This is a genomic window from Neobacillus sp. SuZ13, assembly GCF_030123365.1.
Classification (GTDB): Bacteria; Bacillota; Bacilli; order Bacillales; family Cytobacillaceae; genus Neobacillus.
Map to the genome: position 1 here is coordinate 5,312,844 of NZ_CP126107.1, position 57,671 is coordinate 5,370,514.

General features: G+C 39.2%; 55 protein-coding genes and 2 riboswitches (2 of these 57 cut by a window edge). Of the genes, 12 read left to right on the top strand and 43 right to left on the bottom strand.

All coding sequences use genetic code 11. The features are described from left to right. The 10 genes from QNH17_RS26235 to QNH17_RS26280 form a co-directional block, all read right to left on the bottom strand. Positions 1–1,216, bottom strand: the 5' portion of a protein-coding gene (locus tag QNH17_RS26235; protein WP_283876162.1) for a UDP-glucose dehydrogenase family protein. The gene continues 137 nt to the left of window position 1, outside the view; 1,216 of the gene's 1,353 nt are visible here — the first part of the coding sequence; the start codon lies at positions 1,214–1,216; the stop codon falls past the left edge of the window. Between the two features lie 37 nt (positions 1,217–1,253). Continuing rightward, positions 1,254–2,738, bottom strand: a complete 1,485-nt coding sequence (locus tag QNH17_RS26240; protein ID WP_283876164.1) for a hypothetical protein — start codon at positions 2,736–2,738, stop codon at positions 1,254–1,256. 65 nt (positions 2,739–2,803) lie between these two features. Next, positions 2,804–3,727: an FTR1 family iron permease gene (locus QNH17_RS26245; RefSeq protein WP_283876166.1), complete on the bottom strand. Its 924-nt coding sequence runs from the start codon at positions 3,725–3,727 to the stop codon at positions 2,804–2,806. A 30-nt stretch (positions 3,728–3,757) separates the two neighbouring features. Next, the gene (locus QNH17_RS26250; RefSeq protein ID WP_283876168.1) at positions 3,758–4,513 is read right to left on the bottom strand and encodes a hypothetical protein; all 756 of its coding nucleotides are present in this window, start codon (positions 4,511–4,513) and stop codon (positions 3,758–3,760) included. A gap of 96 nt (positions 4,514–4,609) precedes the next feature. After that, positions 4,610–5,386, bottom strand: coding sequence for a glycosyltransferase family 2 protein (locus QNH17_RS26255; RefSeq protein WP_283876170.1), 777 nt, complete (start codon positions 5,384–5,386; stop codon positions 4,610–4,612). Next, positions 5,346–6,839 (bottom strand): alkaline phosphatase family protein, encoded by a 1,494-nt coding sequence (locus QNH17_RS26260; protein ID WP_283876172.1) that lies wholly within the window; start codon positions 6,837–6,839, stop codon positions 5,346–5,348. The genes QNH17_RS26255 and QNH17_RS26260 overlap by 41 nt, the downstream gene beginning before the upstream one ends. Further along, positions 6,836–7,789 carry a lysylphosphatidylglycerol synthase transmembrane domain-containing protein gene (locus tag QNH17_RS26265; RefSeq protein ID WP_283876173.1) on the bottom strand — a complete coding sequence of 318 codons (954 nt, stop codon included), beginning with the start codon at positions 7,787–7,789 and terminating at the stop codon, positions 6,836–6,838. Before QNH17_RS26265 ends, QNH17_RS26260 begins: the two co-directional genes overlap by 4 nt. Beyond that, positions 7,770–8,726 (bottom strand): NAD-dependent epimerase/dehydratase family protein, encoded by a 957-nt coding sequence (locus QNH17_RS26270; RefSeq protein WP_283876175.1) that lies wholly within the window; start codon positions 8,724–8,726, stop codon positions 7,770–7,772. Before QNH17_RS26270 ends, QNH17_RS26265 begins: the two co-directional genes overlap by 20 nt. A 97-nt stretch (positions 8,727–8,823) precedes the next feature. After that, positions 8,824–10,002 (bottom strand): hypothetical protein, encoded by a 1,179-nt coding sequence (locus QNH17_RS26275; protein WP_283876177.1) that lies wholly within the window; start codon positions 10,000–10,002, stop codon positions 8,824–8,826. Between the two features lie 320 nt (positions 10,003–10,322). Continuing rightward, the gene (locus QNH17_RS26280) at positions 10,323–11,195 is read right to left on the bottom strand and encodes a DUF1259 domain-containing protein (protein ID WP_283876179.1); all 873 of its coding nucleotides are present in this window, start codon (positions 11,193–11,195) and stop codon (positions 10,323–10,325) included. A 240-nt stretch (positions 11,196–11,435) separates the two neighbouring features. Between QNH17_RS26280 and QNH17_RS26285 the strand changes: the two genes are divergently transcribed. Continuing rightward, positions 11,436–12,305: a cation diffusion facilitator family transporter gene (locus QNH17_RS26285; RefSeq protein ID WP_283876181.1), complete on the top strand. Its 870-nt coding sequence runs from the start codon at positions 11,436–11,438 to the stop codon at positions 12,303–12,305. 100 nt (positions 12,306–12,405) lie between these two features. On the opposite strand, the gene crcB (QNH17_RS26290) is transcribed toward QNH17_RS26285, so the two are convergent. The 4 genes from crcB (QNH17_RS26290) to QNH17_RS26305 all read right to left on the bottom strand — a co-directional run bounded on the left by crcB (QNH17_RS26290) (position 12,406) and on the right by QNH17_RS26305 (position 14,774). Beyond that, complete coding sequence (gene crcB / locus QNH17_RS26290; protein WP_283876183.1) at positions 12,406–12,768, bottom strand: fluoride efflux transporter CrcB; 363 nt, start codon at positions 12,766–12,768, stop codon at positions 12,406–12,408. Beyond that, positions 12,768–13,163 carry a fluoride efflux transporter CrcB gene (gene crcB, locus QNH17_RS26295; protein WP_283876184.1) on the bottom strand — a complete coding sequence of 132 codons (396 nt, stop codon included), beginning with the start codon at positions 13,161–13,163 and terminating at the stop codon, positions 12,768–12,770. Before crcB (QNH17_RS26295) ends, crcB (QNH17_RS26290) begins: the two co-directional genes overlap by 1 nt. A 65-nt stretch (positions 13,164–13,228) precedes the next feature. After that, a riboswitch (Fluoride riboswitch) is annotated at positions 13,229–13,290 on the bottom strand. A gap of 63 nt (positions 13,291–13,353) precedes the next feature. Beyond that, positions 13,354–14,157: a prohibitin family protein gene (locus QNH17_RS26300; protein ID WP_283876186.1), complete on the bottom strand. Its 804-nt coding sequence runs from the start codon at positions 14,155–14,157 to the stop codon at positions 13,354–13,356. 77 nt (positions 14,158–14,234) lie between these two features. Beyond that, positions 14,235–14,774 (bottom strand): EAL domain-containing protein, encoded by a 540-nt coding sequence (locus QNH17_RS26305; RefSeq protein WP_283876188.1) that lies wholly within the window; start codon positions 14,772–14,774, stop codon positions 14,235–14,237. 254 nt (positions 14,775–15,028) lie between these two features. Between QNH17_RS26305 and QNH17_RS26310 the strand changes: the two genes are divergently transcribed. Next, complete coding sequence (locus QNH17_RS26310) at positions 15,029–15,418, top strand: VOC family protein (RefSeq protein ID WP_283876190.1); 390 nt, start codon at positions 15,029–15,031, stop codon at positions 15,416–15,418. 146 nt (positions 15,419–15,564) lie between these two features. Here the strand turns inward: QNH17_RS26310 and corA are convergent, their stop codons facing one another. The 8 genes from corA to QNH17_RS26350 all read right to left on the bottom strand — a co-directional run bounded on the left by corA (position 15,565) and on the right by QNH17_RS26350 (position 24,803). After that, on the bottom strand, positions 15,565–16,512 hold the full coding sequence (gene corA / locus QNH17_RS26315; RefSeq protein ID WP_283876192.1) for a magnesium/cobalt transporter CorA: 948 nt from the start codon (positions 16,510–16,512) through the stop codon (positions 15,565–15,567). A gap of 168 nt (positions 16,513–16,680) precedes the next feature. Next, positions 16,681–17,349, bottom strand: coding sequence for a GntR family transcriptional regulator (locus QNH17_RS26320; RefSeq protein WP_283876194.1), 669 nt, complete (start codon positions 17,347–17,349; stop codon positions 16,681–16,683). Positions 17,350–17,418: 69 nt separating this feature from the next. Further along, complete coding sequence (locus QNH17_RS26325) at positions 17,419–18,078, bottom strand: GntR family transcriptional regulator (protein WP_283876196.1); 660 nt, start codon at positions 18,076–18,078, stop codon at positions 17,419–17,421. A gap of 8 nt (positions 18,079–18,086) precedes the next feature. Next, a complete protein-coding gene (locus QNH17_RS26330) occupies positions 18,087–19,730 on the bottom strand; it encodes a ribulokinase (protein ID WP_349632551.1) in 1,644 nt (547 codons plus the stop codon). A gap of 107 nt (positions 19,731–19,837) precedes the next feature. Next, positions 19,838–21,166: an MFS transporter gene (locus tag QNH17_RS26335; protein WP_283876198.1), complete on the bottom strand. Its 1,329-nt coding sequence runs from the start codon at positions 21,164–21,166 to the stop codon at positions 19,838–19,840. Between the two features lie 128 nt (positions 21,167–21,294). Further along, positions 21,295–22,086, bottom strand: a complete 792-nt coding sequence (locus QNH17_RS26340; RefSeq protein WP_283876200.1) for a cyclase family protein — start codon at positions 22,084–22,086, stop codon at positions 21,295–21,297. 39 nt (positions 22,087–22,125) lie between these two features. Beyond that, a complete protein-coding gene (locus QNH17_RS26345) occupies positions 22,126–22,608 on the bottom strand; it encodes a PPC domain-containing DNA-binding protein (RefSeq protein ID WP_283876201.1) in 483 nt (160 codons plus the stop codon). 218 nt (positions 22,609–22,826) lie between these two features. Beyond that, positions 22,827–24,803 carry an alpha/beta hydrolase family protein gene (locus QNH17_RS26350; RefSeq protein WP_283876203.1) on the bottom strand — a complete coding sequence of 659 codons (1,977 nt, stop codon included), beginning with the start codon at positions 24,801–24,803 and terminating at the stop codon, positions 22,827–22,829. Between the two features lie 233 nt (positions 24,804–25,036). On the opposite strand from QNH17_RS26350, the gene QNH17_RS26355 reads away from it, so the two are divergent. Further along, positions 25,037–25,327, top strand: coding sequence for a c-type cytochrome (locus QNH17_RS26355; RefSeq protein ID WP_283876205.1), 291 nt, complete (start codon positions 25,037–25,039; stop codon positions 25,325–25,327). 60 nt (positions 25,328–25,387) lie between these two features. Here the strand turns inward: QNH17_RS26355 and QNH17_RS26360 are convergent, their stop codons facing one another. The 5 genes from QNH17_RS26360 to QNH17_RS26380 form a co-directional block, all read right to left on the bottom strand. Beyond that, positions 25,388–26,395 (bottom strand): MupG family TIM beta-alpha barrel fold protein, encoded by a 1,008-nt coding sequence (locus tag QNH17_RS26360; RefSeq protein ID WP_283876207.1) that lies wholly within the window; start codon positions 26,393–26,395, stop codon positions 25,388–25,390. After that, entirely contained in the window at positions 26,392–27,753 is a 1,362-nt protein-coding gene (locus QNH17_RS26365) for a PTS transporter subunit EIIC (protein WP_283879603.1), read from the bottom strand. Before QNH17_RS26365 ends, QNH17_RS26360 begins: the two co-directional genes overlap by 4 nt. Positions 27,754–27,849: 96 nt before the next feature. After that, on the bottom strand, positions 27,850–28,704 hold the full coding sequence (locus tag QNH17_RS26370; protein WP_283876209.1) for a MurR/RpiR family transcriptional regulator: 855 nt from the start codon (positions 28,702–28,704) through the stop codon (positions 27,850–27,852). Between the two features lie 25 nt (positions 28,705–28,729). After that, entirely contained in the window at positions 28,730–29,638 is a 909-nt protein-coding gene (gene murQ, locus QNH17_RS26375; RefSeq protein ID WP_283876211.1) for an N-acetylmuramic acid 6-phosphate etherase, read from the bottom strand. A 147-nt stretch (positions 29,639–29,785) separates the two neighbouring features. Further along, the gene (locus QNH17_RS26380; protein WP_283876213.1) at positions 29,786–30,649 is read right to left on the bottom strand and encodes a Cof-type HAD-IIB family hydrolase; all 864 of its coding nucleotides are present in this window, start codon (positions 30,647–30,649) and stop codon (positions 29,786–29,788) included. A gap of 621 nt (positions 30,650–31,270) precedes the next feature. On the opposite strand from QNH17_RS26380, the gene QNH17_RS26385 reads away from it, so the two are divergent. After that, positions 31,271–32,953, top strand: coding sequence for an Ig-like domain-containing protein (locus tag QNH17_RS26385; RefSeq protein WP_283876215.1), 1,683 nt, complete (start codon positions 31,271–31,273; stop codon positions 32,951–32,953). Between the two features lie 117 nt (positions 32,954–33,070). On the opposite strand, the gene QNH17_RS26390 is transcribed toward QNH17_RS26385, so the two are convergent. Continuing rightward, a complete protein-coding gene (locus QNH17_RS26390; RefSeq protein WP_283876217.1) occupies positions 33,071–33,763 on the bottom strand; it encodes a hypothetical protein in 693 nt (230 codons plus the stop codon). A 546-nt stretch (positions 33,764–34,309) separates the two neighbouring features. Here QNH17_RS26390 and QNH17_RS26395 point away from each other — a divergent pair. Next, positions 34,310–34,621, top strand: coding sequence for a hypothetical protein (locus QNH17_RS26395; RefSeq protein WP_283876219.1), 312 nt, complete (start codon positions 34,310–34,312; stop codon positions 34,619–34,621). Between the two features lie 79 nt (positions 34,622–34,700). On the opposite strand, the gene QNH17_RS26400 is transcribed toward QNH17_RS26395, so the two are convergent. Both QNH17_RS26400 and QNH17_RS26405 read right to left on the bottom strand, forming a co-directional pair. Beyond that, complete coding sequence (locus QNH17_RS26400; RefSeq protein WP_283876222.1) at positions 34,701–35,498, bottom strand: EcsC family protein; 798 nt, start codon at positions 35,496–35,498, stop codon at positions 34,701–34,703. Positions 35,499–35,636: 138 nt separating this feature from the next. Then, positions 35,637–36,164 (bottom strand): type 1 glutamine amidotransferase domain-containing protein, encoded by a 528-nt coding sequence (locus tag QNH17_RS26405; protein ID WP_283876224.1) that lies wholly within the window; start codon positions 36,162–36,164, stop codon positions 35,637–35,639. Between the two features lie 345 nt (positions 36,165–36,509). Here QNH17_RS26405 and tagU point away from each other — a divergent pair, with 345 nt between their 5' ends. After that, positions 36,510–37,442, top strand: a complete 933-nt coding sequence (gene tagU, locus QNH17_RS26410; protein WP_283876226.1) for a polyisoprenyl-teichoic acid--peptidoglycan teichoic acid transferase TagU — start codon at positions 36,510–36,512, stop codon at positions 37,440–37,442. An 82-nt stretch (positions 37,443–37,524) separates the two neighbouring features. Here the strand turns inward: tagU and QNH17_RS26415 are convergent, their stop codons facing one another. The 5 genes from QNH17_RS26415 to QNH17_RS26435 form a co-directional block, all read right to left on the bottom strand. Next, positions 37,525–39,039 (bottom strand): succinyl-CoA:acetate CoA-transferase ScpC, encoded by a 1,515-nt coding sequence (locus QNH17_RS26415; RefSeq protein WP_283876227.1) that lies wholly within the window; start codon positions 39,037–39,039, stop codon positions 37,525–37,527. Positions 39,040–39,171: 132 nt separating this feature from the next. Next, a complete protein-coding gene (locus QNH17_RS26420) occupies positions 39,172–39,816 on the bottom strand; it encodes a LytTR family DNA-binding domain-containing protein (protein WP_283876228.1) in 645 nt (214 codons plus the stop codon). Between the two features lie 129 nt (positions 39,817–39,945). After that, a complete protein-coding gene (locus QNH17_RS26425; RefSeq protein ID WP_283876229.1) occupies positions 39,946–40,683 on the bottom strand; it encodes an amino acid ABC transporter ATP-binding protein in 738 nt (245 codons plus the stop codon). Between the two features lie 23 nt (positions 40,684–40,706). Next, positions 40,707–41,441 carry an amino acid ABC transporter permease gene (locus tag QNH17_RS26430; RefSeq protein WP_283876231.1) on the bottom strand — a complete coding sequence of 245 codons (735 nt, stop codon included), beginning with the start codon at positions 41,439–41,441 and terminating at the stop codon, positions 40,707–40,709. A 68-nt stretch (positions 41,442–41,509) separates the two neighbouring features. Continuing rightward, a complete protein-coding gene (locus QNH17_RS26435) occupies positions 41,510–42,343 on the bottom strand; it encodes a transporter substrate-binding domain-containing protein (protein WP_283876233.1) in 834 nt (277 codons plus the stop codon). A 118-nt stretch (positions 42,344–42,461) separates the two neighbouring features. Beyond that, positions 42,462–42,643, bottom strand: a riboswitch (Lysine riboswitch). Positions 42,644–42,871: 228 nt separating this feature from the next. Between QNH17_RS26435 and QNH17_RS26440 the strand changes: the two genes are divergently transcribed. After that, positions 42,872–43,090: a hypothetical protein gene (locus QNH17_RS26440; RefSeq protein ID WP_283876235.1), complete on the top strand. Its 219-nt coding sequence runs from the start codon at positions 42,872–42,874 to the stop codon at positions 43,088–43,090. Positions 43,091–43,172: 82 nt separating this feature from the next. Then, complete coding sequence (locus tag QNH17_RS26445; RefSeq protein ID WP_283876237.1) at positions 43,173–44,795, top strand: ABC1 kinase family protein; 1,623 nt, start codon at positions 43,173–43,175, stop codon at positions 44,793–44,795. A 590-nt stretch (positions 44,796–45,385) separates the two neighbouring features. Here QNH17_RS26445 and QNH17_RS26450 read toward each other — a convergent pair. Beyond that, entirely contained in the window at positions 45,386–46,612 is a 1,227-nt protein-coding gene (locus QNH17_RS26450) for a glycosyltransferase family 2 protein (protein ID WP_283876239.1), read from the bottom strand. A 375-nt stretch (positions 46,613–46,987) separates the two neighbouring features. Then, the gene (locus QNH17_RS26455; protein ID WP_283876240.1) at positions 46,988–47,599 is read right to left on the bottom strand and encodes a LysE family translocator; all 612 of its coding nucleotides are present in this window, start codon (positions 47,597–47,599) and stop codon (positions 46,988–46,990) included. A 305-nt stretch (positions 47,600–47,904) separates the two neighbouring features. Between QNH17_RS26455 and QNH17_RS26460 the strand changes: the two genes are divergently transcribed. Next, positions 47,905–48,777: a processed acidic surface protein gene (locus QNH17_RS26460; RefSeq protein WP_283876242.1), complete on the top strand. Its 873-nt coding sequence runs from the start codon at positions 47,905–47,907 to the stop codon at positions 48,775–48,777. 190 nt (positions 48,778–48,967) lie between these two features. On the opposite strand, the gene QNH17_RS26465 is transcribed toward QNH17_RS26460, so the two are convergent. Further along, entirely contained in the window at positions 48,968–49,909 is a 942-nt protein-coding gene (locus tag QNH17_RS26465) for a hypothetical protein (RefSeq protein WP_283876243.1), read from the bottom strand. Between the two features lie 331 nt (positions 49,910–50,240). After that, a complete protein-coding gene (locus tag QNH17_RS26470) occupies positions 50,241–50,831 on the bottom strand; it encodes an NAD(P)H-dependent oxidoreductase (protein ID WP_283876245.1) in 591 nt (196 codons plus the stop codon). A 364-nt stretch (positions 50,832–51,195) separates the two neighbouring features. On the opposite strand from QNH17_RS26470, the gene QNH17_RS26475 reads away from it, so the two are divergent. The 3 genes from QNH17_RS26475 (at position 51,196) to QNH17_RS26485 (ending at position 54,284) form a co-directional block, all read left to right on the top strand. Continuing rightward, positions 51,196–51,792: a DUF5317 domain-containing protein gene (locus QNH17_RS26475; RefSeq protein WP_283876247.1), complete on the top strand. Its 597-nt coding sequence runs from the start codon at positions 51,196–51,198 to the stop codon at positions 51,790–51,792. Between the two features lie 169 nt (positions 51,793–51,961). After that, a complete protein-coding gene (locus QNH17_RS26480) occupies positions 51,962–53,800 on the top strand; it encodes a bifunctional diguanylate cyclase/phosphohydrolase (protein WP_283876249.1) in 1,839 nt (612 codons plus the stop codon). Between the two features lie 94 nt (positions 53,801–53,894). Beyond that, positions 53,895–54,284 (top strand): VOC family protein, encoded by a 390-nt coding sequence (locus QNH17_RS26485; protein ID WP_283876251.1) that lies wholly within the window; start codon positions 53,895–53,897, stop codon positions 54,282–54,284. A 44-nt stretch (positions 54,285–54,328) separates the two neighbouring features. Here QNH17_RS26485 and QNH17_RS26490 read toward each other — a convergent pair whose 3' ends face one another. The 4 genes in view from QNH17_RS26490 to tenA are tightly spaced (each overlapping or abutting the next) and all read right to left on the bottom strand, a layout consistent with a single transcriptional unit that may run on beyond the window. Then, positions 54,329–55,066, bottom strand: coding sequence for an energy-coupling factor transporter transmembrane component T family protein (locus tag QNH17_RS26490; RefSeq protein WP_283876253.1), 738 nt, complete (start codon positions 55,064–55,066; stop codon positions 54,329–54,331). Continuing rightward, positions 55,063–56,628, bottom strand: coding sequence for an ABC transporter ATP-binding protein (locus QNH17_RS26495; RefSeq protein ID WP_283876255.1), 1,566 nt, complete (start codon positions 56,626–56,628; stop codon positions 55,063–55,065). Before QNH17_RS26495 ends, QNH17_RS26490 begins: the two co-directional genes overlap by 4 nt. Beyond that, positions 56,612–57,202: an ECF transporter S component gene (locus tag QNH17_RS26500; protein WP_283879604.1), complete on the bottom strand. Its 591-nt coding sequence runs from the start codon at positions 57,200–57,202 to the stop codon at positions 56,612–56,614. Before QNH17_RS26500 ends, QNH17_RS26495 begins: the two co-directional genes overlap by 17 nt. Further along, on the bottom strand, positions 57,202–57,671 hold the 3' portion of the coding sequence (gene tenA / locus QNH17_RS26505) for a thiaminase II (protein ID WP_283876257.1). Its footprint extends 214 nt past the window's final position; 470 of the gene's 684 nt are visible here — the last part of the coding sequence; its start codon lies beyond the right edge, outside the window; the stop codon is at positions 57,202–57,204. Before tenA ends, QNH17_RS26500 begins: the two co-directional genes overlap by 1 nt.

Below are 57,671 nucleotides of genomic sequence, written 5' to 3' on the forward strand. Positions count from 1 at the left end.
GCTCTGTCATCCATTCAGAAAACATATTTATAGGAATATTTTTAATCTCTTCCCATTCCGTTACAATGAACGCAAGGTCCGCATTCATCAATGCTTGCTCCAATGTATCAGAATATGAAATTAGCTCTCCCAATTCTCTTTTTGCATTTATTATTGCAACAGGATCATAGGCAGTGACAATCGCTTCCTCCATCACTAACCTTTTTGCCAGCTTGATAGAAACAGACTCGCGGACATCGTCAGTATTAGGCTTGAATGATAGCCCTAACAGTGTGACCTTTTTTCCCTTTAAACTTTTAAACCGATCTAATGCTTTTTCGATTAGCTTTAATTCTTGCCTTTTATTAATTTCCAGAACCTCATCTAGAATTCTGATTGGTTCTCCAACTTCATTTGCTAAATGAGTAAGTTCCTTCGTATCTTTAGGCAGACAAGAGCCTCCAAAACCTACTCCAGCATTTAGAAACGAGGTTCCAATTCTTGCATCTAGCCCGATCCCCAGGGTGACTTCTTCAATATTCCCACCTATTTGTTCACAAATACTAGAAAGTGCATTTACATAGCTAATTTTTAAGGCTAGAAATGAATTGGAGGCAATTTTAATCAATTCCGCACTTTTTGTATCTGTTTTAATAATTGGAATTTGCAGTGGTTTATATAACTCTTCCAATGTATCGATCGCTTCCTTGCTGTCGGATCCGATTATGATACGGTCTCCATGGAAAGTATCATAAACGGCACTACCCTGCCTAAGGAATTCTGGGTTGGCAGCCATATGAAAACAAAGTGGTGAACGGAATTCAGACTGAATCCACTCTTTAATTTTCTCATTTGTTCCTAATGGTACCGTGCTTTTCGTTACAATTAGGATATTATTTCTAGTTATCGTTCTGCCAATTTCTTTTGAAATCTGTTCAATATATTGTAGATCAAGCGAACCATTTTTATCATTTGGCGTTCCAACTGTGATCATGATGATATCTGCATCCTGATAACCGACAATAGGATTGGTTGTAAACGAAAGTCTGCCTGTCTCAATATTATCTTTCATTAACTCTTCTAATCCCGGTTCATAGAAGGTTGCTTCTCCTTTAAGAAGAGTATTTATTTTTTGAGGGTCACGATCCACGCAAATGACTTCATGGCCTATCTCCGCTAAACACACCCCTGTGACAAGTCCAACATACCCTGTACCAGCAATGGCTATTTTTTTCAAAGCATTTTTCCCTTCCTTTACGAATAGCTTCTAATTCTTAATGGACTGCTTCATTTCCGACCCATTTATATAAAGTAATATCATGATAAACTGGATCAAAAAGTTCATTTGAGTGAAAGCTTGCTACTTTTATTATTTTGCCATCCAATGAATGACCTTGTGTGAGGAATCCTTTAACTACTTTATCCGTTAGGAGTATAGTTCTTCCTCTGAAATAGTTTGAATCTGACTTAAAAAAATCAAACGTTTCGAGTCGTTTATGTGTATAAGATGCATTTATATACTGGAGTACCCTTGTTTCTTCCCATGTATAAAGAATCACAGGTTGATTCATTTTCGATATATATTCATCCATCTTATAGATAGCTGGACTTTCTGTTCCTTCTGCCTTTAATAATATAACATCTTTCCAAACTTGATGACCTAAGAGGATTACCGCTAGTCCTAGTATAAGATATGATACACTTTTCGAAAAAAGATTGATACAAATGAAGAAGACTAACAGAATGATTAAGGGAAGTACGTGCCGTGCCTTTTCAATGTTTTGTCCGAGCAATCCCCAAACAAAATAGCAGGAAAACATTAGGTAAAGTAAATTCATAAAGGGGTGTTTAGGCTTTTGTTCCTGCTTTTTATGGCTGCGAAATAGGATGACTGCCAGAAAAAAAATGAAAATAACAACAGTGATAATAGATTTGCCAGCGATGCCTGTCCAGACAATATTCCCCCATGAGAATTTCGTCAGCCTCTCAAAAAAACTTATTTTGGATGTTTCTATTGCACCGCCCCAATCATTAAAATGACCAGTTGTAAAAGCTAATGATAGCTTGATAAATCCAATCAAACTACCTTCTGAAACAATAAGGGCAACGAGCCAACATGCTTGAAAGGCGATGCCAAACAGACAGTAATAGATTAAATCTACTCTGGAAATCGTTTTATTTTTTACTTTAAGGTAAAAAAGAAAAAGAATACCGATGGAAAATGGCAGATAAGAAAGGCGAATTCCCAGCATAAGGCTTAACATGGCTAAGGGGATCAAAATAAATGTTGAATTTGTCCTCTTAAGAGCAAAAAGCAAACTCCACAAATACCACCAAAAGGCAGCAAGCGCCGCTCCTTCAGACATTGGTTGGTTAATCATGATAATGCAAAAACTGCTAGAATAAATAATCGCAGCCGATAGCCATGAATAACTGCTGGTTAAAAAGTTCCTGCTTAATTTATAAATTGGAAACACAGAACTAGAATAAAAAAGAATGTTAAAAATAGTCAGAGCCTCTGATGGATCATTCACAAATAGATGAATGAATTTGCCTCCTAAAATAAACAAAGGATAACCAGGAAAATGCGGCTGCATAGCCATTAAATCAAATCGTGTCACAGCAAGAGAAAAATCAACCTGGTCCCATGAGGAAGTATAAGGATTTACATAAAGAAGCTGTGAAAGAAAAACAATTATGGTTGCTGCAATACTTAAGCCAATTAATAGGCCTTTTTTTAACTGATTAGATAATTTCATTCATTCACCACGCCTTTTTTAAAGAAAAAGTACAAGGCAAAAGCCTTGTACTTTTTCTTTAAGGGTTATTTCACTTGTGTCTTAAGAATGGGGGCATTCTGTGAAGCATTTTCTTTTTTGCGCTGACTTTCTGCCGGTTTGGAGGAGGTTAGCAGAAAAATGGCTACAAAATAGCCGATATATGCCAGAACTTCTTCAATCGAAGGCATTGATGAATAACCAAATAATGCCTTTAAGAAAACTCCAATATCTCCTGAAAGGATGGGTGCTGTCCCAGTATCACGAAGATAATGAGTATAATCAATAGGATGCTCTGGCAAAAACCAGGTAAGATCATACACATGCGGCAGGACACTTCCAATGATGTTAATATCCTGCATCATGGATATAGCTTGAACCAACAGTCCGGCTGAAATAAGAATAATAAAAGCTCCTGTTAATTTAAAGAAGCTGCTTAATGGAATCCTCATTGTTCCTTTAAAGAACAAATATGAAACGATAACAGCTATGACTACACCTGTAATCGCACCCCAGCCTTCCATCGCGGCACCGATGTTTCCTCCAGTAATGGCGGCAAAGAAAAATACCGTTTCCACACCTTCTCGTAGAACGACAAGAAAGGAATGGACGACCATACCCACAACATTTCCAGTGGATATAAACTTATTCATTTTTCCTTCCATATTCCCTTTTATATCACGACTGTGACTAGCCATCCAGAATACCATTTGGGTAAGTAAAACTGTAGATACAAGCATAATTCCTATTTTTAGATACATTTCGCTTCCCATGGCCGCAAAACCTGTAAATACAATTTGGAATAATAGGGCTACTCCGATACTTGCCAATACTGCTAGACCTGCCCCCATCCAAACATATTTTGTGTACTGCTTATGATCTACTCTTTTAAGATAGGTTGTAATGATTCCTACAATTAATAAGGCCTCTAACACTTCCCGGAATGTGATTAACAATGCCTGAATTTCCACAGTCCTTCTCCTCCCCCATGGTGCCTTCGTTTACTTTCTTCTTTTGCGGATCACAAAGATAATAACAGCTATAATAACTGCAACTATTAAAATCAGTGGGATCCAGTTACGGATATTTGATATATCCGTCCAATCCTTTTTCCCAGTGCTTTGTTGTTCTGTGGCGCTTTCAGAAAAATGCCCTACTTCAAGACTTTTTAATTTAAATTCTGATTTTAAGCTATCAAGAATTTCTTCTTTATTTTCCTTAAAGGCCTCTAAATTTGCTTCTTTTTTTCCTACCCCAAACAAGCCAGGGTTCCCCAATGCTACCAACGCCTGATCAAAATCAGTTCGGATTTTTTTATCATTATCAGGGTTTTCAGCTTCAACCTTCGGGGATAAAGCTTCGTATGTAGCAAATCCTTTCGCAAGTAGACGCTTCGTTGTGTCATATTCCTTAAAGTTATTCTCAATACTCTCCAAACGTCTGGCAATATTTAAAACAAGAAGTTTTTCCATATTTTCTAAAGTGGCTTTTTTATCTTCTGCTTCGATATTTTTTAAAATCAGCTTTGCTGGCTCAGGACCCATATGCATATCGATTTCTTCTTTAACGGTATCAAAAAGCTTTTTCGCAGATGTGAAATTCGGAGGGGTCTCATCAAGCTTAGTGACCATTTCCTTATATACTTCAGCAACCTTTTCTTCATTCGGATCACCATATGAGTAAGCACGGGCATTACTGATGGAAAGGCTGTTAACAATTATTGTTACAATAAAAAATAAAACTGAGAGTTTTTTCATCCAAATTCCCTCCTGTGGTTAATGATAATGATTATCATCCTCGCTGTCAATATAGCAATGAAGATTGTCACATATTTATCATACTTATCTGACAAATTAATCCTGTTTCCTATCTAAGATAGGAAACACTCTACCTCCTTGCGTCCGATAGGTCTGCTTTTTGGTGTTTATTTTTTTCACTGGCCGTCTCATTTCTTTTAAAATAGCAGGTAAGACCGAGGTCATATAAGATCGAAACTTAATAAATGATTCACCAGTTTTACGAACCTGATATTGAATTGGAATTTCCTTCATACGAAACCCTTTTCGAATTAGATTTAATGTGACCACTTGGGCATAATTGTAATCATGGATAATTTCCGCTTCCTCCATGGCCTGTCTAGAAAATGCTCTCATACCAGATTGACCATCATAGATCCATTTACGGAGGAGAAGTGCTTGTAGAAAGGTAAAACAGTAATTTCCGATTCTTCTGTTCCATTTCATACCATCTATCGATCCTAGAAAACGGGATCCCATCACATAATCAGAAGTTCCCAGTAAGATGGGTTCAATTAATTCTGGAATTTGTTCAGCAGGGTATTCATTATCGGCATCAATCATTACACCAATATCGGCTCCATATAAAACACAAAGTTCCAGCCCTTTTCTCACTGCGGCCCCTAAACCTTGATTTTTAACAAACGTATGAACATAATTTGCTCCCGCTGCCCACGATAGTTCTTCTGTCCGATCAGTAGAACCGTCATTTACCACTAAAACCTCTACACCCACTTGGGAGTTAAAATTTCTGGGTATTTTTCGAATGACCTCTGTAATTGAGTCTTCTTCATTATAGGCTGGCAGAAAAACTATTACTTTTTGTTGCTTCATAGCCAATAACATCCTTCCTTACTGCATCAATTAATACTGGGCCTCGAGCTTTATCGGGGAATGGAGCACCCAATAAGTAAGAGATGGTAGATGCGAGGGATACTAAACTATGCTTCTCCTCCACACTCTTTCCTTTCTCGATAGAAGGACCATACATGAAAAACGGCACAAATCTTTCACCTTCATCCAAATGCCCATGCCCGCCTATCCCATCTGCCTGACCATGATCGGCACAAACAATAAACGTGTAATTTTCAAGCTTACCTCTTTCCTTTAACCAATGAAAATATTCTTCTACCAGGGAATCGGCTTCTTCAATCTTTTGAATATATTCATCATATAAAACACCACGGCTGTGTCCGGTTTGGTCTGTACTTATTAATTGAACAATTTGTAGGTCTGGATCCTGCTCTTCCATGATATTTTTAGCTCGTTCAATAATGCCGCGATCCACTAGATTATTTTTCATAACAGCAGTAAATGTCTCAACATCCTTACCAAAGGAATCGACGAGATGCGCTACAGCTAATAAAGAACCCTTTTTCCCTACTTTTCGTAGAGTATCAAAAACACTTTCAACTTTAATCCCAAGCTTCCAAACCATATTCGACTTTATGCCGTGCTCGAAGGGATACGTTCCTGTAAACATAGAGGAAAAACATACAACGGTTCTTGCAGGGTAAACGGTTTCCATATTCGTATACTCCGTACCATTTTTCCTCAAAAAGTCGAGAAACGGCGTATTGGCTTCTTCAAAGCGTTCTTTCCGCATACCATCTATGACCATAACAATCACTTTTTCATTAACGGCAGATGTCCGCTCCTCTATATTGGACGTATAGGTTGGAATAATTTTCGGCTTCCAATCAAATAGGTTTTTATGGAGAATCCATGAGAATAAAAGGACGCCTGCATAAAAAAGGATGAGTACTCCCACTTCACTGCCCGTCCATGACTGTTCCGAAGTGACTAAATTCCAAAGAGATAATAATAAAAGAAACTTAGGTAATTGCTCTTGGGCATTTCCGCTTGTTGAATCACTATTTTTTAACACAAGCTTCCAGAAGCGCGTAAAATTAAGCCATGACGTACCGATTCTCAAATGATAATAAAACGTTCCCCAAAAAAATACGGTAAAGAAGAAATATAATCCTACCGCTGTAAGCAGCAAACTGAGATTCACATGATCCCAGATAATAAGATATACCGTAAAGGGAATCCATAAATAATTTCTTAAGAATAATGGGTAATCGAACAAATAGTAAATAACCAGCATTGGCAGGATTGCGAGAAACCCAAGGGTTAGATCTCCTAAAAATGAAGGATTGCCAAGCTTTGCAATGGAATAGATCAGCATGATTCCAATGGTAAAAATCGGTGTAAATGGCTTTCCCTCGTTTAAAAGGTTCCAGCACCTGGCTGCAAATTTTTCAAATGATGATGCTTTTTTCATTCAGGTCTTCCCCTCCTTAATAAAATCTCTCTTATTTGTCTTATTTTCGTTAACGGTGAACGGATTAAAAATAGGCATCCAACTAGATAGGAAAAAATAAATTTATAACTATGGCTTATAAGTGCCACCATATACCCATCTTTTATTGGATAATGAAAACTTGCTAGTGCAGCAGTCATGACGGATTCATAGGTTGAAATTCCACCTGGCGTAATCTGAAAAATTTGACCCCCTACCGTGATCGAGTTAACCCAAATGGCCTTGTAAATCGGCAGACCATTACCTATCGATGCAGTTACACTCCAGACAACTGCTCCTTCAAGTGCCCAGCTAAACGCAATTAAGAGCATAATTAAAACAAAATTCTTCCCAGCTAAGCTTGTTTTTACTAATTGAATATGCTTTTCCACAAACCGCGGACGATGTTTTTTGACGAAAAAGGACACAATTAACATCATTATCACTAAAATTAACAACAAACCTAGTGAATAATGAAAGGCAAATGGCCTTGAAAAGGCAATGAGTCCGATAAATGAAAACATTAGAAGGAAAAACATATCTATTGCTCGGAGAACAATAACGGAATGGGCTGAAATTTCCGGACTTATGTTTTTTTCCCTCCAGGATAGAACACCAATTCTAACTGCATCTCCCACCTTAATTGGAGTAATATGATTCACGAAAAGGCTTAAGAGCACCCCCTGCAGACAGCTATAGAATCTTACTTTCTTTCCTAAGTATAATCTCCATGCTTCGGCTCTTAGAATAAAAGATAACAAGTAAGAAATCGTAACCGCTATAATAATAAAAGGGTTTCCTACAAAAAACTCCTGCATTGCATTAAATAAATTTTCCACATGGAAATAGCGCAGTGATAGAACAATAAATATCCCTGCAAGAATGAACCCCATTAGCCTTATCAGTAGACGATTAACTGATTTCTGACTCATGTTTTTTTGCCCATTCTATCGTCTTGGAAAGGCCTTCTGAAAAAGAAACCGATGGTTGAAATCCAAGCTGCTCCCTTGCCTTCGAATTATCTGCCCAAGTGGAATGAACATCACCTTGGCGAAATTCCGCCTGCTTAACTGCTAAATCTGGAAAATACAGCCTGAGGTGATCTACTAGTTCTTCAAGGAAAATAGGGCTGCCAGAGCCAATATTAAATGTGCCCACTTTTTCCTGTTGGTTAAAAGCACTAATGATTCCGGTAATACAATCATCAATATAGGTATAATCCCTAGCCGTCCTATTTCCAAAAAGGGTAATTTCCTGTTTATCCAACAGCTTTTTAATAAACCCTGTAATCGCCATATCCGGTCTGCCCCATGGTCCATATACCGTAAAAAAGCGAAGGATTGAGACTTTATAGTCAAATAAGGATGAATAAGCATGGCAAAACGATTCCGCACCAAACTTGGCCGCTGCATAAGGAGAAACAACTCGTCCAGTTGCCATCTCCTCTTTAAGAGGAACATTTTTTTGTTCTCCATACACCGATGACGAAGATGCGAAAATAAACTGTTTTACATTGGAATCTCCCGAAAATCGAAGAGCATTGATCGTTGCTTTGATATCGTAATCTACATACTCATTCGGAGCGGCAATAGAGTGAGGTACTCCAGGAATGGCGGCTAAGTGAATGACTATTTCCGGTTTGAAAGAGATAAATATTTCTCTGACTTTATCTTCATTATGTATAAGGCTTTCTTGATAAAAGTGAAACTTCCCTGCTTCACTAACAAATTCAAGGTGGCACTTTTTTCTCTCAATGGAGTAATACGGGTGAAGTACATCAAGGATTAGTACTTCGTGTCCTTCTTTTATCAATCTTCTTGTAAGATGGGAACCAATAAATCCAGCTCCTCCAGTTACGATTATTTTCAATCAAAAACACCTCTAAATAATTCATTAAGTCCTATTCTCTCATATACAAGAAAAAAGGAAAAACCTTGCACATCTAGAACAAGGTTTTTCCTCTGCATTATTTCGCTTTTTCTACGATTGTATTCAGAGTGGAAATAAGTTCTTTCAATTGCGCTTCCCCAGCTGCTTTATCTTTCGCTTTTGCAGTTTCAACATATTTTTGTGCTTTTTCATTGAGTGATTTATAAGCATCTTCGCCTAGAAGGGTCTTGATATCTTCACCGATGATATCGATAAATAAAGCACCTTCTAAACCAGTAACAACGGCTTTATCATCTTTGCCAATAAGTTCTTTACTTTCCTCATATTCACCCATCGCAATTTTTGCAAAGCCGCGAACAAATGCTTTATTTACAGCAGCTGGATCTAAAGCTTTTACATCTGATTCAAGTGAAAATGATTTATCGATAAAGGCAGTTTCATCTGCAGCATTCTTACTGAAATATCCGTATAAAGATTGGAAGAATGCCCATCCTTCCGCCTGCTCAACTTTAGCAAGTGCTGCGTCTTTTCCCGCTTCTGCTGCCGCTTTTGTCGCATATCCGTTTGGCAGAGCCCCAGTTGCAAGATAGAATGTTTTCATTAACGTTTTATCCACGACTTGTTTTCCTAAGTTAAAGCTAAGTAGATCATTATTTTTTACGGCCTCATCAATTTCGTTAAATCCGCCATCAATAACACTGACAAGGTTTGTTCCATACGCTGCATCACGCTTTTCAACAGTTGTCTTTAGGATTGCATAATATTCTTTAGCTTCTTCTAGTTCACCATTCACTTCGTTAGTGTTACCCCATAGTTCTGTTACTTCTGTAAAATCGTGTTTAATTGATGTATAGAATACTTTTTGCATTAATTTATCAAAAATTTGTCTAACTACTACTTTATCCATAGCACCGTCTTTACCGGCAGTAAGTGCTGTTGTGATTTTATCATCAATAGTATCTTCAAATTCTGCGTCTCGTTTTTTAACCAACTCTTTTAAATTTTCATTATATAACGTTGTAACTTTATCAAAATCAACTTCTTTACCTTCTTTAGCTTTATCAAGCTCTGTTAATGCTTCTGTAAAAACATCAGCATACGCTGCATCTTCTTTTTCCTCAGCTTCTTTCTTCTCAGAAGCTTTTTCCTTGTTCTCCACTTTTGGTTTACTTTCTGTCTCTTCTGCTTTTCCGCAAGCCCCTAAAATTAATGAAAGGGCTGCCATGGCTGCTAGCACTTTAAATCTAATCGACATTTTGTTTTCCCCCGGTTTTGTTTTGTTTTGTTTTGTCGTTCTATTTGATAATGATTATCATTCACATTTTTAATTATAGTAGAGAATGATTATCAATGTCAATGAAAATTAATATATGTAACAAAATATTCACTAATTTCAAAAGTAAAAAACGATCACCCATCCACAAGATGGTTCCATATTTTATTTCAAAAGCTCTGATGCAATGATGGGAAACCGATGGATGGACGATACACATTAATGAGGGATAGTACAAACAAAAAAAGCCCTTAACAGGCTTCTTTAAGATAAGTGTAATTGTTATTTTTAAAAACCTACAATTAAGAAGGCCTTACTACATCATTCGTAAGTACCTGTAACGCATCTCGAACAGCTAGTGCAAACCTTACTGGATTATCTATCTTTTCAAAATGAATATACATCAATCTCGGATTTTCAAATAGCCAGTGATTATGAAAAGCGGTCACAATGATATTGTGTTCACGGAGCCTGTCAATGAAGGGGTTAATCTCTTCTTGCAAAATAACTGTTTCCCCACTACAAAGTGCTCTACCAGATGAGGTTAAAGACTCAAACGTAAACATCTGAGGAATAGCTAGGAAAGACCTAGTTTGTCTCCCCAAAATTTGCGGCATAATATTTGTCCGTGATCTCATAACCATACAAATCCCATTTTCAAACGTATGCATTCCGCCAAGGATTCTATGAAATTCTTCGCACAACTCCTCTGCTTGACTATTTACACGGGCTCTACCATTTATAACCCTTCCCACATTTCGAGTAGTCAAAACTTCAAGAGCATTTCTAACTTTTCTTGCAAAAGAAAGTGGTTCATCGATTGATTCAAAATGGATATACATCAAGCGTGGTTGATCAAACAGCCAATGATTATGAAGAGCCGTTACAATAATCCCGTTTGCCCGTAAACGGGAAATAAACGGATTAATCTCCTCTTGAAGAATAACAGTTTCCCCAAGACACAATGCTCTTCCTTCGCTATCAATATTCTCAAACGAAAATGCTTGTGGCACAAACATAAAAGATTCTGCTCTACGTCCCAACACAACTGGGTGGAGGTTTGTCCGAGATTTGGTCGCAGTACATACTCCATTAATGACAGATGGTGTAGCACCAAGGATATCAGCAAATTGCCTGCATAGATTAGTAGGCTGCATATTACTCATTTCATTCATATGATCATCCCCTAAAAAAAGTCTCTCTAGATAAAATTATGCAGAATAACTTTTTTGGACAGGGCTATATAGTAATTTTTATGAAAGTAGTGATGAAGGGAAAAGATGATTTGCTAGTTTCCCCAGTGAAACTTTTTTTCACTGTTATTACTTAGTTTGAAGGAAGACAAAAGGTTTCTCTAGACCCACTAGTAATTTTTATCCCATAATAAAAGTAGAGAAATGGCGGGGGATAGAAATATGAACGAACAGGGATATTTGGATTTGAGAAGAGGAGAACGCGGAGCGATCATAAGCATCATCGCTTACATAATCTTATCTTCATTAAAATTATTAGTCGGTTTTATAGCTAACTCTGAAGCCTTAAAAGCAGACGGTTTAAATAATGTCACAGATATTATTGCGTCAATAGCCGTGCTGATTGGTCTTAAATTATCGCAGCGGCCGCCCGATGATGATCATCCTTATGGGCACTGGAAAGCTGAAACAGTTGCGTCCATGGTCGCTTCATTTATTATGATTGCTGTGGGAATACAAGTAACATACGAAGCGATTTCAAGTCTATTTAATGGAAGGAATGAGACCCCAGATTTAGTTTCTGCATGGACCGGTCTCTTTTGTGCTTTGGTTATGTACTTGGTTTATCGATATAATAAAAAATTAGCTAGAGAAATTAATAGCCAATCTGTTATGGCAGCAGCAAAGGATAACCTCTCAGATGCCTGGGTCAGTGTCGGTACATTTATAGGTATCGTCGGTGCCCAGTTCAATCTTCCCTGGCTCGATCCGATTACGGCGATTATCGTTGGATTACTCATCTGTAAGACCGGCTGGGAGATTTTTAGGGATGCTTCCCATCATTTGACCGATGGATTTGACGAAAAACAAATAGAAACATATAGAGAAACGATCATTGATTGTCATGGGGTTAAAGGGGTTAAAGACATTAAAGCTCGGAATTACGGTAATAACGTGGTAGTCGATATTGTGATTCTGGTAAATTCTGATTTAGATATTCGCGGAGCCCATGATATTGCCACCAAGGTGGAAAATGTATTAATAAAAGAACATCATGTCTATGATGTACATGTCCATGTTGAGCCAAATTAAATTCACAACTAAAGAGAGAGTTAACCGCGACTTGGAAAAACTCTTTCTTTTTTTCTAAAGCTTTTTACCTTACTAGTGTTTTTCTTTTCTTGTATACACATCAAACATGGGTACCCACTATACTTCCGATCCACGCAAAAAGAATACCTAAAAGAACGGATGTACTTACATAAAATACCGCATGTTTAATTTCCCTCTTCTGCAACATTTGGATTGTTTCATAACCGAAGGTTGAAAAGGTGGTATATGCTCCGAGAAAACCTGTTCCACCCAATAACCACAACCAATCGGGAATTCCCTCTCCTTGATGTACAACAGCCAAAAGCCCAAGTACAAACGAACCACTAATATTAATGATCCATGTAGCAAGTGGGAATTTGTATGTTGTCTTGCTCGTAATCCATTTCCCCAGCTGAAATCTTAAAATTGCACCAAATATTCCCCCAATACCTACAAATAACATTATCTCGCTCCTCTACTCCGTTGTTTTTCGGACTGAAACCCAGCCAATTTTGCACCAAACAAGGCCAGTGCGATTCCTCCTAAAGTGCTTAAAAGGACATAGAGCAAGGCCAAAATCGGCTGATGATTTTTAATTAAGTTCAATGTTTCAACGGAAAAGGTTGAAAACGTGGTAAAAGCACCTGTAAATCCTGTTCCAATAGCTAATTTTAAATTCGGATTAATATCCCTGCGATTTACTGTAATGGTAAAAAACCACCCAAGAAATAAGCAACCCAACAGATTTATAGTCAAGGTACCGAATGGAAATCCATTGGTTGGAGATATCAATTTCCCTATCGAATAACGAAGGATCGCACCAAAAAAGCCGCCGATCCCAACTGCGAAAATATTCATGCCAAACGACTCCTTACAAAATTTCCCTTTAAAACGAAACAGACTCCTACCAGTAATGCGTACGATCACTAGTAGGAGTCATTAGTCACAAAGACAGTTTATGGCGAACTCCATCGCCTTTTGAATAGGATAATTATATAAGATACTTTCTATGAAAACAAATGAAAGTAATGGTTGTTAATTAATTAAATTATTTTTTCGAAAGCCCCTCCACATCTATAAACGGTGTAGCACCTCCTGTTACACTTGGCAGGTGCCCATCCCATTTTTCTAAAGCCTTCTCTTGGACTTCGATTTGTTTTAATTGAATCAGTTCCTCGGTTACTTCTTGTTTTTTCAATCGTAACGCTTCTGCTTCTGCCCCAGCCTGAGCCACTTTCTGCTCGGCTTCGATTTTGACTCGTTCAAGATCTCTTTTTGCACGTAACGCATTTTGTTCGGCGGTTTGTTTCGATTCAATCGCCTTATTAAACTCATCACTAAACGCAAATTCTTTAATATTAATATCTTCTAGAATCATATAATATTTTGTTAATTTACCAGCGAGCATATCCTTCACTTTCGCCGATACTTCTGGCCGTTTTGAGATTAATTCTTCAGCGGTATACTGGGCAGTAATCGCCTTCAGCGACTCCGCAATGGCCGGGTCAACGATTCGGGTGCGATAATCCAAGCCGATTTCTTGATAAAGCTTATTCACTGCTTCTGGGTCAGCCGAATAGTTGACAGCCACCATCGCAGTGACCATTTGCAAATCCTTTGAGGCTGCTGTTTGTGAACTTTCTTCTTTTTGGACTCGGACTTCAATCGGCTGTACGGTTTGAATAAATGGAATCTTAAAATGAAATCCTTCTGTTAAAATCGTCGGTTTAACGGCCCCTAATTGTAACAAAACCCCTCGATATCCAGAATCCACGGTAGTACCAGAAAAAAAGCCAACCACGATAATCACCAGCGCCACAAGTCCGCTAATTATCGATTTCGTATAGTTCATTCTGATCACACCCCTTTAAAACACTTTATGAAAATAGCCTTAGATTTATACAGATGAAAACAGGAACGATCCCACTCTTAAAAAAGCTTCTCCACCAACTCGACAGAAGTGGGTCTGCTAAAATAGTAACCTTGCATTTTATGGCAGCCAATGCTGCATAAATAATGGTATTGCTCCGTGGTCTCGACACCTTCAGCAACCACATTGATCCCCAGGTTTCTGCCCATGGCCACCAGTGCCCGGCAAATGGACTTTTGGTTTTTATATTCTAAACCCTGGATAAACGATTTATCAATCTTGATCGTATTAAAAGGATATTGAACAAGATAACTTTTTGATGAATAACCAATCCCAAAATCATCAAGAATGATATCAACCCCATATTCCTGCAATTCTTGAATTGTTTTCAAGGTTTTCTCGACATTTGTCATCGCAGTCCTTTCAGTTATTTCAATTTTTATTAGTTCAGGCAGTAAGTCATACCTTTCTAATGAATGTTTAATCGTTTCAATGAAGTCATCCTGATGGATTTGCCGAGCAGGAACATTAATCGATATATAAAAAGGCGGAAAATTTCTATCCAGCCATATTCGGCGCTGGCTGCAGACCGCTGCCAAAACCCAATTAATCCCTTAAGATGTGAATATAAGTAAAATGTTCGAAAATTTCAGATAGTACTACTGAGGAATCTGACCTGTTTATTAAACTGAGAAATAAAGCACAAACAATCTATCATTCGGTTTGAAAATTCAAATATTTCAGACCTTTTAGTGCTAATTTTATAATTCTTGCAGGCCATTTCTTTTCTATTAAACTCATTTACTTTAAGATTAAAGGGGATCTTATTATTTAAGTGAAAAGGGGAAAAAACATGATTTCCAAAATGGAACATACGGCCATTATTGTTTCGGATATGGACCGGTCGATCGAATTTTATTCAAAAATCCTTGGATTTAACGTTCGCCTTCGGGGAGACAATGCGAATAGGGAGATGGCGTTTTTATATCTTGCGGCACAGCCCGATATGGAAATTGAGCTGATCCGTGATATTAATCCGGTTGGAGAATATGCAGAGAGTGGAATCGTGAATCATCTTGCATTTACAGTCGAAGATATCACCTTGGCCATCCACCATTTCAAGGAAAAAGGAATTCATTTTACATCAGAAGAACCAAAGCCGACACTGGAGGGCGGACGTATGATTTTATTCTATGGACCAGACCACGAGCTTCTACAACTTGTAGAACGGGTGAAATCTTAGCAATTTTTATAAGAGCAATAAGCATTCCTCATGAAGAGTAGATGGCTTCCTTATCCCTTTTTGGATCGGCAACTAAATTTTATAAACATAATAATAAAAAGGGAGAAGTGATGAAGCACTTCTCCCTGCAACCGATTAGTTGATAGTTACTTTTTAAATAACCAGCCTTTTTTGTAAAACCATAATATCATTACCGTAACGATAATCGCCATAACTCCTAGAGTGAAAAAATAGCCGTATTTCCAATGTAACTCTGGCATATGATCAAAATTCATTCCGTACACTCCCACAATAAATGTAAGTGGCATAAAGATGGTTGTGATAACGGTAAGGGTCATCATAATGGAGTTCATTCGATTGGATTGAATGGACATATAATTCTCCCTCATATCAGAAGTAACGTCTTGATTATTAGCAATCATATCCGTTAACTTCATCAAGTGATCATAGATATCGGAAAAATAATGGTGAATTTGCTTTGTTTCCTGAATCCGCTTCGAGTTTATCATCCGGTATAACAAATCTCTCATCGGAATGATCGTTTTCCGCAAACGAATCAGATCTCTGCGAATCTCATAAACCTCTTCGATGATTTTTTTGCTGCTTGCTTCTCTCTCTTCATATTCATTTAGTTTGTCCTCAATTTGATGCAAAATCGGAAAATAGCAATCTACTAATTCATCAATAATACTATGAAGTACATATAACGGTCCAACCATTTCCAGTTCCTTACTTGCTAATAATTTTTGCTTAGCCACGTCTATCGCCTCTTCCTTTTCCTTATGAAAAGAAACGACATAGTTTTCTCCAACAAAAACATCTATCTCCTCGCACCTTATTGTTTTACTTAATGAATGTAAGATAAAGAATAGGACGCCATTATAATAATTCATATTGGGGCGCTGAAGAAAATGCAGACAATCTTCAATCGCCAAGGGATGAAAGTGATAAAATTCACTTAACAACTTTGTTTCCTCATCAGTTGGTTCCTCAAAATCTACCCAATAAAATTTGAATCGATCTGACCTTAGGTCCTCCAGCTTTACATCTTTTATTAATTGGTTATCTTGTGTAATAGCATAGGTAAAAATCATTCATAAACCTCACTCACTTTATTCAAACTTAGGACGTGACTAGCACGGGCATAATTCTAACCAGTAACATCCTCTCACAATTGCATTTATTTCCACATATAAAAAGGCAGAGAGATCAGACTTGCTCTCCGCCTTTCTTTCAAATGATAAACTCATCAGACCTGGACCCTAATTTAAATAACCTAGATAAGCCATTCGAATCCGTTTCCAATGGTTTTGAGTACATTGTCTTGCGCGCTCGGCATCGCCTGCTTTTATTGCCTCGAACGTATCACGATGATCCTTTGTTGATTTTGTTTTATCAGACATGGATCCAGCAATTAAAACAATTCTTGCCAGTTGCAGCTTAACATTCACACGTTGTAGATTTTCAACGAGGAAGTTATTTTTGCATAATGAATACAAAGTTTTGTGATATTGTTCATCGGAAACGATCCATTTGTCTACGTTTCCCTCGGCTATTGCATCCTCCATTTCTTTTATTTTACTTTCAAGCTCAATAAGTTCAGCCTCAGGATCAGACGCCACAAGATAGGACACCATTCCTTCCAATCCTTCCGCCACTTCGTACCATTGGACCAGCTCATCTTTTGAGAGTGTTTTTACAAAAATGCCTTTCCGGCTAATCGTTTCAATAATATCTTCAGCTTTTAAGCGGTTAATGGCTTCCCGGACGGGCGTTCTGCTCATTCCAAGCTGTTCTGAAAGTTCTGTTTCTAAAAGTGGATAGCCCGGTCGTAGTTCTCCGTTCGCAATCGCTTCCCGAATGGCCGAGTAGGCACGATCTGCCGACGTTATTTTCTTCTTTTTCGTTTGATTAGAGGTTATATTTTTCATAATTTAACTATAGCAAGACAATTTCCATTTGTATACAGATAAAGGTGCTCCTCTTTAAACTCAGAGCATTCATACCAGACTACGATAGCTGCTTCTTACCCTCTTCCAGTGATTTTGTGTAATTGTTCTCGCAAGGGTTGCATCTCGTGCCTTAATCGCTTCAAAAGCGGCCTTGTGCTCCATTGTCGATTGATTTTTATCAGGAGCTGAACGGGCAATCAAAAGGAGTCTCGCAAGATGCAGCTTCTCATTTAGTCGTCTCAGATGATCAACTAGATGTTCATTCTTACAAAGGTTAAGTAAGGCAGCGTGATATCTTTCATCAGCTTCAATCCATTGTTCTGTGTCCTCTAAACAAAGGGCATTCTCCATTCCGATAATACTGTTTTGAAGTTTGGCGAGATTGCCAGCAGGGTCTAACGCAACAAGATACGCTACCATTCCCTCCAGCCCCTCGGCTACCTCGTATTTTTTATATAAATCCTCCATGGAAAGTGCCTTGACGAAAATTCCCTTTCGGGGTAGCCGTTCGATTAAATCCTCAGCCTTCAATCGATTAATAGCTTCACGGATGGGAGTTCTACTGATGCCTAACCGTTCGGAGAATTCAGACTCTAAGACGGGATACCCTGGACGTAGTTCACCATTAATAATCGATTTGCGAATTGCAGTATAGGCCATTTCAGCCGCAAAAACTTTCTTTTGGGAATATTCATTTTGAAGATCCACGGTCCCTTTTACCCCCTAACCGTCGTTTTTATTTTCTTTAAGTTTTTAAGGACATTTCCATAGCCAAAACTATCATGGAGTTGATGGTACATTCTGAAAACTTCATCATAGGTTCCACTGTTGGCAGGAATGGGGGAATATGGTTTTCGAGATAAATTGCTGATCTGTTTCGAGGCATCTTCAAGAGTTTCATATATCCCAGCAGCAACTGCGCCGAGCATAGCCGCACCAATAGCTGGTGCATAGTCCACTTCATTCACATAAATGGTTTTCCTTGTTACATCGGCAAGAATTTGAATAAACAAGGAATTCTTTACCGCCACTCCTCCACACGCATGGATCACATCAACGTCAACACCCTGTTTTTCAAATGCTTCGATGATGATACGTGTACCAAACGCCATTGATTCTAATAATGCCCGATAGATTTCTTCTGGTTTCGTCGTCAAAGTCAGCCCAACAATGATTCCAGACAAATCAGCATCCATTAACACTGACCGATTGCCATTAAACCAATCTAAAACTAAGAGACCCGTCCCGCCAGCAGGAATCATTGCGGCTCGTTCGGTTAACACTTGATGAATTTGGGCATGGTTTGTTTTAGCATCCGTTCCCAATTGAGACGATATTAGATTCCTAACGAACCAGCCAAGCATATCACCGCCTGCTGGCTGCCCCGCTTCATATCCCGTAACACCAAGAATGATCCCACCATCAACAGCACCTGGAATTCCTGGAATACTAATTTGTTTCTCCCCTAAGAGCATGTGGCAAAAGGAGGTCCCCATGGCAATCACCATTTCCCCCGTCTGATTCACTCCAATCGCTGGTACACTTGCATGAGCATCGATCGTAGCTACGGCAATTGCCGTTTGGGGTGATAACCCGAGCTGTTCAGCCCAATAAGGTGTCACCGTTCCTGCGAAAGAGCCGACATCAACCACTTCTAAAGGAATCTTGGTCCCAATGAAGTTGCTTAACTGCGGGTCTAACTCTTGAAAAAACCTTTTGGAAGGATACCCTTCTGATCGATCCCAGCACGCTTTGTATCCCGCCGCGCAGGCATTTCTCGTTTCTACGCCTGTCAATTGCCAAACTACCCAATCCCCAGCCTCAATAAATCGATCTGCGGCATGATAGACTTCAGGGGCTTCTCTTAATACCTGCATCACTTTTGGGATCATCCATTCAGAGGAAATTTCTCCTCCATACCGTTGCAAAAATGATTCCTCTCTTTGCCTCGCTTTTTGATTTAATTCCTCTGCATATGGTTGGGCTGCGTGATGTTTCCAAAGTTTGACGTAGGAATGAGGACTATTTTTCAAAGCTGGCACTTTACATAATGGCGTCCCATCCGCTTTAGCAGGTAGAATGGTACTAGCTGTAAAGTCAATCCCGATTCCCTTTACTTCTGCCGGTGCCGCGCCCGCTAGTTTTAATACTTTGGGAATCGAACAGCGAATAACCTCAAGATAATCATCTGGATGCTGAAGCGCCCAGCCATCTGGAAGGGTGGAACCATCTATAAAATTACGATCCATCACACCATGTGGATACAGTGTTTGATCCGTACAGACAATCTCCCCAGTTGCTGCATCAATGAGCAGCACTCTTCCAGACTCGGTGCCAAAATCAATTCCAATCACAAACACCTTAGACTCCTCCCTATCGTTCATAAAATTGGCTTATAAAAATAAAAAGTGGGAAGGACTTCCCACTTTTTCCTTTCAACATCTAACTACTAGAGGGCATCAAATTATCATGCTCCGAAATTCTTACTTGATTTTGAGTTTTTATCCTTTTTCAACTGATCCATTTTAAATAAGAGAACCAAACATGCACATAGTATGAGGGCGCCGCTTAAAATGAATAAGCCGCTTGTTGTGCTGCCCGTCAATCCGGTCGTGTATCCCATGATATATGGTCCAAGAAACCCACCGAAGTTCCCAATCGAGTTGATTAATGCAAGCCCCACTGCCGCTGATGCGCCGGCTAAAAATCGGTTTGGAATCGACCAGAAAGGTGCAAAGAAGCTGAATAGACCCATAACTGTTAAGCTTAAAAATACAAGAGAAATTACTGGATCCTTTACAATAGCACATCCTAACAGTCCCAGTGCCCCAACAATCGGCGGAATCGCTGCATGCCATTTCCGTTCACCCGTTTTATCCGAGTGCATGCCCCATAATGTCATAGTTACTCCCGCAAAGAGATATGGGATCATGGTTAGGAAGCCAATTTTGGTTGCAGATAGGTCTGCCGATAAACCTTTGATAATTTGCGGCATCCAGAAACCAATTCCATATAATCCAAAGTTAATCGTAATATAAACAAGAGATAGATGAAGGACGCTTTTGTTTTTAAAGACTCCTAGAATTGAATGTTTTTGTTTAGGTGCTTTTATGGCATTTTCTCTATCAAGTTCACTTTTTAACCATGCCTTTTCGTTTTCATCAAGCCATTTTGCCTGCTCTGGCTTATCCGTTAAATAAAAGAAGGTAATAACCCCTAACACAATCGCAGGAAGCCCTTCTAAAATTAACATCCAGCGCCAGCCTTCCAAGCTGCCCCAATGAATGTTATCCATAATTAAGCCTGAGACTGGTGCACCGAGAATGTTGGAAACAGGTAATGCTAAATAAAAGAGAGCATAGGCACGGGCTTGGTCTTTCGCTCGAAACCAATAAGTAATATAAAGAATGATTCCAGGGAAGAAACCTGCTTCAGCAATCCCCAGCAAAAACCGTAAAGTATAGAGATGGGTGGCATTTTGGACAAAACCCGTTAGGACAACCACTGCCCCCCAAGTGATCAAAATCCGTGCAATCCACTTCCTGGCACCAAATTTATGGAGTGCAATGTTGCTCGGTATTTCGAAAATAACATAACCAAGGAAAAAGATTCCTGCCACTAAACCAAAAACCTCACTTGTCAAAGCCAAATCCTTATTCATATCCAGTGCCGCATAACTAAGGTTCACCCGATCAAGATAGGCGATAATGAAGGAGATAAAAATAAACGGGATAATTCTTTTCGTCACTTTGCTAACAGTTTGTTTCTCAATGTTAACGCTCTCATTATTTAGCATAAAGCACCCCCATATGTTTATCAAGAATGGTCTATCATTTGTTTGTAATCGGGCCCCTAGCCTTAACTAAAAGCCCGTTAATAAACATTTAATCTTGTGATTCTAAGAGGTGTCTTTCTAGTAAAATGCTAATCTTCAATCGCAACCACCGTTACAGGTGCACCGATACAATCTCTAGCAAACAACGGAAGGGCTGTAAGTTTAACTCGCTTTCTCGTAATTTGGTCGAGGTTACATAACGCGGCAATAATATATCCATGTGCATGCAATGGCCAAGAAGCTGCCCAATCAGGCCAAGACTTATCTTTCGTATAATTTTTAAGGTAAATCTTAGCTGTCTCTGATGGATATGGTGGCCTTTGCCATTTAGGAAGATCCACCCACTCTTTTTTCATATGTTTCCAACCGCAGGAACCTACATAAGCAACATCGATAGCAACTGTATCACTACCCTTTGCTTTCATCACCTCTGTTAACCGGAGCGATCCAGCCTCACTAAAATGGGGGGTTCTGATCGCATAATCATCGCCCATTTTTTCATAACGGCGGCCATTTCCCCAACCAGTTCGAATTAAGACAATATCCCCTTCTTTATAATCAGGGTCATCCACAACGAATTGGTCAATATCTTCAGGCATAATCTCTTCTTCTGCACCCTTTGGAATATCAATAACAACCGCATCTCGATTGACAAATTTATGTAAATCAATTTGTCCAATTGATGGTGCATTATCATCAATCGTAGCAGCCATCATTAATCTTGTACCTGTTTCAGAATGAAGGGATAAAGCATCAATGCGTACACCATTATCTTCTAACGTAACAATAGATTCTTGTCGGAACGGGGCATCCCAAGCCCAAACATTCCCAACAGGCATGCCCGGATATAGTGGCAGGGTAAGATTCGTTACTTTTGTCATTTTTTGAAACCCCTCTCATTTTATAGTGAAAAATTTGGATTATTTCTCATCAACCTGAATTTGCCAAAGGCCTGTGTCATGTTCATGTCTGCGGATTACATTTTCTAATCCAGACAGCTTAGCAATAAAGATCTCTGCCTGCGTCCAGATTCTGCCTCGCCACAAGTGTCCTGCCTTGGTCTTTGCTCCATCCTGAGAAACAATCAAATGAATATGGGCTTCAATACTATCTTCCTTTGGAATAATGTTTCCGGCTCCCCCAATGATTTCAACCGGACGTTCAAACGCGTAGGTATCAATTTGGTCAGCCCCTTCATATTCCCTTACGATTGGCAGGGTTGTATCCACTCTCGGATTTCGGAACGCTCCGTCCTGCAAAGTCCCGAGCATTGATAGAATCACACCATGGGTAATTCCTTTATTTTTGGCGAATTCCTCAATGCCATGAACTAAATCCGTTCCTGGTTTTAGCCGCAAAACATAAACTTGTTCAACATTCCCACCAGCTGCCATGTAGTTCATTTTTTCACCTCTCTATTTTCTGAATATTTTTACATTAAAAATATACCATAGTGGATACTTATTTGTATACATATAAAAATATTTATTTTTCAAAAAATTAAAAACAGAATATTTCTAGCTTTACTTAGGAGAAATAATACGGATGTGTGGTAACTTTGTTCATTAAAAAAAGGAATGATTCCAATACGTGCAGAATCTTTCCTTTCATTTTCCTCATATTAAATCTCCGCCCGGAACCACTCCACAATGTAATTTAACCGGTTTTTACGTAAGCTTGGCTTGCCGCTTCTGGATAACTCATGGTTTTCCTCAGGGAAACGGACAAATTTTGTTTCTTTCCCCAACCGCTTTAGAGAAATATATAATTGTTCCGCCTGCTCAATTGGGCATCGGTAATCTTTTTCGCTATGAAGGATTAATAATGGCGTCTCTACTTTCTCTACATAGGCAAGCGGGGAATGTTTCCACAGTTTATCCACATCGCGGAAATCGCCATCAATCTGCCATTCCGTGAAATAATAGCCTATATCACTGACTCCATAAAAACTAATCCAGTTCGAAATTGAACGCTGTGTTACTGCTGCTTTAAAACGATTGGTATGTCCGACAATCCAATTCGTCATGAAGCCGCCGTAACTCCCGCCTGTTACCCCGAGACGAGTTTCATTAATAAATTCAAATTCTGCTAACACATAATCCACAGCGAGCATTAAATCTTGATAATCGCTCCCACCGTAATCACCGCGTACTGCATTGACAAAATCCTGGCCATATCCGTGACTGCCGCGTGGATTCACGTACAACACCGCATACCCTTCTGCGGCCAAAATTTGAAACTCATTCATGTAAGTATTTCCATACATCGCATGCGGACCGCCATGAATCTCAAGTAATAAAGGGTATTTTTTTCCGGTTTCAAAATCCACTGGTTTCATAAGCCAGCCATGAATCTTCCTGCCATTTGCTCCTTCATATTCAATCGGTTCCGGCTTGGAGAGAACCACGTCCTGGATATCGTTCACCTCGGTCAGTCTCTCAAGAGTTCCCTCTCCGTTTAGAGATAACAAGTATAAATCACCAATTTCTGTTGGGGTACTAATCGCTGCAATCGCTTGTCCTGATTTTGAATCAATGGTCAATCCATAAACGTGCTGCTCACCGACAAGAACTGGCTTCACTCCATTTTTCAGATCGCCGGAGTAAATATTCGTACTTCCTTGCTCTGAGGCAATAAAATAAAAACCTTGGCTGTTCCCTGCCCAAATTAACCCCGGTGAGGATGCTCCTTGCTGGAAATCACCGACCATATAATCACCAACAGGAACATCCCAGTCAGGTGCAAAACAAGTGAATGTACCGATATCTGTTTGGTAAAGCCAAATTTTTGTGAGAGTTGCATTTTGATATTCTCGCTCATGCCCAATTATCCCCAGGTATTTTCCGTCTGGCGACCAAGACGCATTTCCAAAATAACCCGTTCCATTTGTTACAGAGGTGAATTCTTTCGTTTCTATATTTAATAGATAAATATCATTCTTAAATGATAAATCAGCCACTTCGGTTACATCTGCCCCTACCGCTAGGAATTTCCCATCCGGTGACCAGTCATATAAATGCACATCAAAATCGCTAGAAGTGAGCTGCGTTACTTCACTGTTCTCCACATTCACTACGGCAACTTGTTTGAATTGCCCCTGCCAAAATCCTTCACTATCCGATTTATATCTCATATTTGTTACTTCCAGCGGTACAGGTCTCGCTTGTTTCTTCTCCTCTGGATCCGTAACTGTTTTAGTAGATTTCAAGGAAGTGTTAAAAGCCAGGTTCAATCCATCCGGAGACCAGACAGGATTGCTTGCTCCGCTTGGTAGAAACGTTACTTGCCGCGCCTCTCCTCCATATACACTCAACACATAAATTTGATTTTTGCCGCTCCGATTTGAGACAAAAGCAAGCTTAGTCCCATCAGGGGACCAGCGAGGAGTATGATTCTTTCCTTTTCCAAATGTCCATTGGACAGACTCCGCACCTTTTTCAAGCGTTTGAAAAAAGATCTGTGATTGATATTCGTCATTCTCTTGATTAATTGTCGTCTGTACATAAACAAAAGACTGTCCATCTGGTGAAAACTGTGGGTTCACCACTGACTTTAATCGATATAAATCGTCTGCTACAATTCCCTTGCTACCTGCCATCCTCGTTCCCCCCAGTTTCTATAATTACACTCCAATTATTTCGACATAGGAAATAATTTTTCCTTTTAAAGCGCCTGCTAATTCCATGATGACCTATCATTCCAGCGATTTGTCCGTCACAACGCCGAAGTTTAAATTTTTGTTCATATTTAAGGTGAATTTCCCCACCCAAACTCTATTAAGATAGATTTAAGGAACATTTCCACTATTTTAATGTGTTTGGAGGAGACATCGTGAAACGACTTTGGGCTATTACTGCATTAGTGCTTATATTATTAACTGGCTGTTCATCAGGTAAAACAAGCACAGCTATGGATGGAGAATCAATCTATAAAGATAGTTGTGCTGCTTGTCATGGAGATAAATTACAGGGAGCTGTAGGACCGGGAGTAACAAATTTGAAAAGTAAGTATTCAGAAGCGGAAGTCCTGAAAATAGTCAACGAAGGCACGAAAAAAATGCCTGGAAATCTATTAGATGAAGAAAAATCAGAGATTGTTACGAAGTGGCTGATGGAAAAATAGTTACTACTAGCGGCCGATACGAAAAAACCAAGGGAAGTCCCTTGGTTTTTGACTTTAATATCATCCCTGAATCAGCTTTACAAGCTGACCCGGTTGCAGCAGGGAAAGGAGCGGCAAATCCGCTTCCACGACCCTTCCGACCACATTGACTCGCTCATCAGCTGGAAGGTCACAAAGTGTGATTTGTACCTCTCCGCGATAGCGTCCATAGCGGTCATTATCTCTAGTGATTGTCCCTATCGGACGTGCTGCTGTATTCTCAGCAACCACCGTATCAGAACTTCTCGTATCCATAAGCCGAAGTACGTCACGGGAAAAATCAGGGCGAAGCCGGAACTCACCTTCCTGGAAGCCTTCAACTCGGACCGAAACACGATGATAGCAATCAAAATCGTTTAATTTTAGAAGAAGGTCCTCACTTACCTCTGGATCGCCGATGTAGACATCCTCCACACCCGCGCGGAACAACTCCAGCGCAGCCCGATACGGATCAACTTCACGATGATCTTCCAAAGTTGGCAGCCCTTCAAACAGCGGGCCGCGTTTCTCACCGTCTCCTGGAATATACGCACTTACCGGAATACCATATTTTTTAAAAAGCTCATTTTGCTCTTGAAAAAACGAATCAGCTAATCCCGTTTCCCGCCTTGGGTAGAAATTATGCCACGCAAGGAGCTGCCTCGCCTCTAATCCCCCCTCAAGGAGAGCACGGATCTCTCTCTCAAACATAATGCTCGCATTAAGCGCAAGCTTGAAATCCTTAGCCAGATCCAAAATCGTCTCATTCGTAAAAAAGTCATCCAGCCGTAAACCGATAACCCCTAAGGATTTTAACGAAAATAAATTATCCAATCCTAAATGGGCAGGTGTTCGGGCAGATACATCTGCATAAACGTCTATTCCTGCTTCTTTCGCGGCATGAAGCAACTCGCGAGCACGACCCGCTAAATCCCCAGACTCTTCTGGGATGTGAAGCGACGTAAACGCCCGCCTCACACCCATTTTTCCAGCGAACCTAATCCGCTCTTCTGCTAAAGGGTCATTTAAATAGAAACTAATACCGATCAATCAAACTCACCGGCCATGTCATCATTGAAGCCGAATAAATAAGTGAACAAGAAACCAGCTCCATAAGAGATTAACACACCAAGCAGATACAGCAGAACCTGCCCTGTTACTACTAAAAATGCCAGAGGTAAACCAGAAACCCCAACCGCAATGGTTGCCACATGGAAGACAGCCTGGAACGCACCGCCGACACCTGCACCTAAGCAGGCAGTTAAGAATGGACGCCCTAATGGTAAAGTCACACCGAAAATTAGTGGTTCGCCAATACCGAGAATTCCTGCAGGAAGCCCCCCGCCAATCGCTCTTTTTAAACGCTTTTTCTTCGTCTTAAAATAAATCGCAAACGCTGCTCCGACTTGTGCTGCCCCACCCATTGCCAAGATTGGCAGAAGTGGATCATTTCCAAGTGTATTAATTAACTCCAAGTGAATCGGTGTTAATCCTTGATGTAAACCAGTGACAACGAGTGGCAGGAAGGTCGCCCCAAGGACAAATCCAGCCACGACACCACCCACATCAAGCAGTGAAGTTAATCCTTTTGTAATCGCATCTGAAACAAAACCACCAAGCGGCATAAAGACAAGATAAGTTACAATACCAGTAAGCAATAAAGCAACCGTTGGCGTAATAAATAGATCAAGCGATTGTGGAACATAACGACGAACTCGTTTTTCAACCAAGGCAATAAAGATAGCGGCAAATAATACGCCGATTAAGCCGCCGCGACCAGGAAGTAAGGCAGTATCAAACAATTTAATTCCTGCTACCGCTGGGTTAATGATTAAAATACCGGCAATTGCCCCGAGTGCGGGTGAACCGCCAAACTCTTTCGCTGCATTCGTACCAACTAAAATGCCAAGGTAACCAAATAAACCGCTTCCAATAACTGACAAGATGGTCGCCAGTTGGGAATCTGCTGCCAACCAGCCTGCTTGGACGATTGCTTTGGTAATCCCTGTAATCAATCCGGAGGCAACAAGTGCCGGAATTAATGGAATGAAAATACTAGAGATTTTTCGTAAAAACAGCTTAAACGGTGTCGCATTCTTTTTGTTGATTTCAGCCTTCTTGCTGGCTGCCTTTTCTTTTAGATTAATCCCGCCAGCTGCTTCTATTAATTTACCAAACTCTTCTGTTACTCTATTTACTTTTCCAGGGCCAAGGATAATTTGGAGAGTCTCTTCCTCTACCACTCCCATGACTCCGTCTATTTTCTTAATGGCCGCTTGATTTACAATCGAGTTATCCTTCGGTGTCACACGAAGTCTCGTCATACAATGCGTGTAATTTTCAATATTTGCTGGTCCGCCTAATTCTTCAAGAATCTTTTCTGCTAAAATTTTGTTCTCTCCAGCCATGTTCATTCCCCTTCTCTCCGATGTTTATTTTTAAAAGTGAACTAATTTCCCTAAGGTCAACGAATGGAAAGTGTTCACACCACCTCCCGAACAGGACTATTTCCCATCTTTAATAAACCGGATCGCTTCTCTTGTTTTATCAATGGATTGAATCGTATCTTCATATTGGACCGTGGCCATCGATAAAAACAAAATATCCATGATATATAACTGCGCCAGGCGTGAGGAAGTGGCTGCACTACGGAAAGGAGCCTCTCCAGAATCAGCAGTAAACAACTTAATATCTGCTAGCGCAGAGACCGTTGATTGCCCATATTTCGTTAAACTTATCGTGTTCACACCGCGTTCTTTCGCAAGTGCCATGACCTTAATGACTTCAGGTGTTTCGCCTGAGTGTGAGATTCCAAACACGAGATCATCCTTATTGGCATTGGCAATTAATGTGGCAACTAGGTGTGTATCTGTAAAAGCGGTTGCATTTTTATGAACCCTAAGGAGCTTTTGCTGTGCATCCTTAGCGATGATGCCTGAAGCACCAATTCCAAAGAAATGAACATTTTGAGCAGCCGATAAGGTGTGGACGGCACGTTCCAATTCATCATAATTAATCATTTCTTCCGAGTCGCGAATGCTCTGAATACTATTGCTCGTTGTCTTCTGCGCGATAGAGAAAAACGTTTCACCCGGCTCAATGTCACGGTACCCTTGTTCCACTGGTTTCACTAAATCTCCTGCAATTCTAACTTTCAAATCCTGAAAACCATTTAAACCCAATGATTTACACAATCTGATTACTGCTGCCCCGCTTGTATGGGCCTGCAAACCAATGTCATGGACGGTACTGTTTAAAATCACTTGAGGATTTTCAAGAATCAATTCAGCAATTTTCCGCTCAGAAGCCGGAAGCTGTTCCAACATATTTTGAATCATTTTTAAACCGCCTGCTGCCACACCAAAGACCACCTTTTATAAAAATTCACTCTTTCACGTTTTGGATTGCTTTTTTTACATACCCGTTTGCTTCTAATAATAATTCTTCTGCTTCAGGTTTCGTTGTATTCGTCTTAATCATAACGATGGCTGTTTTGACTTGAAGATCGGATGCTTCTAGTGTTTCCAACGCCTGTTCATAGGAAACCCCTGTAATCTTACGGATGATACCGATTGCCCGTTCTTTCAATTTTTGGTTACTCACATGAACATCAACCATTAAATTCTCATAGGCCTTACCTAAAAGGATCATCGAAGAAGTTGAAATCATGTTCAAAATCATCTTATGAGCAGTCCCTGATTTCAATCGAGTCGAACCTGTGAGCACTTCTGGGCCAACAATGACTTCGATTGCTTGGTCAGCTTCCTGACTAATCGCCGCATTTTTATTGCAGGAAAGTGCAACGGTTTTCGCTCCAATGCTGCGTGCGTATCGTAGTGCCCCTATTACATAAGGCGTGCGGCCGCTGGCTGCAATTCCAATCACGGTATCATCTTTAGTCAGCCCAATTTCCTTCAAATCGTTCACACCAAAATCCGGCTGATCCTCAGCTCCTTCAACTGCTTTCAAAAAGGCGCCTTCTCCCCCTGCGATAAGTCCTTGGACCATTTCAGGGTCTGTACTAAAAGTGGGCGGACATTCCACTGCATCGAGGACCCCTAATCTCCCGCTTGTCCCGGCACCTACATAAATGAGGCGCCCGCCGTTTTTAAAGGATTCAACTACAAATTGAACAGCCGCCTCCACATCTGTTAACACATCGTTCACTGCTAAAGCGACCATTTGGTCCTGTTCATTCATAATTCGTAAAATCTCAAGCGGACTTGCTGTATCTATCTGCATCGTATGTTCATTGCGCGATTCTGTCGTTAATAATTCAAGATTTTCTGTCATTATCGTTATCCTCCTGTAAGTCTATTCTAAGGTGAAAACGGTTACCGTACGTTTATTATATTCCGCCTGAAATATTATTTCAAGTTATTTATAAAAATAGTGAAATCTTATTTCAAAACACTATTTCACTCTGAAGGGTTCTGGGTCTTATTCAAGCAAATAACGGCGAATCGCGCTTGCGACCCCTGCTTCATTATTATTTCCAGTCACCTGATCCGCTAAATGTCTCACCTTTTCGGGTGCATTTCCCATCGCAATTCCGAGGCCGGCAGCCGAGAGCATAAGAGCATCATTAAAATTATCACCAATCGCTGCGGTTTGTGAGAGTGGAATTCCTAACTGCTCCGTAAGCTTTACCAGGGCAGATGCTTTTGTCACACCACTTGGGGTAATTTCTAAATTGATAAAATTAAAACTGCTGCTAATTTCTAGATCCACTACTTGTTCCTTAAGCCGCCGGGTAAACTCAGGGAGTTTATTCCCGTCATCAAATACGGCAATTTTTGTAATGCTTGGCTCCTGCTCCTTCAAGTATCGATAAAAGTCGTCTACCACCTTCACCTGGCATTTTTCTCGAACACTCTGACACTGATGACGCTCTCCTCCTGATTTTTCAAGGGTGGGAATGTTATTTTCAATCCAGTTCTCATTCCATTTTGTCACCCTTGGGACAAGCAGCGTATCCCCCTCGTAAAAATGGGCATAGATCCCCTCCGTCTCGCATAATTCCCAGAAGCTTATCAGTGGCTCATATGGAAAAACTAATTGCTCGGAGATTTCGCCATTCTCATCAATTAGAATCGCTCCATTATAAGCAATGATCGGCTCGCCACTAAGTCCAATCGTACGGGCAATCCACTGCGTTGATAGTGGAGAGCGTCCGCTGCAAATGACGACCTTACCACCTCGTTTGCGATACTCATGAATCGCCTCGATTGTTTCTATATCAATCTCTTTTTGATCGTTTAATAACGTGCCATCTAAATCCGTTGCAAGTAGTCGATACTTCACCAATAATTCCCCCTCTGTAATTTTATTGTATTTTACACTTTTAATAATATTATTGAAATTTTATTTCAAAACAAATAGTGCCTGACACCCTTACTTTGTTATTGATGATATGTAACATAAAAAAGGCTGAATCAAAGTGGTAAGAGCACCATTTTGATTCAGCCTTTTCCATTTTAAATTTTCCCGTCCCGTTGCAATTGTAAGACTAATTTCCCGGACACTTCTTCCCATCTTTTTAATTTCATAGTATAATAACTTTCGGAAAACTAAACATGTACATATTATATTAAGATGCTAAAATTCACCCAGATTCTATTGCAAGAAGGAGTAATCATTCATGTCAAAAGGCTATTGGCTAACCCCTGAAGAGATGATCAAAAGAAAGAAACTCAAAAAGAACCTTACTTATAGTTTTATTGCCCTAGGCACAATTCTACTAAGCGCAGTTTTTACGTTTATAGCAAACAATATTTAACAAACCCTACTCTAACCGGATAGGGTTTTTTCTAATTTTGGAGGGCCCTAAATCGACATTTTTCCCTTTTTTATCCTATTTTTCTTTCATACTTTCACTCTTTAAAGTATAATACTATTTGACTATAAATTTTGGAGGAATTACCATTGAAAACACTGTTTCGTAAACGCACCATCAATTTACTCATGGCGAGTACCATTGCCTTTACACCATTTGCTGCTAACCTAGCGTTTGCGCCAAATGCAGTACATGCGTCAGGAATTGATGATATCTCTGTTGCAGCCCAAAGTAAAATCTACAAAAATCTTACTGCTTCTGATATTGCTGATATTAAGGTTGCCTATAACAATGTCTCAAAAGCAAACTTCACAACCATTCTTGGACCAACTTTAATTAAAAAAATCGATGACAAAACATCAAATGGAACAGCTATTGTTCTAGCAAAAGATATTTCAAAACTTCTATACCAAACCAATTCTACTGACCTCAAAAACCAATTAGAAGCATTCAAAACTGCTCATATTCAAATTTTTGCTGGAAAGTTAACGGCTAATGATGTCATTTCCATCTTAAATGCTTTTGAAGCTAACCTAAAGCTTGAAATAATTAACTCCTATGGAAAAAAGGGCTATACAAACTTTGATCAACTTGTAACCGCAGCAATTAATGATACTCAAAAGCAATTCAGCAATTTTGATGGACTTTATCAAGAGTTAGGAATCACAGTTACTGAATTCCTTACAATGAAAACAAATTTAGAAAAAGCTGTTGATCCGACGAAAATGGCTTCTGCAGCCCTTTCCTCAGGATTGATTCGAAGCGAAGACGGAAATATTTATGGTGCAAGTACATATACAATTGGAAATACGGCACCTACATACAGCTTCAAAGCACCATTTATGGGGGAGACTTTAGATCTTACTAAAGATGTCGTTTGGAAAACAAATAACTCAACCATCGCTACCTTTACTGGCAATAAACTAGTGGCCAAAAAAGCTGGCAAAGTAAAAGTAGTTGCATACTATTTGAATCAGCCGATTATTACAAAAGAAATTACAATTAATCCGGATAAAACGGCTCCTGCCATCCCAACTGTTTATACAGTGGACAATAATGATACTGTCATCAAAGGTAAAGCGGAAGCTGGCTCAATCATTACAGTCAAAAATGGCAGCACAACCGTTGCTATCGGGAAAACAGCTGCCAATAGTACGTTCAGTATTTCCATGAAGGCTCAAAAAGCCGGTTCCACACTCTATGTAACTGCTAAAGATGTATCTGGAAATGTAAGTAAAGCACGTTCAATCAAAGTACTTGATAAGACGGCTCCTGCAGCACCATCCGTTTATGCAGTAGACAATAATGATAAAACGATCAAAGGTAAAGCAGAAGCTAATTCCTATATTACAATCAAAAACGGCAAAACAACGATTGCAACTGGGAAGACTTCTTCTAAAGGCACTTTCAGCTTCAAAATTAAGAACGCACAAAAAGCTGGCTCAACTCTTTATATAACAGCTAAGGATGCTGCCGGCAATGTAAGTAAAGCAAAATCAACCAAAGTACTTGATAAGATTGCTCCTGCGAAACCGAGAGTATATTACGTTCATTCAAATGATAAAGTTGTCAGAGGACAAGCAGAAGCTAATTCCTACATTACAATCAAAAAAGGTTCAAAAGTAATTGGAACAGGTAAAACTTCTTCAAAAGGAAACTACAGTGTAAAAATCAAGGCCCTTAAGAAAGGCACAGTAATCTCGATTACAGCAAAAGATAAATCTAACAACGTGAGCAGCAAAAAGGTAATAACAGTAATTGGAAAAAGATAATATCCTACTAAAAAACACAACGAGTGTATAACACCCGTTGTGTTTTTTTGTTGAAAAATAAAATTTAGACAGAAATCAAAAACCCCCATTATTAATAAGGAGGTTTTAAAAGAAAAACTATTTTCTTTTACTTGCTTCGACAACAGCGAATACTTTCAATGCATTGTATTCTTCTGTTGAAAGTCTTGCTAACACGGTACTTTTTATCTCTTCTTTCTCTTGTGGAGTGACCCCGCCTTCTGCCTTTTTCGCTAATGCGCTGAGTTCACCCATTGAAAACTTGGATAATAGGAATTTCATTGCTTCTGAACTCGAATTAAAGTGTAATCCTGGTTCTTCTTTTTCCCCAGTGGGTTGTTGTTTCTCTTCTGTTTTTGTCTCTGTCTTGCCCTTATCCGTATCAACTGTTGCAACCGTGTCTTTTACCTTATCTGAATCTATTTTGGTTGCTGCCGGATTCTCCTTTTTAGTTGAATCTACTTTTGTTTGGACAGGAGTAGCCGTTTCCTGAATCGCCGGATCAGGGTCAGAGGAAAGATTCTTAAGCAGTTCACTATTTTTGTCTGTCCCAACTTCTTTGTCAATGATTTGCTGTATACTCGGATCTTTTAAAATTTTATCGTAATCTTCCTTCGTGATTTGACTCGACAGCTCGTCGACCATTTTATCAGAAGCCAGGTTCATCCCAATCTTGTAGCCCACCGTACCTAAGACGAGCAAGAGCAGCAACGGAATCCCTAGAACGATTCGTTTCATTTTCCAAAAGGGCCTGATCTGTTGATTCTCTTTTTTTTCATTCTTGACTTTCATCTATATTACTCCTTTAAGCGTATTAATCTATCCGGATGTATGTACCTTCAATAGCACAAAACGTGGCATCCTACTACCGACCTAAATTCATCATCAATCTATTTTACCATTTCCGCTCTTTCAAAAAAACAATTTTTGACATAAACTTACACTTTTCTACATCCCTATAAAAAGAAAAAAACTGCCAAAGAATATATTAACAAATTAATAAAATATAAACGGTTTATTCATAGTTTGTTCATGATTTAGAGATATGATAAGTACATGAAGAGGACAGCATTTACCTTTCTCTTTTTCCAAAACCCCCTTTTGATATATTTTGTATGGATCTGGCACTGGGCCGGATTCTTTTTTTTGCTTTTTAAAATTTCTGAATATTTTTATTTTTATTTTTGATGTTATAACGAAATAATTTGTCGAAATATAGGGAACGTTTATTTTCAAGCAGTTAGAAATCTCTATTTACATACATTGATATACCAATATCATTTACCTTTTTTCTAATATTTTTACTTTTAAATTCGCTGTTCACATGGAAAATCCACTATGTTACTATCAGAATGGTATTGGAATTGTATTAAAGAAAGAAGACGAAAAGATGGGAATCAAGTCATCATGCCTTCCAAACCAAAGGCAGTAAAAAATAAATTTACGAGGTGTATGATGAAAACAATCGAACGAACTCAAATGGAAAATATGGAACTTTTAAAGGAAATTATTCATCTTAAAACGACACTGAGCGAAATATATAAGCAAGATGGCCCTAGCAGCTCGGAATACATCAATCTTTCCATCAAACTTAATTCACTTATGCATAAATATTTTGAAGAAAAAACTGAAAGCCTAGTTAGCATCTAATAGGTTTGAATTAAGGTTGTGGCCGGGCCCCATGGCTCCAGTCAAAAGGGACAGCAAAAATGCTGTCCCTTTTTTTATCCTATTCTTGTTCCAACCGCTCAAGAATCCTTCTTTTCCGATAAAGCATAATTCCCGTCTCCGCTAGGTCGTTAATCATCGAGCGATTGGTAAATGCACCGAAGATCATCCCCGCGATAGGTACCATCTGAAACAGTTTTTTCCATCCAAATTGGTCCCTGTATGTATAAACCACCTCGCGCCAGCCTTGGAGCTGCGACATCATTTCACTGGACCTGCTCCCTTTTTGATAATAGCTGGAAAGCTCATTGAGGATCGCTCGTTTGCCGACAATATCGGCGGATGAAAACTGCAAGCATTTGATCATAAAAATGCGTTCACTTTTTTCGTTTGGATCGTACCCATGGAGGATGGCGATTTCCTGCAGTGTTTTTAAGGAAATGCCCATTAACGCCGGAACATCAAGTGCAAGGGTAAAAATCCCGCCGATTCCTGTGCTTGCACCTTGGATGGCCGCAAACTTCTTCCGTTGTCCGGTCAGCTCCTGACTCAACTTATCCATAGTAACTAACGGGATATCCTCAATATCCGATACTTGGGTGATTGGTTTCCCTGTTTCTTTTTCAATTTTTTCAAAGAGATTATGTTCTTTAATTAAATAGCTGCCGCCATTTTGAATATAGGAGCCGATTTCTTCTAGTAGATTCCCCACTTTGTTGTGGATGAATTGGGGGGTTATTTTATCAAGAATCTTAAATGGAAGTCTGCCGATTCGATCCCAAATCCATAAATCACTCTGGTCATTTTCCCACTTCTCAATAACGGTTAATTCGTTCAACAAATCTTCTCGTGTTTCCATGGATCATGCGTCACCCTCGTTCGTTTATTTATGATTACATACGTATGGTCGGGGGGAAAGGTTTCATGCACGAATAGCTTTTCCATTGCTGAATGAAAAAAGACAGCGAACAATCGCCCGCTATCTTGCTTCCACACTTTACTTTTTCTGTTCTAACACGTTGATAAATTCCCGCAGGTAATCAGGAAGATCCGGTGGACGGCGGCTGGAGACAAGGTGGCCATCAACAACCACAGGTTCGTCATACCAAGTAGCCCCTGCATTTTCCATATCATCTCTAATACCCGGAGTACTGGTGACTTTTTTCCCATCAAGAATTTTGGCCGAAATCAGCACCCAGCCGGCATGGCAGATTTGTCCGATCGGCTTTTCATCCGCATTCATCTGCTGCAGCAGCGACAGGACTTCCGGGAAGCGCCGGATTTTATCTGGAGCCCACCCTCCTGGAACTAAAATTGCGTCATAATCTTCCCCGCGCACCTCATTATAAGAGAATTCGGAGGCAGCGGGTACGCCGTACTTCCCAATATACTTTTCATTCGCTTTTTCTCCTGCAAGATGGACAATGGCCCCCTCCTCCTGGAGTCTAAGAATCGGGTACCATAGCTCTAAATCTTCAAAATCATGGTGCACAAGGCTGAGTACTTTCTTTCCTTCTAATCGCATTGATTAATGCTCCTTTCCAAATGATCTCGGGTAGTATCTTTTCTTGAAAAAACAACTTTCTAGAAATTTCCTCCATTAGGATTTATCATATTGCTTGGATTTAATCAATGAATATTGCTTGGAATAAACATGCGATCTCCAGAAACTCACTGAATCCTTCATTTTTATAATCTAGTAATAATCAACCAGAATATAGCGACTTCATTCGTTCTTAGTCCCATTTTTAAAACCACATCCCATAGGAGTTCCGACACATTTTGACAATAGCAATGGAAAACCGACGACTTTCAAACACTTTTGTCGTATGATATGAACAACTGACTTTGATAGTTTGGAGGTTTATGAATGCGATTAAAAAAAAGGAAACGAAAACTTAGGAAATGGGTAAAGGTGACCGGCACAATCCTTCTACTACTATTAATTGGCGGGGGAGTCTACGGATCCACTGTCTATAAATCTTTTAAAAATACTGTTGCTGCGATGCATCAGCCGATGGAACGAGAAAAATCTGAAAAACGTGCGGAACCAGTTTCGCTTAAGGAAAAAGATCCTTTTTCGGTTTTAATGCTGGGTGTGGACGAGCGGGAAGGAGACTCGGGCCGCTCTGACACTATGATTGTATTAACCGTTAATCCCAACAATAATTCCGTAAAAATGCTAAGCATTCCACGCGATACTCGAACTGAAATTATTGGAAAAGGGACAGAGGATAAAATTAACCACGCCTACGCCTTTGGAGGGATCCCCATGGCGCTAGATACCGTTGAAAGCTTTCTCGATATACCAATTGATTATTACATAGAGGTTAACATGAAAGGCTTCACGGGAATGGTCGATGCCGTTGGCGGTATAACGGTGAATAATGACTTAGATTTCACCCAAGATGGATACCATTTTCCTGAAGGAGAATTGACGCTAAACGGTAAAAAAGCGTTAAGCTATACAAGAATGAGAAAACAAGACCCTCGAGGTGACTTTGGCCGGCAGACAAGACAGCGTCAAATTATTGAAGGGGTAATTAAAGAAGGAGCAAGTTTATCCAGCTTAACCAAGTTCTCCGATATATTTGCCGTCCTTGGCAAAAATGTAAAAACAAACCTTACGTTTGATCAAATGGTCGCTATTCAAAAAGGTTATAAACATGTTGGATCATCCATTGAGCAAATGGAGATAGAAGAAGAAGGAACAAGGATTGATAACATCTATTATGGATTGGTTTCAGAAGAGGAAATCCAACGGGTTCAAAAGGAATTAAAGTCAGAACTAGAGATTAAGTAAATAAAAGCTGAATGGAAATTCTCTCCATTCAGCTTTTTTCATAGATATTGCCCCGCAGTTTGAACCGACGCAAATTTGAAACCTATACCGTTTCTAATACCGCTTCAAGCATCGTTCCATTTTTGGCAAAATTCGTATGCCAAGAAAAAGCTTTTTCTAAAACATGAGGAGTTTGCCCACCTCTTGTTAATGCTTCCTGGTAATAGGCTCGCAGCTGATCACGATACATTGGATGCGCACAATTCTCAATAATCATTTCCACTCTTTCCCTTGGCGCCAAACCTCTTAGGTCAGCATATCCTTGTTCGGTGACGATCACATCGACATCGTGTTCGGTATGGTCTACATGAGAGACAAAAGGCACAATGCTTGAAATATTACCAGCTTTTGCAATAGATTTGGTGACAAAGATAGCTAGACGGGCATTTCTTGCAAAATCACCAGAACCACCTATTCCGTTCATCATTCTTGCGCCTAAAACGTGAGTGGAATTGACATTTCCGTAGATATCCAATTCTAAAGCCGTATTTATGGAGATTAATCCCATGCGGCGAATGATTTCAGGATGATTCGAAATTTCCTGCGGGCGCATCAATAATTTATTACGATACTGTTCAAAATTGGAAAATACCTGTTGGTGTTTTGCTTCAGAAAGCGTGATTGAGCAACAGGAAGCAAAGCGTACTTTTCCAGCATCCATTAGATCAAACACCGCATCCTGTAACACCTCTGAATAAACTTCCAAATCTTCAAACTCTGAATCTAACATTCCATGTAGTACAGCATTGGCCACCGACCCAATCCCCGATTGTATTGGCGCTAGACGTTCTGTTAATCGGCCTGTCTTTACTTCTTTTCGAAGAAAATCAATTAAATGCTGTGCCATGATCTCCGTATCTTCATCTGGTGGAACAATCGTCGATGGTGAATCAAGTTGGTCTGTAAACACAATCCCCTTTACTTTTTCAACTTCAATAGGAATGCCAATCATTCCTATTCGATCATCAGGTTTAACTAGCGGAATAGGAAGCCTTGATCCTTGTTTTCCAGGTTCATATAAATCATGCAATCCTTCTAGTTGTGGAGATTGAGCAATATTGATCTCAATAATAATAGACTTGGCATTTAAGGCAAACGATAAGGAATTTCCAATCGAAGTGGTTGGAATCACCATTCCATCCTCTGTTATTGCAACCGCTTCCAAAATAGCGACATCTATATTCATCACATCGGACCGAATCAACTCCGCTGTGTGGGACAAATGCTGATCAACAAATAAAAAGTCTCCCTGATTGATTCCTCTTCTCATAGTGGCATCGGCTTGGAAAGGCAATCTTTTTCCTAAAATTCCTGCTTCAGCAAATAATTTATCAACATCCGACCCTAAGGAGGCCCCTGTATAGACATCGACTTTAAACCATTCATCTTCCTTTACCCGGTTGACCAACGCCACTGGCACCGCTTTCACATCACCTGCTCGTGTAAACCCACTTAAACCCAACGTCATTCCGTTTTCAATCCAGGCAGCCGCTTCTTCAGCAGTAACCACTCGGTCTCTTAGACGAGAATCTCTTATTCGCTCCACATTTTTCTCCATAAACAAATCCCTCGCTTCATAAATAGGTATTATCATCATTTTACCTATTTACATCATCCGGATAGGAAATTATGGAGTATGATACGAAATATTCTGATAAAGCAGCGAATTTAGGCTCTAAAGCAGAAATATCTAGAATCCTAGAAGTTTTCGAAAATAACTAGAGTAGGACTGGCTAACGGGTACCCGCTCACCATTATCCATAGAGAGCAAAAAGGTCGAATGAGTATCAGGATGAATCTCTTTAATATGTTTCACATTCACAATAAATGAGCGATGGCATCTAATAAAGGAATCCTTCGGAAGCAGATATTCAAATTCTTGTAGGGAGTATTTATGAGTGCCTGACACCTCTTCTGAATAAACACTAGTCTTCTTATCTTTGGCCTCTAAATAAACGACCTTTGAAAAAGGAATGGGAATCCAGCCATCCAATGTTTTCACGGTAACGACCGATTTTCCATCTGTTAAAGCAGGATAAATAGCTGTTACACAACCCTCAAGCTGTCCATTATGTAAAAATGGTACCGCCATTCCATGATAAGGAATACCAAAAACATCCCGGTTAATAAACTCAGAGACCTTTTGATTCGTCACCAATGCATTATGGGCAATCGTCCCTTCCTTCACAGGGTCGCCAGGGCTAATTTTCAAATCAATTCGTTTACTTGGCCGATAGTAGATATATTCTTTTGTATTCGAAACCGCAATGGATATTTCATCTGAAAATAATTCACCGATTGTCTCTAGCAGTGATCCTATAGTTATATCTTTCATACGATTAGCACCTCATTCATTATTATACTACTATTATTCACACTGATTAGAATAGGCTTTACCTCGTAATAAAAAAAACCAAGGAAAAAAAATCCCTTGGTTCGATTAAACAATTCTTGCACGAAACGATTACTCTTTTAAAGTGCGCTTTAAGAATTCTCTCGTCCGTTCTTGTTTTGGATGGCTGAAGATTTGTTCTGGGCTTCCTTCTTCCGCAATCACGCCCTTATCCATAAAGACAATCCGGTCAGAGACTTCCCGAGCGAAATCCATTTCATGCGTAACGATTAGCATCGTAAGGCCAGTTCCAGCCAGCTCCTTCATAACTTTTAAGACTTCACCGACCATTTCAGGGTCAAGCGCCGATGTTGGTTCATCGAATAACATTACATCTGGTTCCATTGAAAGCGCCCGCGCAATCGCAACCCGTTGTTTTTGCCCGCCTGATAATTGTTTTGGTTTGGCGTTAATATAGCGATCCATTCCGACTACCTTCAAGTATTTCATCGCTACTTTTTCCGCTTCCGCTTTGGAGCGTTTCAAGACTTTAATTTGGCCAACCACACAGTTCATGAGGACATTATGATTATTGAACAAATTAAAATGTTGGAAAACCATCCCCAAATTTCTGCGGTAGGCAAAAATATCATGCTTGTCGTCTAAGATATTTTCGCCATGATAAATGATTTGACCGCCGCTTGGTCGTTCTAGGAGATTGATACAGCGTAGGAGCGTGGATTTACCAGACCCGGAGGAACCGATGATACTGACAACTTCCCCTTTTTTGACTGAAAACTCAATATCCTTTAACACTTCATGATTTCCAAACGCTTTATTTAAATTCTGAATTTCAATGACGTTTTCCATTCTCTCTCCTCCTTCTTCTCAAATTATTTCGTTGTCTCTATTTCCTCACCCAGCATTGTGTAATTGTCTGATCCTTCTAATTTTCTTTCAACATAAAGTAGAATTCTCGTTACAATAAAGGTCATCACAAAATACATAACGCAAGCGACGAAGAATGATTCGAAGTATCTAAAGTTGTTCCCTGCCACTGATTTTGTTAAAAAATAAAGTTCTGATACTGAAATAACATTCAGAACCGATGTATCTTTAATATTGATCACAAATTGGTTGCCCGTTGCTGGTAAAATGTTGCGAATGACCTGTGGCAATACGACATTCATCATTGTTTGCAAATGATTCATTCCAATCGCTTCAGCTGCCTCAAATTGCCCCTTATCAATCGAAACGATACCGCCCCGGACAATCTCTGCCATATACGCCCCTGTATTAATCGAAACAATAATGAGCGCCGCAAGCATAACATTCATATCGATATTAAACGCGAGAGCAGAACCGTAATAAATGACCATCGCCTGAACGATCATCGGTGTTCCTCGGAAGAACTCGATATAAATTGAAAGGATAACATTAACCACTTTTAGAAGAACTTTTTTGGGTCCTCGTGCAGGTTCAGGTATCGTACGAATAACCCCCGCCAATAAGCCAATGATTGCACCCAATATCGTCCCAATTAGTGAAATATAGAGCGTGGTGCCAGCCCCTCGAAGAAACATTGGCCAGTTTTCTGAAACGATTTTTACGATCCAATCGATACTCATTTTTCTCCCCCTTTATCTCATCATCATAAAACCGACTGCATAGGGATACAGCCGGTTTTATGAATTCATTATTTTGCTGCAGGCTGGTTCTTAATAGCCTCATCCATGATTTGTGTACGTGATTCTTCTGAAATTCCTTTTAACACTTCATTGATCTTATTGATATTTTTATCGCCTTTTTCAAGACCTACAGCAATCGCTGTATCATCTTCTGATGTTTTAAATCCTTCTTTAAATTCAACCATCGCGAACTTATCGTTTGCACCGGAAGCACTAACCGCTTCCGGACGTTCTGAAACGTAGCCATCAATAATTCCTGATTCAAGCGCTACCCTCATTGCTGGGAAGTTATCCATCGCTGTTGCTTTTGTTACACCTTTAATTTGATCAATTACTGAATAGTGGAAAGTATTCAATTGAGCGGTGATTTTCGCCCCTTTGAAATCTTGAATAGAAGTCGCACCTTCATATTTGCCGCCTTTTTTAACCACCATAACTAGATTTGATTTGTAGTAGTTATCTGAGAAATCAATCGTCTTTTTACGTTCTGCTGTTGGTGACATCCCTGCAATAATCGCATCGATTTTGCCAGAAGTTAGCGCTGGAACTAAACCGTCCCATTCTGTTTTAACAATCACTAATTTTTTCCCTAAGCCGTCCGCAATTTTTTTGGCGATTTCAACATCATAACCACCAGCATATTCTTGCGTTCCTTGAATTTTCACACCGCCATTGGAATCATCCTTTTGCGTCCAGTTAAACGGCGCATAGCCTGCTTCAAGACCGACCTTAAATGTATTATCATCCGCTGATTTAGACTCTGACTTATCACTTGAACCACATCCAGCCAATAGAATCATTGCTGAAAGCAGCAATACGAAAAATAATGATGCTTTTTTCATAAAAGTATTCTCCTCCTATTAATTCATAATTCAGGCATTTTAATACAACAAAAAACGACCTGAGATAACTCAGGTCGCAATATGTATGCATAGTTGCCCTAAAGTCCTCTCTTTTCCCAGGTGAGATAGCACAACTCAATAAACTAGGGAGTTTATTGAGACAGTCCTGCAATTATTCACTGCAGACCCAGCAAGTAATAGTGAGAATATTACTAACTTCGGCGACATTTCCTTCTCCTTAGCATCACTGCTTCTCAAACTCCACTAAAGACTGTTAAATACCGCGCCTCTACCTCACTAAAAAAGTGAGGTGAATATTAAATTATATTTATTAGACTACTATATTCAGTTAATTATGTCAATATAGTATATTGTGGTAACTGGGGTTGAGAGGTTTTGTGCGATAGGAGCGTTCATAAAGCTAAAAATAGGGTGATGACCGGCTTCATCTCATCTGGTGCCTGATATTTATTAATACTTTCGCCTTTGAGTGAATACACATGTACAAGCGAAAGGGGATAATCATGCATGGACAATCAGGGTTTCTTAAATTTTGTCATTTATAAATTATTATCCCTCTCGATACAGTTCATTGCACTGTATCTCCTCATTCTATTATGTGAATGGTTTGCGGAGAAAAAGGGCTATAACGTTTTTGAGCGATCCTGGTTGATCACGCTAATCTCATTGCCGCTAATAACCTTAATTATTTGGACAATCATTATTGGTAGATTTCATTTATTTTAAGTTGTGGTCTCCTAGAATGAAACTATCTATCTATCAAACTCGTTAAAAATAATAAAACCTGAAATGGATTGTGGGGATTCAGATGAAGACGAAAAATAAACTGGTGCGGATGTCGAAGGTCCTTTCTTTAGCCTTTAGCATTTTCCTGCAAATTTATTGGTATAAGATTCGCAGAAAACCGAAAGCAGAGTGGGAAAAACTGTGGGGGACCATCGGAGAACGATTTCGACAAACTCTGTTTGATTTAGAAGGGTTGCTAATCAAACTGGGACAAATCCTCAGTACACGTGCCGATTTGCTGCCACCTGCCTTTATCCGCCAAATTGAAGATATGACCGATAAGGTTCCGCCATCGGAATGGAATGAAATTCAGGAAATTTTAGAAAAAGAATGGGGAAACTTGTATCATCAACACTTCCAATCGATTGAGAAAGCGGCAATAGCTTCGGCATCAATTGGAGAAGTGTATAAGGGCGTACTCCAAGATGGAACCGAAGTGGCTATCAAAGTTAAACGGCCGTATATTGATTCCATTGTCGACACGGATTTTCGGATATTAAGTATTGTGATGTGGTTTGTGGACCACTTAGTCCCTCTTCCGAAGGGTTTTATGAATTTTAAAGTTCTTTTTAAAGAAGTAAAGCAAGTGATTGTACGCGAACTGGATTATTCCCTGGAACTGAACACCATCCTGAGCTTTAAAGAGCGCTTTAAGGAGATGGATACCGTCCATATTCCCTCGGTGTATGCCGAATTGAGTACCGCAAATGTGCTAGTCATGGAGTGGGTCGAAGGATTACGGCTGACCAATAACGACACCATCGACCAATTACCCGTGAGCCGACAGGAACTAGCTCAACGGCTGATGAAGGTCTTTCTCCCTCAATGGATGGAGCCTGGTCCCTTCCATGCCGATCCCCATCCCGGCAACGTTCTGGTCTCAAAGGAAGGAAAAATCATTTTACTAGATTTCGGAATGGTCGGAGAACTTTCCAAAAAGGATGCTGGTTATTTTCAAGGATTAATTGAAAGCTTTCTCGCCAAAAATTATCCGAAGGCTGTGGATTGCTTGTTCCACTTAGGCGTGTTGCTCCCTGAGGCGGAATCAAGAACGATTGAACGGATCTTAGCGGAATTCATCACCTTCCAGCCAGCTCAATTAAAAGAAATGGATCTTCTTGCTTTTAAGATGGAAATCAATGATATGATTCAAGCGCTGCCCATTCAAATACCAACCAGATTTGTCTTTTTAGGCAGGTCGGTTGTTACGATTGAAGGAATTATCCGCAACTTAGCGCCAGATGCAGAAATTTTAGAGTTAGGGAAACCTGTATTTATGGAATGGTTAAACAAACAAGGGAATAATAAATGGCTGTTCGTCTGGCAATGGCTCCAATCACAGCCGATTTTTAAAATCTTTCATTCCGTCACAGAATTCCTGAATGCACCGCAAAAATTTGAGCAGTTAAAGGAAGTCGAACAACGCAGGCAATTCCAATTCACTATCTATGAAAATACCAAAAAGCAATTATTCCAGTTAACCCTCTTCGGAATGACAGGCATAGCCGCCGGGCTCTATACCTCACACGACCTCATCTGGCAGCTTTCCGCAGGAGTAGCCGCTGTCTCGCTTGCGGGGTATATTATTTGCAGTTATAAACTGAAGAAATGGATGAAATATATGCAGGAGAAACGGAGGGTTTAGGGCAGAGGCCAGTGGGACGGTTCTGCTGGCATAAATCTTTCATAAAAATTCATGAGAACCTCTTCTATGCGCACACCGCTAATAAAAAAATAAAAAAACTAGTAAATTTATAAATTCCTTTCTCTATTTTTTTGCATAAAATAATATTAAAAAATTACTAAAATCAAACTCTAACACGTGGAAGTTTAGGACAACCCTTAGTTTGAACTGCCGCACTTAATTTTTATTATTCAAACTAAAATCATTATCAATTTAGGAGGTGATAAGTTGGACCAACAATGCAATCAACCTTGTGAAGACTACATTTTTTGTGTACACTGCGGACTTCCAATTGACCAAGATGAACCTTATTTCATTTATATAGAAAAGGATTTAAACGGTCATAATGTTTATTGCTGCGATGATTGTTCTTAATGATAAGACTGCGCATTACAGTCTTTTTTTTATCATCTAGTTTTTAAACTATTTAATATTAAAATTACATAAAATACTCTTCAGTAAGAAAAAGCCGCCAGGAATGACAGCCGGACCTTTAACTCTCGGACTCATAAATTCAATAAGGACGGATAGCTCTCTACAATCCTTTCCTTTTAGTTCGTCCTCAGTTTATCGAACAACCAAACAAGATGATTGTATTTACCAAAAGATTGTATTTGATCTCTCTCGATCAGGATACGTTCCATTGCAATCAGGTCTTCGCACAACCTGGTATTTTGAACTAGGTTAACAGGGGGACGGTTTTCTGCTATATTTATACGAATTTGAAGAAGTAATGTTATGATTGCTTGGTTAAATTCATGAAACTCATAAGGAAATCTTGCAGTAAGGCATTGATGTTCTAATATAATTTTTTCCATGAGTCCATAATCCGTCGGATGAATAGAGTGTAGCGCTCGAATGGATACATCAAGAACCGGATGCTTTTGTTGAAACAACAGACGATTTAAGTTCATATCCTCCTCCTTCGTTTTTGACGGCGGATGTTCTTGATGAAACGTTTCTAAATCATCTTCGATAATAAAATTAGCATTGGCCTTATATAATCTATAAGCAAACTCAGCATCCTCGGGTCCCCATCCGTTGAAACTCTCCTCATAGCCGCCGACTTGCTCCATAAAACTTCTTTTAATAGAAAGAAAACCCAAGCAAGCCATCCAACGCAATGGACTGCTATAAAAATGTTCCCTTAGGTATTTTAATAAATGATGAGCATAACTTCTGTATTTTACAATTGAGCATAAATTTTTATTATCATCAACATCCTCTCTCTTAACCACTTGTTGGGGCTCTTGTAAATGCCTGATATGAGTCGTTAAGTTACTAAGTGTTGGTTCTTGCGATAGTACCTCTTTAAGGCGTTGGTTGAAGAGGGAATTCCTTTCACTCCACTTATAAATCGCGTTGATTTGATTATCAGTAAAATCCGGGGATAAAAAAGTATAAATGCGCCCCCGTTTGCTTCCTGCAATAACAACGGATTTATCGTGAGTGAGATGATGCTGTTGGTTAAGGGAAACATAGTTAGGGGAAACGATGGTTTCTGCATCCAAAATGATAATAATTTCTCCCCTCGCATGCCTAAGTCCTATATTTCTTGAAGCAGCAACTCCAACATTAGTACTGTTACGAATATATTGAAAATGGTAGGGTGGACAGTATTCCTTTATTTCGGGGGTCTGGTCGGTAGAGGCATCATCGATCAATATCACTTCCATTTTGGATAAATCAAAGCACTGTTTCTCCAACGCATAAAGACTAAGCAGATTAAGGGGATAGCGGTTATATGAAGGCATGATGACCGTCACTTCAATTTCCATGTTTCTACTTTTTTCCTCCTTGTGAACCTATAGTTTCGAACAATTAAGGCAGTTCGGCTTACTTTGTTCCGTTTATTTTATTACTAGTATTTAACGATAGAAATACCGACAATAATTAATAGGATGAAAAGCACCACGATAAGCAAAATTAACACCACATCTATCTGATATAGTCTATCACCACCTTAATTACGAGATATTACATCCTATGTCAGAACAATAAACCTCGAATTGGACAAGTACAAAACTTTACATTTACTTAACATAAAAAAAATATTAGCTTGCTGCACATTTCTAAGATCTTACATTGCTTGCCGCGTAACTACGAATGTATGAAAAAAACTACAAAAAAAAGCCATCCTCAAAAGAATGACCTTAGCGCAATAACCCCCAAAAAGAATAAATTCCAAATAAAAAAAGAATAAGACCCGATAATCGGTTAATCCAAATTAAGATTTGTTTTTTGAGCATGTCCTTGAAAAGCCCGACAACAAAACAGAGGAAAAGCCACCAAATTCCTGAACCCATAAACACACCTAAAACCAATGTTACCACTGATCCTTCATTAGCTTGAGTGAGTCCTAAACCTGAGAAAATACCAACAAAAGATAGTATTGTCATTGGGTTTGTGAGAGTAAGGAGAAAAACTGAGGAATAAGCCCCCAATAAATGCTGACCTTGTACTCGTACCGGGTTTTCTGTTGCTTCTGATATTGCTATTTTTATTCCTAAATAACAGAGGAATGCTCCTCCTGCTAGATGGAACCAAAACTGTTGCCCTATAAAAAAGTTCGTAATAAAGGTCAAACCAAGCCCAGCAATAAGACCATATACAGCATCTGCACTGGCTGCCCCAACTCCCGACATAATTCCATATATTCTTCCCTGACCTAATGTTCTTTTAATAACCAGTACACCAATAGGTCCTACAGGAGCCGCAATAGAAAAACCAATAACTAAACCTTTCAAAAATACAAGCATCTCCATACGCGGGTATCCTTCCAAGTAAAATATCTATTCTTTTTCAGGCTTTTCTTCATTGTAAATGCAGGTTAAATATTCCCATCCCATTTTAACACCAATTCTTTACTTTAATGAATCCATTTTTCCAAAAATCAAGAACAGAATGGTCATAATTTGTGACTACCGATACAAGTTTGTTTTATACAGATTAAGGGAATGCCTCTATGGCATTTTGGAAATAAAGCACCATATTTTTAGAAATTATTTGCATTTCTAATAAGGCTCAAAATGGGGAAATTATTAATGCACCAATAAAAAGGAGGGTACTAATGGCAATAAAAGCTATGCTAATAGGCTTTCTAATAATCCCATTCTTATTCAATGTTCCCTCTGCACAAGCAGCTCCGCTTGAAAATGAAATAAACCAATATTTAGCCGATATAGGATGGACTAAACAAGAATTTCTGGATTATGTTGATTACTACGAAATTCCTTTAGACGAATATACAATGGCAGACCTGAAAGAACTCCTGGGTCCGCCTATTAACTCGAAAAATTATCAGGATTTACTAACCAAATATGGTCTAACTGAAAAAGAACTAAATGACTTAATGGACCATTTTGGAGACTCTGTAAATGAATATAAGTTTATCAACGATTTGGATTCAACAGTTGAATTTTATATTAATGCCGATAAAAGTATGGCGGAAGTAGAAAAAGCATTATCGGATACGGGCATAACAGAAGCAGAAGCAGAGAGATTTTTCAATTATTTAACGGAAGTAGAAGAAAAAAATAAAGACCAACTAGACCAAATGGCAACAAACGATACACTGTGGGAAAATTTAATGACTGTGGAAGATCCTTCCCAACTAAGTGATGAAGACCTTGATGAGATAGTTCGATTATTAGAGCAAACCATTGCACTGTACGAAGTAAAAGTGAACTTTAAAGCCGATGGTAAGGCTGTAACTTTAAAGGACTTACTAAAAATGGAAGAACCTCCAGGCACTTTATTTGGCAGTGTCTATAGTACTTCAGGGGAACTACTTATCGATTTTAACATCCCTAGAGAGTACTTTGAATCAATGGAAGCTATTGTAGATGGGGAAGACATGATTCATTTAGGTGAAATTTCAGATGATTATGTAGACCATATGCATGAAGAGAAATATGAAGATGCTCGAAAAGGATTAAAATAAAACAACTGAGTCATCTTGTTTCACACAATTGATTTAAAAGCCCTTCTTACCCTTCTTATTAAAGTCAGAAGGGCTTTATTTTCATTCCATGATTAGTTGAATTTAGGCCTTCCTTATTTTTTTCAACCTTATACATCGCCTAAATGATTGTATGAAAACAAAAATTATTGAGTTAATGAAAAAACACACTTTATAATGCCCTTATAATATCTTTCAAATCTGCCAAATAAGCCTTTTTCTCTGTCATAAGTAAAAGAAGTGACCCTCTGCAGTTAATCGACTCTGCTTTAATGGCTTTTTTCTTTTCATCCATCAAGGTTAAGACGCACTTTCTTGTTAATCTGTTGCCAGGAAACATCTTTGTGAGGATATACTTATCATGTTTGCTATACCCTCCCCTAAATAGAACGTAATCTTCATACACTATAAAGCCATCTGAACCCTCTATATTTGGTTTAAAATAATCAATACTGCCTTTGTAATACCTTGCTACCTCAAAATCAGTATAGTAATAAAACCACACTTCATCGTCAGACATCACATTAAGCGCATAACAGTCACTAATGAAGTGGGGGTCCATATTTGGATACTTATACTGTCCGTTACCGTCGGAATCCCATGCTCGAAGCCCATAGCTTCCAATCGGTTGGTTCCAGCCATTGTTTCCGAAAATACCTTCATCGAAATAAGAAGTCCAGATGTTATTCCCTTTTGTGACATAAAAATTTTGAATCCCATCTCCAAGCAGGAATGCATTTACTTGGTTTCCACTCATATCAAAAACTCTAGCATTTCGATCAAATACCCCATTTTCATATAAATGCGATCGCGCACAAACCAATACTATGCGATCATTCTCCATGGGTTGAATAAAATGATAATTCCATTTTTGATTCTTCACGATTACTTCTTTTTTGTGCCCTTTGCTGAGGATAATCGCTTTATAGTCATGACCATCCGCTGTTTGTACTGGTGGGAACATCCCATCTATATATTCAGGCACTTTATTCACCGCAAGAATACAAATTTCACCCCTTGGCCCAATTGAGGAGTCAATAATGGTATATCCGTTAAGGTCATCTTCAAAATCATAGGTTAGCTCTACTTGGTGTTTTATGGTTTTCTTTAGCATGGTTTCACCTCTTTCAATACCTTTATAAATTCGTTGCGTTTCTAGATTCTCCTTTTTCACTTATATGGAGGATCTACATCACGAGTGGGGTGATACTCTTAATGTTACAATTCTCCTTCTTTTACCGCCTGACGGTCACTTAAACTACCGTTACTCGATGATTCCAACGGTATTTTCGCATCTTAGCCAATTTCAATTGGCACAAGGATAAATATAATAATAGAGAGCAATTATGGGCTGAAGTAAGAAAAAAGAAGGCATCCTAATTTTCGCTTAGGATGCCTTGTATATTGAGACTTATTGGCGTTAGTAACCTCTTAAAAAAGCATATTTATGTAGTTGGTTTAGAAAAATAGTGCTCTACCTTTGCTATCTTTTTAGACTGGTTTCCCCTTGAACTTTCCATTAAACCGAACTGAAAAAACTTGACCTTTTTGATGCCCACGAAACTAAACAAGGCTCTTTTCATTAATACTTTATGGCTATTATTAAGTGTTAACCACAGATAAAAAGAGGGTCCTTTCATCGTGGATATACAGACAACTTGCTTACCTTTTAACAGTCCTTCAGGATAAGGAGATCTTGGCCTATCTTTATACGCAAATTGAGAGGCAAACATTCGGTCAATGTACCCGAGAAGCATAGCCGGCGGACGTCCCCAAAAAATAGGATAGATAAAGACCAGTCGATCCGCCCATATGATTTGCTGTCTATGTTTTTCCAATTCAGGATCTTTGTACATGTCCCTTCTTTTCTTGTCTTTGTTAAAGACCAATACAGGATTAAAATTTTCTGCGTACAAATCAAGGACCTGGACATTATGTGTAGAGGGACTTTCTTCTATCCCCTTTAAAACCGCCTTGAAAAAGGCACCATTTAAACTTTCGTGATGCGGATGACAATAAACGATTAACGTATTCATGAATCATCCCCCCTTATTTTCGTTACAAACCTATCATCAGTACTTTTATCATAATCTATATAAGACAATTGTACTTGCCTATTTAAAAAAAGACGAAAAGTTAAGCGACATTAGGTAGGAAATAGTCGAAATACGCGAAAATATTTCGCAGGAAATATCCTATATTTCCTCATAATTAGATAGGTTCGGTTGAGATTCGCCCCTTTTTCCCAAAATTCTTTCAAAACACACAAATTATTTATAATATCAGCACAATAACTACTTGCATTTGGATATTTTCTTTGATTATATTATTGTGGGAATATTTTTCCTTCGGTGAATCTTTAAATATTTTCATATATTCTAGCATAGGTGGGTACCAACTATGGTTTTTGACGGCATCATCATTTCATTTATAATAGGCTTTCTTCGAAAAGGGAATTTACGAGCACTCGCGCAGTTAAAGCTGAAGTGGGGCTGGATCTTTCCTCTTCTACTGCTTGTTGAATTAGCCGTTTTTATGCTGCAAAATGATAGCAAATTTCTTGGACAAATAAGCGGATCTATTTACATAGTAGTTTATGTACTTGGTTTACTATTTTTATTTATGAACCGTAAAAACCCAGGATTTATGCTGATTTTAATAGGAGTATTTCTAAATTTTTTAGTGATGGTAATTAACGGAGGACGAATGCCAGTATCAGTAGAGGCAGCCGCCGTTTTGGATCCAGGTTACATCGAAGCCCTCAAAGATAGCTTATACGCTAAACATACCATGCTTAATTCTTCAACGTCTCTTGGATTTTTGGGTGATATTATTCCCATCTCAGATCCTTATCCACGAACACAAATTATTAGTATCGGCGATATTCTTATGAATATCGGAATCTTCTTTTTCATTCAGTATTTAATGGTTCGTCATCCGCTTACAAAAACAGTAACAACTGCATCTCCTCTCCTTAAAGGAGGTGAAAAAAGATGAAAAGCGAACAAAAAAAAGGTATTAAATTAACTGGAATTCTTTACAATGCAATCATTATCGGTTCTATCATTATTGCTTTAACATCTGGATTTAAATTAGTTTAAGAGTAAAATAGTAGGGAGAGGTAAATTTTTTACTTCTCCTAAATATATTTATGAGAGTGATGAGTATGCGTATTATTAGGACACCTGCAAGTATATATCTTTTCTCTATTTCAGTTATAGGCCTTTTATTTTTTACCTTCTTAATTAAAATCCCACAGCATTCGGATTGGATTGTTATGTTTGCTTTATCCGGATCTATTTTATTATTAAATTACTACACCATACTGATTCCTCCAAAGGGAAATTCCCTTTCAATGGATTCTTCAATTTACTTAGCAAGTATTTTTTTGTTCGGACTACATTCAACTTTACTTGTTTTATTAATATATTCGGTTATATTTGCAATAATACAGCGGAAAATCGCATGGTGGAAACATCTATTTAATTTCTCAGTTTATTCTTTAATGATAATTTGTTCCTATTATGCTTTTATTTTAATAGATGGATTTACTGGACCTATCAGTGTTAAAAACATCATTCCTTATTTACTATCTATTTGTACTTACTTTTCATTAAACCTTTTATTAGTTGGGGTATATTTTGTATTAGAAGCCACGGAAAACATAATAAACTTTTTCAAGGAAATTCTTAAAGAAACGACCGCCACATATATTAGTACACTTGTCCTTTCTTTAGTTCTTGTTATTTTAATGAAACCCAATCATTTATTCGGTTTGTCTCTTTTTACCGTTATTGCCTTTTTATTGTCTTTAGCATTTAAACAGCATTTTAATCTATTTAAAGAGATTTCCGAGAAGGCCAATAAAGATTTCTTAACCGGCCTTAATAACCACGGGTACTTTAAAGAAATTTTGGAAAAAGAAGTAACTGCTGCGAAGGAAAATGAACAGCCTTTGTGTGTGGTCATCATGGACATTGATGATTTTAAAAAGTACAACGATTTGTACGGGCATATTCAAGGGGATCATCTGCTCCAAGAATTTGGTTCCCTTTTGAAAGCCAGTTCTGATGCAGCAAACTATATCGTTGCCCGCTATGGCGGTGAAGAGTTTTCAATCATCATGCCAAATACTGATCGAAAGACTGCTTATTCGTTCATGAATGAATTGAGGAAGAAAGTAAATGACACCTACTATAAAGGGGTGGAAGGTCTCCCCTACGGCTGCTTGTCTTTTTCATCGGGGATTGCTGAATGTGAAAAAGAAACCTACAGTGTTTCTGAACTTCTTAATAAAGCCGACCAAGCGATGTATGCAGCGAAAAACCAGGGAAAAAATCTTGTCCAGCTTTACAATGGGCATTCGGAATACTCGGTACAACGGTCTCTTTCGCTTGAAAAAGAGCTAGAGGAAGCAGAATTCCAATTAAAAATCTTCCTTTCCAAGGATGTTTACACCTATCGCCATAGCAAGCGCGTCTACCAATACGCGGTCGATTTCTCAAGAATGCTTAATCTAAGTGTCGATGAGCGCAAAACCTTGATTCTCGGGGCGCTTGTCCATGACATTGGAAAAATTGAAATCCCTCGTGATATTTTAAATAAAAAAGGAAGTCTCGACCCTCATGAATGGGAATTCATGAAAAAACACGTAACCTATGGAAAAGATATCATTTCAACCAATAAGAAATTAGAAGATTTGATTCCACTCGTTGAACTTCATCATGAGCGATATGATGGGAATGGCTATCCATATGGGCTGGCGGGAAAATCAATCCCGAAACTGGCGCGAATTCTCTGCGTGATTGATTCCTTTGATGCAATGACGACAGAACGGCCCTATCAAAAAACAAAAACCTTTCAAGAGGCAATCGCTGAGTTACGCCACTGTTCAGGCAAACAATTTGACCCTCAATTCATCGAACCATTTATTGCGATGATCAAGGAGTTTGAAACATCGGGGGATGAACAGCACAAAGAGGTTGCCGCAAGTATCGTGAATTAGAAACCTAAGCCAGGCTATATGCCTGGTTTTTTATATAAATCCGTCCGACTCTCTATGGTATGATGGAAATAAATTAATGAAGGAGCTGACCGCCATGATTCAATATGAATGCCTCCACCATGTGAGCCTAACGGTGACCAATTTAGAAAAAGCCAAACATTTTTATAGCAATATCCTATGTTTAAAAGAAATCCAACGTCCAAATTTTGATTTTCCTGGTGCCTGGTACGATATCGAAGGACAACAGCTCCATCTCATCGTTCTCCCAACATCCCAAACGATTCGCCATAATAAACGCTTGAGCAGCCGCGAAGGTCATTTTGCTCTTCGAGTGAAAGATTACGATGCTACGTTGAATTGGTTAAAAAGTAAGGATGTTGAAATATTAGAGAAACCTAAGAGCATGAGTGGCTTCGCCCAGATCTTCTGTGCAGACCCAGATGGGAATCTCATTGAACTAAACGTTGAACAAACAGACCTGTAGGAAAGTCAAAAAGGAGAAGCGAGTGAACACTTCTCCCCTCTTACTTATTCAATGAAAGTCATAATCCCCCAAGTAACGATCAGCAACGAAAGTAAATAGACAAAGTCTTTCGCTGCTAGTTTAGTTGTTTGGTAATAAGTTCTATCTCTTTTACCCGTAAAACCACGCGCCTCCATGGCAATGGCTATTCGTTCTGATTTTCTTATCCCTTGCGTAAACAGTGGCAAAGCGTACCTCATAAACGCTTTCCAACTATTTTTTTGCTTATAACCTCTGACCTTATGAGCCGTTTTCATTTGGGTTAATTCCGATTGGAACAGCGGAATAAAGCGAAACCCCGCTAAAAGCCCATATGCCCATTTAGGTGACAGTTTACATTGATGAATTAAACTCATAATGAATAATGTAATGTCTGTGGTTGAAGTGAATAACAATCCATACGTGACAAACGCTAACATCCGTAAGGCGATGGTTAACCCATGATTTAAACTCTCCACCGTCATATGGAACCAAGCCCATTTCCAAAGTGTTTCTTCTCCTTCTCCAAAAGCCGCCATCATCCAACATATAAGAATAAAAAACCCTACATAAGGCAGAAGCCTTTTCAAAAGATAAGTTAGACTCCATCCGCCTAAAAAAATACCCATAAAAACAGCAAGTAACCAAATCAATAAAGTCACCTTTGGATTAGAGACAGCCATTAAAAGAAACATAACAATCAAATGAGCAAGCAGCTTACCGGCAGGATTGAGAGTAGCGAGGAAGGAATCGTTCGCCTTCATACCAAAACACCCTCCTTTGGTGTATGCATCAACTGGTAATGGAGTGGGGGAATTAACGCACTTTCACGTAAAAGACTTGGCTCAGAAAATAAACCATAAGGGATCCCTTGATAGGTGACTCGTCCCTTGTTGAAAAGAAGGACATGATCAGAAAATCGATCCACTACATCCATATCGTGGGTTACCATGACAATCGTGGTTCCCTGTTCCTGCCTCTCCTTTAAGCGCTGAATCAATTCTTTCGCAGTTTTTTCATCCTGACCGAACGTCGGCTCATCAAGGAGGAGTAACGCTTGATCAAACAATAACATCGTCGCCACACTTAACCTCCGCTTCTGTCCCAAACTGAGGGTAAATGGATGCGCATCTTGATACGATTCCAAGCCAAACTCCTCTAACAATTGCATGGTTTTTGTATGGACCAGCTCTTCAGGCCAATTCCGCTGCCGGCCCCCGAAAGCAACTTCATCAAATACTGTATCGGTAATGAATTGATGTTCTGGATTTTGAAAAACAAAACCGGCTTGTTCATATAATTGACGGTCTGGCCATTTTTTCAATTCCTTATCCTGGAAGTAAATTCTCCCTTTCTTTAGCGGCTCCAAACGGATTAGACTTTTTAAAAAGGTACTTTTCCCACTTCCATTTCCTCCCACGATGGAAATCCATTCCCCTTTATGGATGTTTACATCTATATCACTTACAACGGTCTTCTTCCCATAGCCAATTTCAACATGTTCGGTGCGGAGTAAAACATCGCCTTGTAAGCGCGGTTTCGTTTTTATCCTATTAATAAGTTTAATAGATAGAGGGTGGGAAGGATTTTGAACGACCTCTTCCCATTTGTAAGGAAACAACTTAGGACGCCATATCCCCGCTTCTTTCATTTGTTGATTAAATTGGAGCAGCATCTCTATTGGTTTCCCATCCCCAATAATACGTCCACGCTCATCAAGGATAATGACTCGATCCATCCATTCGATGCAGCCGTCTAAGACATGTTCGACAAAGACCATCGTATGGTTGGTTTTTTCGGCTAATTGTTTCAATAAACCAAAGATCTCATTCCGCCCTTTAGGGTCGAGCTGAGCAGTTGGCTCATCAAAAAATAGGACTTCTGGTTCTAATGCAAGTAAACATGCTAAAGCCAATCGTTGTTTCATCCCGCCTGACAGCGTTTCAATCGGTGTTTTTTTATCTACTATTAGCCCTACTTTATCCATCAAGTCAGAAATCATTTGGTCCATTTCATTTCGTGGAATCGATCGGTTTTCAAGACTAAAGGCAATTTCTTCATCGACATGAAGCATGCAAAATTGCGAATCGGGATCTTGAAACATAACCCCTGCATTTTTCCGGCAGTATACCTCACCACTTACCTCTGCCTCCAAATGCTCAGGGATGATTCCGGCAAGAGTGGAAATCAATGTAGATTTCCCACTCCCACTAGGTCCAAGTATTAATACCTTCTCTCCTTGATTGATTGACAAGGTAATATTACTGATAATTTTTTCAGAGCAATTATAAAAACGAACCGATAAATCCTTACATCCCAGAAACATTAACGTTTTCCCTTTTTCTTTTTTCCTTCATCAATTCATATTGTTCTAACACACCTGTTTTTGCGAGTGCGTCCACAATGACCTTTGCTAAAATACCACCGAGAATCATTCCGCTGATGACATGAATTCCAAGGGTAATGAAAAACACTTCCGTCGTGTAAAATCCAAAACCGTTGGCGATTAAGTTATAAATCATACTGCCAATCGCTGCAAAAGCCCCGGATAGCATTAAAGTAAAAAGGTTATAGCGTTTATATCCGAAAAGGGCGAAGGCAATTTCTGACCCTATCCCTTGAAAGACACCGACTAAAAGAGCAGATAGACCAAAATGACTTCCTGTTAAGAGCTCGACTGCGGCAGCTGCAACCTCCCCAATAAACGCCGCTCCTGGTTTTCTGATAATATACGCGACTATTGGACTAGCAATCACCCAAATGCCAAACATAAAACCTGCGCCCACCGGCCCGACTAGAGCGGAAATCGGAATCCAAAGCGTCGACCATCCTAAATAGATCACTCCACATGCCACCGCTAGAATTACAGCTAGAACAACTTCTTTCATCTTCCAAGTCATCATTTCACTACCTCCATTTTCACAGGCCATTCTTCGAGCCTATAAGCCATATCCCAAAACATATATTCAAGCTGACAACTGAGTAAGAAATGCTCCTTCATCTTTTCCTTTTCTCTCTCCGTTGCTGTCTTTGCCCACTCATCAAGACGGGCACAAAACTTTGTTGTAATCGAATCAGTCCGATTTCCATAAAAACTAATCCAATCATAAAAAGGATGAGAGCGATCGGGATTCACCTCAGATAATAACCTTTTTCCAATTTCCCAGTACGTCCACGGACAAGGCAGTAACACAGCTAAAATCTCCCCTAGTGTTCCTTCGTGTGCAACGGTAAGCATATGACGTGTGTAATGAAGGGCAGAAGGTGCCAACGGATATCCCTGTAATGCCTCGTAGGGAACACCGGCTACTTGACAAAAGTTATTATGTGGGTGGATTTCACTGTTTAATATAAATGAAATCTGCTGAT

Excerpts from the sequence above, each read along its gene's own strand:
- QNH17_RS26280 (WP_283876179.1), bottom strand. The coding sequence starts at position 11,195 with ATGAATGAAATGAGTAATATGCAGCCTACTAATCTATGCAGGCAATTT.
- QNH17_RS26390 (WP_283876217.1), bottom strand. The coding sequence starts at position 33,763 with ATGAAAGTCAAGAATGAAAAAAAAGAGAATCAACAGATCAGGCCCTTT.
- QNH17_RS26435 (WP_283876233.1), bottom strand. The coding sequence starts at position 42,343 with ATGAAAAAAGCATCATTATTTTTCGTATTGCTGCTTTCAGCAATGATT.
- QNH17_RS26460 (WP_283876242.1), top strand. The coding sequence starts at position 47,905 with ATGGCAATAAAAGCTATGCTAATAGGCTTTCTAATAATCCCATTCTTA.
- QNH17_RS26300 (WP_283876186.1), bottom strand. The coding sequence starts at position 14,157 with ATGAACTATACGAAATCGATAATTAGCGGACTTGTGGCGCTGGTGATT.
- QNH17_RS26470 (WP_283876245.1), bottom strand. The coding sequence starts at position 50,831 with ATGAATACGTTAATCGTTTATTGTCATCCGCATCACGAAAGTTTAAAT.
- QNH17_RS26495 (WP_283876255.1), bottom strand. The coding sequence starts at position 56,628 with ATGTTTCTGGGATGTAAGGATTTATCGGTTCGTTTTTATAATTGCTCT.
- QNH17_RS26350 (WP_283876203.1), bottom strand. The coding sequence starts at position 24,803 with ATGGCAGGTAGCAAGGGAATTGTAGCAGACGATTTATATCGATTAAAG.
- QNH17_RS26365 (WP_283879603.1), bottom strand. The coding sequence starts at position 27,753 with ATGGCTGGAGAGAACAAAATTTTAGCAGAAAAGATTCTTGAAGAATTA.
- murQ (WP_283876211.1), bottom strand. The coding sequence starts at position 29,638 with ATGACAGAAAATCTTGAATTATTAACGACAGAATCGCGCAATGAACAT.
- QNH17_RS26485 (WP_283876251.1), top strand. The coding sequence starts at position 53,895 with ATGATTCAATATGAATGCCTCCACCATGTGAGCCTAACGGTGACCAAT.
- QNH17_RS26500 (WP_283879604.1), bottom strand. The coding sequence starts at position 57,202 with ATGACTTGGAAGATGAAAGAAGTTGTTCTAGCTGTAATTCTAGCGGTG.
- QNH17_RS26345 (WP_283876201.1), bottom strand. The coding sequence starts at position 22,608 with ATGAACTACATGGCAGCTGGTGGGAATGTTGAACAAGTTTATGTTTTG.
- QNH17_RS26265 (WP_283876173.1), bottom strand. The coding sequence starts at position 7,789 with ATGAGTCAGAAATCAGTTAATCGTCTACTGATAAGGCTAATGGGGTTC.
- QNH17_RS26415 (WP_283876227.1), bottom strand. The coding sequence starts at position 39,039 with ATGGAGAAAAATGTGGAGCGAATAAGAGATTCTCGTCTAAGAGACCGA.
- QNH17_RS26335 (WP_283876198.1), bottom strand. The coding sequence starts at position 21,166 with ATGCTAAATAATGAGAGCGTTAACATTGAGAAACAAACTGTTAGCAAA.
- QNH17_RS26445 (WP_283876237.1), top strand. The coding sequence starts at position 43,173 with ATGAAGACGAAAAATAAACTGGTGCGGATGTCGAAGGTCCTTTCTTTA.
- corA (WP_283876192.1), bottom strand. The coding sequence starts at position 16,512 with ATGATTTTTACCTATGCTATTACACAAGATAACCAATTAATAAAAGAT.
- QNH17_RS26275 (WP_283876177.1), bottom strand. The coding sequence starts at position 10,002 with ATGTCGATTAGATTTAAAGTGCTAGCAGCCATGGCAGCCCTTTCATTA.
- QNH17_RS26255 (WP_283876170.1), bottom strand. The coding sequence starts at position 5,386 with ATGAAGCAACAAAAAGTAATAGTTTTTCTGCCAGCCTATAATGAAGAA.
- QNH17_RS26450 (WP_283876239.1), bottom strand. The coding sequence starts at position 46,612 with ATGGAAATTGAAGTGACGGTCATCATGCCTTCATATAACCGCTATCCC.
- QNH17_RS26310 (WP_283876190.1), top strand. The coding sequence starts at position 15,029 with ATGATTTCCAAAATGGAACATACGGCCATTATTGTTTCGGATATGGAC.
- QNH17_RS26440 (WP_283876235.1), top strand. The coding sequence starts at position 42,872 with ATGGACAATCAGGGTTTCTTAAATTTTGTCATTTATAAATTATTATCC.
- QNH17_RS26400 (WP_283876222.1), bottom strand. The coding sequence starts at position 35,498 with ATGGAAACACGAGAAGATTTGTTGAACGAATTAACCGTTATTGAGAAG.
- QNH17_RS26475 (WP_283876247.1), top strand. The coding sequence starts at position 51,196 with ATGGTTTTTGACGGCATCATCATTTCATTTATAATAGGCTTTCTTCGA.
- QNH17_RS26395 (WP_283876219.1), top strand. The coding sequence starts at position 34,310 with ATGTTACTATCAGAATGGTATTGGAATTGTATTAAAGAAAGAAGACGA.
- tagU (WP_283876226.1), top strand. The coding sequence starts at position 36,510 with ATGCGATTAAAAAAAAGGAAACGAAAACTTAGGAAATGGGTAAAGGTG.
- QNH17_RS26405 (WP_283876224.1), bottom strand. The coding sequence starts at position 36,164 with ATGCGATTAGAAGGAAAGAAAGTACTCAGCCTTGTGCACCATGATTTT.
- crcB (WP_283876183.1), bottom strand. The coding sequence starts at position 12,768 with ATGTTATTTGTAGGTATTGGGGGAATATTTGGTGCAATTTTAAGATTT.
- QNH17_RS26480 (WP_283876249.1), top strand. The coding sequence starts at position 51,962 with ATGCGTATTATTAGGACACCTGCAAGTATATATCTTTTCTCTATTTCA.
- QNH17_RS26425 (WP_283876229.1), bottom strand. The coding sequence starts at position 40,683 with ATGGAAAACGTCATTGAAATTCAGAATTTAAATAAAGCGTTTGGAAAT.
- QNH17_RS26250 (WP_283876168.1), bottom strand. The coding sequence starts at position 4,513 with ATGAAAAAACTCTCAGTTTTATTTTTTATTGTAACAATAATTGTTAAC.
- QNH17_RS26490 (WP_283876253.1), bottom strand. The coding sequence starts at position 55,066 with ATGAAGGCGAACGATTCCTTCCTCGCTACTCTCAATCCTGCCGGTAAG.
- QNH17_RS26240 (WP_283876164.1), bottom strand. The coding sequence starts at position 2,738 with ATGAAATTATCTAATCAGTTAAAAAAAGGCCTATTAATTGGCTTAAGT.
- QNH17_RS26420 (WP_283876228.1), bottom strand. The coding sequence starts at position 39,816 with ATGAAAGATATAACTATAGGATCACTGCTAGAGACAATCGGTGAATTA.
- QNH17_RS26455 (WP_283876240.1), bottom strand. The coding sequence starts at position 47,599 with ATGGAGATGCTTGTATTTTTGAAAGGTTTAGTTATTGGTTTTTCTATT.
- QNH17_RS26320 (WP_283876194.1), bottom strand. The coding sequence starts at position 17,349 with ATGAAAAATATAACCTCTAATCAAACGAAAAAGAAGAAAATAACGTCG.
- QNH17_RS26430 (WP_283876231.1), bottom strand. The coding sequence starts at position 41,441 with ATGAGTATCGATTGGATCGTAAAAATCGTTTCAGAAAACTGGCCAATG.
- QNH17_RS26340 (WP_283876200.1), bottom strand. The coding sequence starts at position 22,086 with ATGACAAAAGTAACGAATCTTACCCTGCCACTATATCCGGGCATGCCT.
- QNH17_RS26260 (WP_283876172.1), bottom strand. The coding sequence starts at position 6,839 with ATGAAAAAAGCATCATCATTTGAAAAATTTGCAGCCAGGTGCTGGAAC.
- crcB (WP_283876184.1), bottom strand. The coding sequence starts at position 13,163 with ATGAATATTTTCGCAGTTGGGATCGGCGGCTTTTTTGGTGCGATCCTT.
- QNH17_RS26285 (WP_283876181.1), top strand. The coding sequence starts at position 11,436 with ATGAACGAACAGGGATATTTGGATTTGAGAAGAGGAGAACGCGGAGCG.
- QNH17_RS26465 (WP_283876243.1), bottom strand. The coding sequence starts at position 49,909 with ATGCTAAAGAAAACCATAAAACACCAAGTAGAGCTAACCTATGATTTT.